General features: G+C 56.5%; 50 protein-coding genes (1 of these 50 running past the window's edge). 35 read left to right on the forward strand and 15 right to left on the reverse strand.

Annotated features, from left to right (window positions below; translation table 11 throughout):
• Nucleotides 1-147 precede the first annotated feature (147 nt).
• Nucleotides 148-1,773 carry a Na/Pi cotransporter family protein gene (locus B3041_RS00005; RefSeq protein WP_065650367.1) on the reverse strand — a complete coding sequence of 542 codons (1,626 nt, stop codon included), beginning with the start codon at nt 1,771-1,773 and terminating at the stop codon, nt 148-150.
• Nucleotides 1,774-2,058: 285 nt separating this feature from the next.
• On the opposite strand from B3041_RS00005, the gene psiE reads away from it, so the two are divergent.
• The 3 genes from psiE (at nt 2,059) to ubiA (ending at nt 3,963) form a co-directional block, all read left to right on the forward strand.
• Complete coding sequence (gene psiE / locus B3041_RS00010; protein ID WP_065650366.1) at nt 2,059-2,469, forward strand: phosphate-starvation-inducible protein PsiE; 411 nt, start codon at nt 2,059-2,061, stop codon at nt 2,467-2,469.
• Between the two features lie 89 nt (nt 2,470-2,558).
• Complete coding sequence (ubiC, locus tag B3041_RS00015) at nt 2,559-3,074, forward strand: chorismate lyase (protein WP_065650365.1); 516 nt, start codon at nt 2,559-2,561, stop codon at nt 3,072-3,074.
• Between the two features lie 4 nt (nt 3,075-3,078).
• A complete protein-coding gene (gene ubiA / locus B3041_RS00020; protein ID WP_065650364.1) occupies nt 3,079-3,963 on the forward strand; it encodes a 4-hydroxybenzoate octaprenyltransferase in 885 nt (294 codons plus the stop codon).
• A gap of 39 nt (nt 3,964-4,002) precedes the next feature.
• Here ubiA and plsB read toward each other — a convergent pair whose 3' ends face one another.
• The gene (plsB, locus tag B3041_RS00025) at nt 4,003-6,426 is read right to left on the reverse strand and encodes a glycerol-3-phosphate 1-O-acyltransferase PlsB (RefSeq protein WP_065650363.1); all 2,424 of its coding nucleotides are present in this window, start codon (nt 6,424-6,426) and stop codon (nt 4,003-4,005) included.
• 127 nt (nt 6,427-6,553) lie between these two features.
• Between plsB and B3041_RS00030 the strand changes: the two genes are divergently transcribed.
• From B3041_RS00030 to B3041_RS00045, 4 genes are all read left to right on the forward strand, one after another.
• Complete coding sequence (locus B3041_RS00030) at nt 6,554-6,922, forward strand: diacylglycerol kinase (RefSeq protein WP_065650362.1); 369 nt, start codon at nt 6,554-6,556, stop codon at nt 6,920-6,922.
• Nucleotides 6,923-7,027: 105 nt separating this feature from the next.
• On the forward strand, nt 7,028-7,642 hold the full coding sequence (gene lexA / locus B3041_RS00035; RefSeq protein WP_065650361.1) for a transcriptional repressor LexA: 615 nt from the start codon (nt 7,028-7,030) through the stop codon (nt 7,640-7,642).
• A gap of 129 nt (nt 7,643-7,771) precedes the next feature.
• Nucleotides 7,772-9,094, forward strand: a complete 1,323-nt coding sequence (gene dinF, locus B3041_RS00040; protein WP_065650360.1) for an MATE family efflux transporter DinF — start codon at nt 7,772-7,774, stop codon at nt 9,092-9,094.
• Nucleotides 9,095-9,239: 145 nt separating this feature from the next.
• Complete coding sequence (locus B3041_RS00045; protein WP_065650359.1) at nt 9,240-9,452, forward strand: CsbD family protein; 213 nt, start codon at nt 9,240-9,242, stop codon at nt 9,450-9,452.
• A gap of 52 nt (nt 9,453-9,504) precedes the next feature.
• Here B3041_RS00045 and zur read toward each other — a convergent pair whose 3' ends face one another.
• Nucleotides 9,505-10,026, reverse strand: coding sequence for a zinc uptake transcriptional repressor Zur (gene zur / locus B3041_RS00050; protein ID WP_065650358.1), 522 nt, complete (start codon nt 10,024-10,026; stop codon nt 9,505-9,507).
• A gap of 385 nt (nt 10,027-10,411) precedes the next feature.
• On the opposite strand from zur, the gene B3041_RS00055 reads away from it, so the two are divergent.
• The 3 genes from B3041_RS00055 (at nt 10,412) to pspG (ending at nt 13,208) form a co-directional block, all read left to right on the forward strand.
• On the forward strand, nt 10,412-11,677 hold the full coding sequence (locus B3041_RS00055; RefSeq protein ID WP_292968276.1) for a conjugal transfer protein TraF: 1,266 nt from the start codon (nt 10,412-10,414) through the stop codon (nt 11,675-11,677).
• Nucleotides 11,678-11,767: 90 nt separating this feature from the next.
• Nucleotides 11,768-12,763 carry a tRNA dihydrouridine(20/20a) synthase DusA gene (gene dusA / locus B3041_RS00060; RefSeq protein ID WP_292968279.1) on the forward strand — a complete coding sequence of 332 codons (996 nt, stop codon included), beginning with the start codon at nt 11,768-11,770 and terminating at the stop codon, nt 12,761-12,763.
• A gap of 187 nt (nt 12,764-12,950) precedes the next feature.
• Nucleotides 12,951-13,208, forward strand: coding sequence for an envelope stress response protein PspG (gene pspG, locus B3041_RS00065; protein WP_065650355.1), 258 nt, complete (start codon nt 12,951-12,953; stop codon nt 13,206-13,208).
• A gap of 181 nt (nt 13,209-13,389) precedes the next feature.
• On the opposite strand, the gene B3041_RS00070 is transcribed toward pspG, so the two are convergent.
• Complete coding sequence (locus B3041_RS00070; RefSeq protein ID WP_065650354.1) at nt 13,390-14,373, reverse strand: quinone oxidoreductase; 984 nt, start codon at nt 14,371-14,373, stop codon at nt 13,390-13,392.
• Between the two features lie 73 nt (nt 14,374-14,446).
• Here B3041_RS00070 and dnaB point away from each other — a divergent pair, with 73 nt between their 5' ends.
• The 6 genes from dnaB to B3041_RS00100 all read left to right on the forward strand — a co-directional run bounded on the left by dnaB (nt 14,447) and on the right by B3041_RS00100 (nt 19,476).
• Entirely contained in the window at nt 14,447-15,853 is a 1,407-nt protein-coding gene (gene dnaB, locus B3041_RS00075) for a replicative DNA helicase (RefSeq protein ID WP_039381986.1), read from the forward strand.
• A gap of 128 nt (nt 15,854-15,981) precedes the next feature.
• Nucleotides 15,982-16,473: an Lrp/AsnC family transcriptional regulator gene (locus B3041_RS00080; RefSeq protein ID WP_292968297.1), complete on the forward strand. Its 492-nt coding sequence runs from the start codon at nt 15,982-15,984 to the stop codon at nt 16,471-16,473.
• A gap of 227 nt (nt 16,474-16,700) precedes the next feature.
• Entirely contained in the window at nt 16,701-17,315 is a 615-nt protein-coding gene (locus tag B3041_RS00085) for a YitT family protein (RefSeq protein ID WP_065650520.1), read from the forward strand.
• Nucleotides 17,316-17,362: 47 nt separating this feature from the next.
• Nucleotides 17,363-18,556 carry an amino acid aminotransferase gene (locus B3041_RS00090; RefSeq protein WP_292968301.1) on the forward strand — a complete coding sequence of 398 codons (1,194 nt, stop codon included), beginning with the start codon at nt 17,363-17,365 and terminating at the stop codon, nt 18,554-18,556.
• A gap of 149 nt (nt 18,557-18,705) precedes the next feature.
• Nucleotides 18,706-19,122 (forward strand): secondary thiamine-phosphate synthase enzyme YjbQ, encoded by a 417-nt coding sequence (locus B3041_RS00095; RefSeq protein ID WP_065650351.1) that lies wholly within the window; start codon nt 18,706-18,708, stop codon nt 19,120-19,122.
• 3 nt (nt 19,123-19,125) lie between these two features.
• Entirely contained in the window at nt 19,126-19,476 is a 351-nt protein-coding gene (locus B3041_RS00100; RefSeq protein ID WP_065650350.1) for an MmcQ/YjbR family DNA-binding protein, read from the forward strand.
• 4 nt (nt 19,477-19,480) lie between these two features.
• On the opposite strand, the gene B3041_RS00105 is transcribed toward B3041_RS00100, so the two are convergent.
• Together B3041_RS00105 and uvrA are read right to left on the reverse strand one after the other, a co-directional pair.
• Nucleotides 19,481-20,545 carry an NAD(P)-dependent alcohol dehydrogenase gene (locus tag B3041_RS00105; protein WP_292968306.1) on the reverse strand — a complete coding sequence of 355 codons (1,065 nt, stop codon included), beginning with the start codon at nt 20,543-20,545 and terminating at the stop codon, nt 19,481-19,483.
• A gap of 259 nt (nt 20,546-20,804) precedes the next feature.
• Nucleotides 20,805-23,633: an excinuclease ABC subunit UvrA gene (gene uvrA / locus B3041_RS00110; protein WP_292968309.1), complete on the reverse strand. Its 2,829-nt coding sequence runs from the start codon at nt 23,631-23,633 to the stop codon at nt 20,805-20,807.
• A gap of 226 nt (nt 23,634-23,859) precedes the next feature.
• Between uvrA and ssb1 the strand changes: the two genes are divergently transcribed.
• Complete coding sequence (ssb1, locus tag B3041_RS00115; protein ID WP_065650347.1) at nt 23,860-24,420, forward strand: single-stranded DNA-binding protein SSB1; 561 nt, start codon at nt 23,860-23,862, stop codon at nt 24,418-24,420.
• Between the two features lie 1,222 nt (nt 24,421-25,642).
• Here the strand turns inward: ssb1 and B3041_RS00120 are convergent.
• Nucleotides 25,643-26,038, reverse strand: a complete 396-nt coding sequence (locus tag B3041_RS00120; RefSeq protein ID WP_039382017.1) for a transposase — start codon at nt 26,036-26,038, stop codon at nt 25,643-25,645.
• 527 nt (nt 26,039-26,565) lie between these two features.
• Here B3041_RS00120 and B3041_RS00125 point away from each other — a divergent pair.
• Nucleotides 26,566-27,822 carry a polysaccharide biosynthesis C-terminal domain-containing protein gene (locus tag B3041_RS00125; RefSeq protein ID WP_039382019.1) on the forward strand — a complete coding sequence of 419 codons (1,257 nt, stop codon included), beginning with the start codon at nt 26,566-26,568 and terminating at the stop codon, nt 27,820-27,822.
• 8 nt (nt 27,823-27,830) lie between these two features.
• Entirely contained in the window at nt 27,831-28,781 is a 951-nt protein-coding gene (locus tag B3041_RS00130; protein ID WP_065650346.1) for an ATP-grasp fold amidoligase family protein, read from the forward strand.
• 52 nt (nt 28,782-28,833) lie between these two features.
• Here the strand turns inward: B3041_RS00130 and B3041_RS00135 are convergent, their stop codons facing one another.
• Together B3041_RS00135 and soxS are read right to left on the reverse strand one after the other, a co-directional pair.
• Nucleotides 28,834-29,115 carry a YjcB family protein gene (locus tag B3041_RS00135; protein ID WP_065650345.1) on the reverse strand — a complete coding sequence of 94 codons (282 nt, stop codon included), beginning with the start codon at nt 29,113-29,115 and terminating at the stop codon, nt 28,834-28,836.
• Between the two features lie 222 nt (nt 29,116-29,337).
• Nucleotides 29,338-29,766 carry a superoxide response transcriptional regulator SoxS gene (gene soxS / locus B3041_RS00140; protein WP_065650344.1) on the reverse strand — a complete coding sequence of 143 codons (429 nt, stop codon included), beginning with the start codon at nt 29,764-29,766 and terminating at the stop codon, nt 29,338-29,340.
• Nucleotides 29,767-29,862: 96 nt separating this feature from the next.
• Between soxS and soxR the strand changes: the two genes are divergently transcribed.
• The 4 genes from soxR (at nt 29,863) to B3041_RS00160 (ending at nt 34,873) form a co-directional block, all read left to right on the forward strand.
• Nucleotides 29,863-30,342, forward strand: coding sequence for a redox-sensitive transcriptional activator SoxR (gene soxR, locus B3041_RS00145; RefSeq protein ID WP_065650343.1), 480 nt, complete (start codon nt 29,863-29,865; stop codon nt 30,340-30,342).
• 43 nt (nt 30,343-30,385) lie between these two features.
• Complete coding sequence (locus B3041_RS00150) at nt 30,386-31,051, forward strand: glutathione S-transferase family protein (protein ID WP_292968324.1); 666 nt, start codon at nt 30,386-30,388, stop codon at nt 31,049-31,051.
• A gap of 681 nt (nt 31,052-31,732) precedes the next feature.
• Nucleotides 31,733-33,082 carry an NCS2 family permease gene (locus B3041_RS00155; protein WP_065650342.1) on the forward strand — a complete coding sequence of 450 codons (1,350 nt, stop codon included), beginning with the start codon at nt 31,733-31,735 and terminating at the stop codon, nt 33,080-33,082.
• Between the two features lie 141 nt (nt 33,083-33,223).
• On the forward strand, nt 33,224-34,873 hold the full coding sequence (locus B3041_RS00160) for a Na+/H+ antiporter (protein ID WP_065650341.1): 1,650 nt from the start codon (nt 33,224-33,226) through the stop codon (nt 34,871-34,873).
• 23 nt (nt 34,874-34,896) lie between these two features.
• Here the strand turns inward: B3041_RS00160 and B3041_RS00165 are convergent, their stop codons facing one another.
• Nucleotides 34,897-35,799, reverse strand: a complete 903-nt coding sequence (locus B3041_RS00165; protein WP_065650340.1) for a LysR family transcriptional regulator — start codon at nt 35,797-35,799, stop codon at nt 34,897-34,899.
• Between the two features lie 102 nt (nt 35,800-35,901).
• Here B3041_RS00165 and B3041_RS00170 point away from each other — a divergent pair, with 102 nt between their 5' ends.
• From B3041_RS00170 to B3041_RS00180, 3 genes are all read left to right on the forward strand, one after another.
• A complete protein-coding gene (locus B3041_RS00170; protein ID WP_065650339.1) occupies nt 35,902-36,324 on the forward strand; it encodes a CidA/LrgA family protein in 423 nt (140 codons plus the stop codon).
• Entirely contained in the window at nt 36,317-37,012 is a 696-nt protein-coding gene (locus B3041_RS00175; protein WP_065650338.1) for an LrgB family protein, read from the forward strand. The genes B3041_RS00170 and B3041_RS00175 overlap by 8 nt, the downstream gene beginning before the upstream one ends.
• Nucleotides 37,013-37,142: 130 nt before the next feature.
• Nucleotides 37,143-37,688, forward strand: a complete 546-nt coding sequence (locus B3041_RS00180; RefSeq protein ID WP_039382044.1) for a YfaZ family outer membrane protein — start codon at nt 37,143-37,145, stop codon at nt 37,686-37,688.
• Between the two features lie 442 nt (nt 37,689-38,130).
• Here B3041_RS00180 and B3041_RS00185 read toward each other — a convergent pair whose 3' ends face one another.
• The 3 genes from B3041_RS00185 to acs all read right to left on the reverse strand — a co-directional run bounded on the left by B3041_RS00185 (nt 38,131) and on the right by acs (nt 42,238).
• Nucleotides 38,131-39,783, reverse strand: coding sequence for a cation acetate symporter (locus B3041_RS00185; protein ID WP_065650337.1), 1,653 nt, complete (start codon nt 39,781-39,783; stop codon nt 38,131-38,133).
• Entirely contained in the window at nt 39,780-40,109 is a 330-nt protein-coding gene (locus B3041_RS00190; RefSeq protein WP_292968373.1) for a DUF485 domain-containing protein, read from the reverse strand. Before B3041_RS00190 ends, B3041_RS00185 begins: the two co-directional genes overlap by 4 nt.
• Nucleotides 40,110-40,282: 173 nt before the next feature.
• Nucleotides 40,283-42,238 carry an acetate--CoA ligase gene (acs, locus tag B3041_RS00195; RefSeq protein WP_292968340.1) on the reverse strand — a complete coding sequence of 652 codons (1,956 nt, stop codon included), beginning with the start codon at nt 42,236-42,238 and terminating at the stop codon, nt 40,283-40,285.
• Nucleotides 42,239-42,817: 579 nt separating this feature from the next.
• Here acs and gltP point away from each other — a divergent pair.
• From gltP to B3041_RS00215, 4 genes are all read left to right on the forward strand, one after another.
• Nucleotides 42,818-44,119 (forward strand): glutamate/aspartate:proton symporter GltP, encoded by a 1,302-nt coding sequence (gltP, locus tag B3041_RS00200; protein WP_065650335.1) that lies wholly within the window; start codon nt 42,818-42,820, stop codon nt 44,117-44,119.
• 152 nt (nt 44,120-44,271) lie between these two features.
• Complete coding sequence (murQ, locus tag B3041_RS00205; RefSeq protein ID WP_065650334.1) at nt 44,272-45,183, forward strand: N-acetylmuramic acid 6-phosphate etherase; 912 nt, start codon at nt 44,272-44,274, stop codon at nt 45,181-45,183.
• Nucleotides 45,183-46,616, forward strand: coding sequence for a PTS N-acetylmuramic acid transporter subunit IIBC (gene murP / locus B3041_RS00210; protein WP_065650333.1), 1,434 nt, complete (start codon nt 45,183-45,185; stop codon nt 46,614-46,616). The genes murQ and murP overlap by 1 nt, the downstream gene beginning before the upstream one ends.
• A gap of 269 nt (nt 46,617-46,885) precedes the next feature.
• A complete protein-coding gene (locus tag B3041_RS00215; protein WP_065650332.1) occupies nt 46,886-48,430 on the forward strand; it encodes a methyl-accepting chemotaxis protein in 1,545 nt (514 codons plus the stop codon).
• 3 nt (nt 48,431-48,433) lie between these two features.
• On the opposite strand, the gene B3041_RS00220 is transcribed toward B3041_RS00215, so the two are convergent.
• A complete protein-coding gene (locus B3041_RS00220) occupies nt 48,434-49,390 on the reverse strand; it encodes an AraC family transcriptional regulator (protein ID WP_065650331.1) in 957 nt (318 codons plus the stop codon).
• Between the two features lie 106 nt (nt 49,391-49,496).
• Here B3041_RS00220 and B3041_RS00225 point away from each other — a divergent pair, with 106 nt between their 5' ends.
• Both B3041_RS00225 and B3041_RS00230 read left to right on the forward strand, forming a co-directional pair.
• Nucleotides 49,497-50,684: an MFS transporter gene (locus B3041_RS00225; protein ID WP_065650330.1), complete on the forward strand. Its 1,188-nt coding sequence runs from the start codon at nt 49,497-49,499 to the stop codon at nt 50,682-50,684.
• 131 nt (nt 50,685-50,815) lie between these two features.
• Nucleotides 50,816-52,456: a dihydroxyacetone kinase subunit DhaK gene (locus B3041_RS00230; protein WP_292968353.1), complete on the forward strand. Its 1,641-nt coding sequence runs from the start codon at nt 50,816-50,818 to the stop codon at nt 52,454-52,456.
• A 74-nt stretch (nt 52,457-52,530) separates the two neighbouring features.
• On the opposite strand, the gene sbmA is transcribed toward B3041_RS00230, so the two are convergent.
• Nucleotides 52,531-53,781 (reverse strand): peptide antibiotic transporter SbmA, encoded by a 1,251-nt coding sequence (gene sbmA, locus B3041_RS00235; RefSeq protein WP_065650328.1) that lies wholly within the window; start codon nt 53,779-53,781, stop codon nt 52,531-52,533.
• Between the two features lie 296 nt (nt 53,782-54,077).
• On the opposite strand from sbmA, the gene B3041_RS00240 reads away from it, so the two are divergent.
• The 3 genes in view from B3041_RS00240 to B3041_RS00250 are tightly spaced (at most 11 nt apart) and all read left to right on the forward strand, a layout consistent with a single transcriptional unit that may run on beyond the window.
• The gene (locus B3041_RS00240; RefSeq protein WP_292968357.1) at nt 54,078-54,812 is read left to right on the forward strand and encodes a gluconate 2-dehydrogenase subunit 3 family protein; all 735 of its coding nucleotides are present in this window, start codon (nt 54,078-54,080) and stop codon (nt 54,810-54,812) included.
• Between the two features lie 2 nt (nt 54,813-54,814).
• Entirely contained in the window at nt 54,815-56,599 is a 1,785-nt protein-coding gene (locus B3041_RS00245) for a GMC family oxidoreductase (RefSeq protein ID WP_292968360.1), read from the forward strand.
• Nucleotides 56,600-56,610: 11 nt separating this feature from the next.
• Nucleotides 56,611-57,671, forward strand: partial view of a c-type cytochrome gene (locus B3041_RS00250; RefSeq protein ID WP_065650325.1) — the 5' portion only. The gene runs 256 nt beyond the window's last position; 1,061 of the gene's 1,317 nt are visible here — the first part of the coding sequence; the start codon lies at nt 56,611-56,613; the stop codon falls past the right edge of the window.

Here is a 57,671-nt window from a genome sequence, read left to right on the forward strand (position 1 = left end):
CCTGGCCGATGCCTGCACCGGATTCAATGACGTCATTCATGACGCCCGTGTTAATTCCCGCACCGGATCCGATGATGCCATTCATGGCGAATAGTACCGTGCGCGCCATAAACCCGGGGCGCATGAATGCGCCCCTGCATCCTTACCTTAATCCATCTCCCGCTCATCTTCCGGCTGATCCAGCACCGTATAGGCCACTGCGCAGAACAGCGAGTTCAGTCGCTTCATGTCGCCCAGCAGCCCCAGATGCAGCGAACTGGTTTCAATGCTCTGTACGTTATTCAGATGCAGCCGCTCCACATGTGAGTGAGAGAAGCGGCGGATCAGAATACGGAAGCGATGTTTGGCTCGTCGCAGCCGTTTCGCGCTGGTGACATCATGCGACAGAAACACGGAGAGGCTTAGTCGCAGATTATTCAGTACCTGCTCCTGGAGCGTATTCAGCTCTTCCAGCCCCTCTGCCGAAAAGGCGCGTCGCGCCTGCAGCGATTTATCCGCAACGTCACCGCTCATGCGCTCAATGATGTCACCCGCCTGCTCAAGATTCAGCGCCATCTCAATGATTTCAGCCCAGCGCCGCGAATCATCTTCCGCCAGATCTTCGCGCGGCATGCGCGCCAGATAGAGTTTTATGGCGGTATAAAGCACGTCAACATCATCATCCAGCTGCCGCACCCGGTGCGCTTCACGCAGTTCGCCCCGCACCACGCGGCTGAACGACTCCAGCATCTGCTCCAGCACGTCGCCCATACGCAGGGTCTCCCGTGCCGCATTGACCAGCGCCAGCGCAGGCGTATCCAGCGCGCTTTTATCCAGATGTCTGGGCTTGAGGTGCGCCTGATTCTCTGCGTCGTTGGCAATCATGCGCTGGCAGAGACGCGCCATCGGTGCTGCAAACGGCACCATGATCAGGCAGCGCGTCAGGTTGTAGAAAACGTGGAAAAAGATCACCAGCTCTTCATCATTCACCGGCAGCCGATCCAGCAAATCAGCGATGAAATCCACAAACGGCAGCACTGCAATGCTGCCGATAAGCTTGAACAGCAGGCTGCCGAGCGCCACCCGCTTACCTGCCGCATTAGAGCCGCTGGCGTTGATCATCGCCAGCAGGCCGCTGCCGAGGTTGGCACCAATGACCAGACAGAGCGCAACTTTGAAAGAGATCACGCCAGCAGCCGTCAGGGTCGCGGTGATCAGCACCGCCGCCAGGCTGGAGTAGCTGACGATGGCAAAAACGGCACCAATCAGCGCATCCAGCAGCGTATCGCCGGTTAGCGTAGAGAACAGCACCTGCACGCCCGCGGCCTGCGTGATCGGACGCGCAGCGGTGACAATCAGCTGCAGCGCCAGCAGGATCAGGCCAAGACCAATGGCGGCGCGGCCCATCTGTCCGACGCGCGTCTGTTTGCGGCTGAGGAAAAAGACCACGCCAAAAAAGATAAACAGCGGCGAGAGCCAGGAGAGATCAAAGGTCAGCACGCGCGCCATAATGGCTGTTCCGACGTCAGCCCCCAGCACCACCACCAGAGCAGGCGTAAGGCTGACCAGATTTTGCGCCACAAACGAGGTTACCAGCAGCGTAGTGGCGTTGCTGCTCTGCACCAGAGCGGTAACGCCAATGCCGGCCAGAAAAGCCATTGGCTTTTTTTCCACGCTGCGGCTCAGTACCCGCCGCAGATCGGCGCCGTAAACGCGCATGATGCCGGTGCGCACAATGTGCGTGCCCCAGACCAGCAGTGCGACAGCAGAAAGCAGATTAAGCAGAGTTAGCACGGTCGCAGGCTCCTGTACGCCAGGCAAAAAGCAGCCAGCTGCCTGCCTGGCGAGCACGGCAGCGGGGGAAGAACGGTATCGCACCGCATGAATTTTTCGTTAGATATAAATAACCTGAAGCGGTGTCGACCTGTTAACTGTAGCTGAATCCCACTCACCGCAATGAGATATCCACGGCGTTTACGGCGCGCCCGGCAGAGAACGGCGCTCTTAACGTCATATTGTGATTCAGATCACATTGCAGCATGATGGTGCCCTTCTCGTTTGCGCACTAAGGACGCAGCAATGACAGATAAATCAGCCGCCGGTCAGCTCATCGCGACGGTGCTGCAGTGGGTACTTAATATCGGCCTGTTGATCCTGGCCGTGATCCTGGTTGTTTTTCTCGGCAAGGAGACGATTCATCTGGCTAACGTGCTGTTCAGCACCGGTGAGCAGGCGTCATCCTATCTGCTGATTGAAGGCATTGTGATCTACTTTCTCTACTTTGAATTTATCGCGCTGATTGTGAAATATTTCCAGTCGGGCTATCACTTTCCGCTGCGCTACTTTGTTTATATCGGCATCACCGCCATTATCCGGCTGATTATTGTTGACCATAAAAATCCGTTCGACACGCTCTGCTATTCGGCCGCAATTCTGATTCTGGTGGTCACACTATGGCTGGCAAACAGCAACCGGCTGAAGCGCGAATAAACGGTCATTATTCTCCCTGGCGTTCGCGGCCGTGCCAGCGGCCGCGCTCTGCGGTAAACTGAGGCAACTTTTTTGCCGGAGATCGCCTGATGTCGCACGATGCGCTGCGCCAGTTATATGCCCTGCAGTGGCTATCCGCCTCCATCCCGCTGCCAGCACCCTTGCTCGACTGGCTGCTGGAAGAAGATTCCATGACGCGCCGTTTTGAGCAGCACTGCGGGCAGGTTACCGTTGAACCTCTCCGTGAAGGCTTTGTCAGCGCAGCGGAAGTGGCAGCGGAAGCTGCTTTTCTGCCGGATGATACGCGCTTCTGGCTGCGCGAAATCGTGCTGTGCGGCGACGGTGAGCCGTGGCTGCTGGGGCGCACCGTGGTGCCGGAAAGTACGCTGCAGGGACCGGAGCAGATGCTGCAGCAGCTTGGCACACGTCCACTGGGGCGCTATCTTTTTGCCTCTTCCGCGCTGAGCCGTGACTTTATTCATCCCGGCCAGGCCGGCGATCTCTGGGGACGGCGTTCGCGTCTGCGCCTGTCGGACAAGCCCCTTCTGTTAACTGAACTTTTTTTACCGGCATCGCCGCTTTACCGCGCGCTGCAGCAAGGATGAAACCGTGCAAAAATCATTAACTGCAAGCAAATGGCAGGCTTACAGCCGCCTGATGCGCATCGACAAACCTATCGGCACGCTGCTGCTGATGTGGCCTACGCTCTGGGCGCTGTGGCTGGCTGGCATGGCGGTGCCGCCGCTTCCGGTGCTGATCGTATTTGTGCTCGGCGTGATTGTGATGCGCGCTGCGGGCTGCGTCATCAACGATTACGCCGATCGAAACGTGGATGGCCACGTCAAACGCACCGCTGGCCGGCCGCTGGCGAGCGGGGCGGTTTCAGAGAAAGAGGCAAAGCTGCTGTTTGCTGCTCTGGGCCTGCTGGCATTTATGCTGGTGCTGACCATGAATCGCATGACCATCCTGCTCTCTTTTGGCGGGCTGGCGCTGGCGTGGGTCTATCCCTTTATGAAGCGCTATACCCATCTGCCGCAGGTGGTGCTCGGCGCAGCTTTTGGCTGGGCGATTCCGATGGGGTGGGCCGCCGTAAGTGAGTCCTTACCTTTAGTCTGCTGGCTGGTGTTCTTCGCCAACATCTGCTGGACGGTGGCCTACGATACGCAGTACGCCATGGTGGATCGCGATGACGATCTGAAAATAGGCGTCAAATCCACGGCGATTCTGTTTGGTCGTTTTGACAAGCTGATTATTGGCCTGCTGCAGCTGGCTGCGCTGGGGCTGATGGCGCTGGTGGGAAGCATACTGAATCTGAACGGGGCCTTCTACTGGTCACTGCTGGCTGCCGGCGCGCTGTTTGTCTATCAGCAGAGCCTGATCGCCCGGCGCGAACGTGACGCCTGCTTTCAGGCGTTTCTGAACAATAACTACGTGGGGCTGGTGCTGTTTGCGGGTGTGCTGCTGAATACGCAGCCGTTTCTGGCGCTGTTCTGAACCGGCAGGGACGCATAAGAGCGTCCCTGCCTGCCTGCCTTACTCGTGTGCGACCGCACTTTCAATTGTCAGACGCACATCGCTGGTGACCAGCTCCGCCAGCATCTGCCACATCACGTGCGTGCGCTCCGCATCGGCATCACCGGAGTCGCTGATATAACGCTCATCGCGCAGCGTCAGCACCAGCGTGGTAAACACCGCTTTATCAAAGAACTCCGGAGCATTGATACCGTGCAGCACTGACAGACGCTGCGCCAGCGTACGACTCTCTTTCTCCAGCGTGCCACGGTTAATCGTGGGTTTGGCGCTGAGAATGGCAAAGGTGATCGCAAAGCGCTGCAGCGTTTCACGAATACCGGCCGCCAGCAGCTGCAGCGTGCGGTAGCGCGCGGCGCTCAGCTTAATCTGCCCGTCCAGCTGCGTCACCAGACCCTGCCGCGCCATCTCCGCACACAGCGCATTAAGCAGCGCCGGCAGTTCAGCACTTTCCCAGCGCAGGAACAGCTCACTTTTCAGCATCGGATAGACCAGACTCACCTGACGCAGAAGCTCGGCTTCACTGATTTCGCGGTGCTGCTGCACAATCGCCGCAATCAGCGACGGCATCACCAGCATATGCTGAATGTTATTGCGGTAGTAGGTCATCAGCACGGCCTGCTCGCGCGGCAGAATAATAATATCGCCGATGCTGTCCTGCTCGGTTTCGAACTTGTTCATGCCCATCGCGTGATCCAGCAGCGCTTCGGCGCTCAGATCGGGCACCGTGGCTTCCGGTGAATAGGGCACGTTGCGCAGCAGCTGCGTGTAACACTCCAGCTGCTCCGTCAGCTGCTCACGCGTCAGTGAGCGCTGACGCGACGCCAGCAGCGCGGTCACACACAGGTTCATGGCGTTGGCCGCACCCGCTTCGTTAATACGTACCATCAGGCTGGCAGCGATATCGTTCACCGCTGGCGTCATCCACGCGGGGCGCTGCGGATCGATAGGGTCAATCGCCTCGCGCCACTCAGGAATATGCTTGTTCAGATAGTTAACCAGCGGCAGCGGTTCACCAAAGTTAACGTAGCCCTGACCAAGATTGCGCAACTTACGCAGGCCGCGCACCATCTGCACAAAGCCCTCTTTCTCTTTCGCCGCGCCGCGCAGCTCTTTGGCGTAAGTCCCCACTTCCATTACATGCTCATAGCCGATGTAAATCGGGACAAAGGTGATCGGGCGGCTGCCGCCGCGCAGCAGCGCCTGCAGCGTCATGGAGAGCGTGCCGGTTTTGGGATCGAGCAGGCGACCGGTGCGCGAGCGCCCGCCCTCAACAAAGTACTCAACCGAGTAGCCACGGCTGAACAGCTCGCCCAGATATTCGCGGAATACGGTGGAGTAGAGTTTATTGCCCTTGAAAGTACGGCGAATAAAGAAGGCCCCCAGCCGGCGGAAAATCGGTCCGGCTGGCCAGAAGTTGAGATTGATACCGGCAGCGATGTGCGGCGGCACCAGTCCCTGATGATAAAGCACGTAGGAGAGCAGCAGGTAATCCATATGGCTGCGGTGGCAGGGCACATAGACTATTTCATGGCCATCCTGCGCCAGCTGACGCACGCGCTCGCCGCCGTTTACGTTAATGCCCTGATAGAGCCGGCTCCAGAGCCAGCCCATGATGCGGTCGGTGACGCGGATCGCCTCGTACGAGAAGTCCGCCGCGATCTCTTCCATCATCTCAACGGCGTTTTGCTGCGCTTTTTCATGCGAAATCTTTTTGCTGCGCGCTTCATCCTCAACGGCTTTTTCAATCGCTTTCGACTGCAGCAGTTTGTTGAACAGATCCTGACGGGCAGGCAGGCTGGGTCCTACCGCAGCCAGACGCTGACGGGCAAAATGAATACGCGCCACGCGTGCCAGTTTCTGCGCAATCGACTTATCCGTGCCGTGTTCGGTCGCCATCTGGCGCAGCGAGACGGTAGAAGAGAAGCGGACAAAGCTGTCGCGGCCGTGCCAGAGAATGGCAAAAAACTTCTGCACGCCATTCAGTACGCGCAGATGCGGCGTGGGCTCACCCTGAATTTCACGGCCCGGTGCCCGGCCAAACATCACCGCCACCGGCAGCATCTGGACATCCAGCTGCGGATTATTACGGTGCAGATCCAGATAGTCGTGAAACAGTTTCACTGACTCCGGATTCGCCACGTAATAAGGGAAGACGCGCGGGCCGTCATGGATAAACACATGGCGCGGCAGCAGCGTACCGTCAATCTCCAGCGGCGCCAGCGGATCGGGCAGATCAAGCCGCAGACACTGATTGCGCAATGTAAGCAGGTCCGCCTTTGAATCATAAGGCAAAACATACATCACGGGACGGGTGGGATCGATACCGTGCTCCGAAACCGGATCGGTCGGTATGACCTTACTTTTTACCAAAATAGAGAGTGGTAAATTCAATAATTTGTAATAGAGTTTACGCCAACCTGACATAGACAACTTGAAGCCTCTTGTTAGCAAAGCGCGGCAAGCATACCAGAAAGTGCAGCGAAGATCTGTGGCTGTGCCATCGTACGCTGCGCACTCATTGACGCCAAAATTACTCAAGGGTTCCCTATCCATGGCAAATAACGTTACCGGCCTGCTGCGCATTATCAAAGCCGCAGGCTACTCCTGGCAGGGTATACGCGCAGCGTGGCAACATGAGGCGGCTTTTCGTCAGGAGGCGATCGCGGCGGCGATCGCGGTGGTCATCGCCTGCTGGCTGGATGTGGACGCGGTGACGCGCGTGCTGCTGATTGGCTCGGTGATGCTGGTGGTGGTGGTAGAGATCCTGAACAGCGCGATTGAAGCGGTGGTCGACAGAATTGGTCAGGAGCGTCACCCGCTGGCGGGGCGCGCCAAAGATATGGGCTCTGCCGCCGTGCTGCTGACCATTCTGCTTGCGCTGTTTGTCTGGATTTCGCTGCTCTGGCCGCACGCGCATTAAGGCCTGAAGTACCGATATATCGCTGATTTTTGCCGCAGCTGCGGTTTTCATTTCGCCAATACCTGTATATACTCACAGCGACTGTATAAACAACCAGGGGGCGGGATGAAAGCGTTAACCAGCAGGCAGCAGCAGGTCTATGACCTGATTCGCGACCATATTAATTCAACCGGCATGCCACCAACGCGTGCTGAAATTGCTTCACAGCTGGGCTTCCGCTCACCCAATGCGGCTGAAGAGCACCTGAAAGCGCTGGCGCGTAAAGGGGTCATTGAGATTGTCTCTGGCGCCTCACGCGGCATTCGCTTGCTGATGGAAGAAGAGACAAGCGGCGGATTGCCGTTAATCGGACGTGTGGCTGCCGGCGAGCCGCTGCTGGCTCAGGAGCACATCGAGACCCATTATCAGGTCGATGCTAACCTGTTTAAGCCGAGCGCTGATTTTCTGCTGCGCGTCAGCGGAATGTCGATGAAAGATATCGGGATTATGGATGGCGATCTGCTTGCCGTACATAAAACCCAGGATGTGCGTAACGGCCAGGTCGTGGTAGCGCGCATCGATGATGAAGTCACCGTAAAACGCTGGAAAAAGCAGGGTGCTATCGTGCATCTGCTGCCAGAAAACAGCGATTTTCAGCCTATCGAAGTGGATACGCGCCAGCAGTCACTGACCGTTGAAGGTCTGGCTGTGGGTATTGTCCGCACCGGTGAATGGCTGTAATACCTGGTTAGTCCCCCTGCTGCGGTCTGTGCCTGCACAGACCGCAGTCTGCTATATTACCCCTCTGCTTCCAACCGTGACGCCGTGCAGCTGCATGAAGCGCGTTGCCCGCATTAACAGGACTGGCTGATGCCGCTGTTTACCTCTTCTGACCGCACGCTCTGGCGGCTGGCGCTGCCAATGATCCTCTCTAACATCAGCGTACCGCTGCTGGGCATTGTGGATACGGCTATCATTGGTCACCTCGACAGCCCGGTTTATCTCGGCGGCGTGGCCGTGGGCGCAACCGCCACCAGCTTTGTCTTTATGCTGCTGCTGTTTCTGCGCATGAGCACCACCGGTCTGACGGCACAGGCATTTGGCGCCCGGGATACACCTGCGCTGGCGCGTGCGCTGATCCAGCCGATGCTGATTGCGCTGACAGCAGGCGTGCTGTTCATTGCATTACGTACCCCGGTCAGCGAGCTGGCGGCCGCGCTGATGGGCGGCAGCGAGGCGGTGCAGCAGCAGGCGCAAACCTTTATCGCTATCCGCTGGCTCAGTGCGCCTGCCACACTGGCAAATCTGGTGATCCTGGGCTGGCTGCTTGGCGTACAGTATGCGCGTGCACCAATGGTGCTGCTCATCACCGGTAACGTTGTGAATATCCTGCTTGATTTGCTGTTTGTTCTGCAGTGGCACTGGGGCGTGGCGGGTGCCGCTGCGGCCACCGCCGTCGCGGATTATGTGACGCTGGCGGCAGGGCTGTGGATGGTGGCACGTGTGCTGGCGCTGCGCGGCATATCATTTTCACTGCTCAAAGCCAGCTGGCGCGGCGACACCGCGCGCCTGTTCCGTCTTAACCGCGACATCATGCTGCGTTCGCTGCTGCTGCAGCTCTGCTTTGCCTCGCTGACGCTGCTGGGCGCGCGGCTCGGCCCTGAGGTGGTCGCGGTCAATGCGGTATTACTGATGTTTCTGACCTTTACCGCCTATGCGCTGGATGGCTTTGCCTACGCGGTGGAAGCCTGCTCCGGTGAGGCCACCGGCGCAGGCGATCGCAGCCGGCTGCGGCTGATCTGGTATGCCGCCTGCCGGCAGGCGGGCATCGTGGCGCTGCTGTTTGCGGTGATTTACGCCGTCTGCGGCCCGGCAATTATCGCGCTGCTGACCTCTATTGAATCGCTGCGCGAAGCGGCCGACCGCTACCTTATCTGGCAGGTGATCCTGCCGCTGGCTGGCGTCTGGTGCTATCTGCTGGACGGTATGTTTATCGGGGCCACACGCGGCCGCGATATGCGCAACAGCATGCTGCTGGCGGCGCTGGGCTATGCACTGACGCTGCTGACGCTGCCGTGGCTCGGGAACCATGGCTTATGGCTGGCTATTACCGTATTCCTCGCGTTAAGAGGCATTACCCTGGGACTGATATGGCGCTATCACTGGCGGCGCGACAGCTGGTTCAGCGTGTAATGTCATCGGGTTAACCGGCAGCGCATAAAACTGGCGAATTGTGCTGCGACGGTTAACCTTAATAGGACAGATCGCAGGTCAGGCGGCGGTTCAGCCCCCGCTGTGGGGGCGTTCCGTCTGGCTCAGCAAACTGTGGAGACGCGTAATGAACAGAGATGAAGCAAGCGGCAGCTGGAAACAGTTCAAAGGAAAATGCAAAGAGCAGTGGGGCAAGCTGACTGATGATGACCTGAGCGTGATTGAAGGCAGGCGCGACCAGCTGATTGGCAAAATTCAGGAGCGCTATGGCTATGCGAGAGCAGAAGCGGAGCGCGAAGTGAACGAATGGGAAAGCCGGCACAACGATCGTCGCGACTAGCGCTACCCCGGTTCAGAACATACCCCCCGCTCGCAGGCCTTCAGGCGTGCACTCAGCCCTTTTTACCGCGTTTTTTACTCATGGCTTCATGATCGTGCGCGCAGCTGGCGTGCTGGGTACAGGCAGCAATTTCAGCGCAGTTTTCGCACAGGCCGTGCGCTTCAATCACCGTATGGCGCAGGCTGAAGTTCGCCTGGTCAGCCAGTCCCGCAATGATTTTTTCCACGCCGTGTGCCTGTTGTTCACTCACGGCGGCACAGCTGTCGCAGACCAGCATAACAGAACTGTGGGCCGGCTCATTAACGTGATGACAGACCACATAGCTGTTGTTGGACTCCACGCGGTGGATAAATCCCTGTTCCAGCAAAAAGTCGAGGGCACGGTAAATCGTGGGCGGCTTCGCCTGAGGTTCACTCATACGCAGCTGATCCAGCAGATCGTAGGCGCTGACAGAACCTTTCTGCTCAGCCATCAGGCGCAGTACTTCGGCACGCTGCGGCGTAAGACGCACGCCGCGATCGAGACAGAGCGCCTCAACCTGGGTCAGCAGCTGCGCTGGGGTAAGAGTTGACATAATGTTCTCCGGCTTACAGGTGATGTTATTTTATCACACTCCATCCGCCCATGCTGTTTTTGCCTGCTCTGGCCTAAGCGTGCTGTCGATCACACATATCCGGCAATTTTAAGAGTGTTTTACGCGCTATTTTTGCTTTGCAAGTGACCAGATTCCCGATATGGTTCAGGCAGGCTAAAGTTATCACTGGCCTTATAAGAGCAATAATTCGCCTGAGTGGCTAAAAAAAGCGCAGAGTGGCGCATTCGTGTCCAATTCTGCGAACAGCAGTGCTTATCCCTTTCAGTTCACAGCAATGAAGCGTTAGCCGCCATTCAGAATAGCGGTTAACACCATTATTTCGCCTACGCGACACTCAATAATTTTTTAAGGTGATAGCAGCCTCATGACGACAACACGCTTTACGCTGGCCCGGGTGGCTTATTTTGCTGGTTTAAACGCGCTGCTGGCTTCCTCTTCAGCGCTGGCCGCGGGAACCTGGTATGATGCGCGCAATGATGCGATGGGCGGAACCGGTGTCGCTTCGTCGCACTGGAGTTCTGCCGTGCTGGCTAACCCGGCGCTGATGACGCGCGCCCAGCCGGAAGAGAATGCCGGCATCATTTTTCCCTCTGCCGGATTACAGGTGACGGATAAAGACAAGCTGGTCGATCGTATTGATGACATCACCGATACGGTTGATCGCTATCGCGACGTAATTGATAACATCAACGAGAGTCTCATCTCGGATCCGTTTGCTGCCATCAATGCCGTGCCGCAGCTGCGTGCCGCAGCCGGCGATATGGCCGACCAGCTGCGCAGGCTTAAAGGTAATAAAGCGGATGCGACCGCAGGCGTTGCAGTGGCCGTTACGGTTCCGAATGAGACGCTGCCGTTTGCCTTTATCACCAAAGCGTATGGTACCGCCCATATTCGTGCCAACGTGGTTCAGAGCGATATCGATTATCTGGACAGTCTGGCAAACGGCGCGTTTCCGCAGCCGGGCGATCAGGATAACCTGCGCTCCAGCGCGAACGGACTGGCAGCGCTGGTCACCGATTATGGTATTGCCATGGCGCATGAGTTTACGGTTGCCGGTCACCCGGTCTCGCTGGGTGTTACGCCTAAGCTGCAGAAGACCTGGCTCTATAACTACAGCGCCAGCGTCTATAACTACGATAAAAACGATCTTAAAAACGGGCGCTATCGCAGTTCAGACACCGGCTTTAACGTTGATGCCGGTCTCGCCACCCCATTTGCTGAAAACTGGACGTTTGGTCTGACCGGCCAGAACCTGATCTCACGCGATCTGGATACCAAAGTTGTTAATGGCTATCGCGATACCTATCAAATCCGTCCGCTGGTAACGACCGGCCTCGCGTGGGAGCGCGGACCGGTTACCCTGACCGGCGATGTGGATCTCACGGAAACCAAACGCTTTAAGTCGCAGGAGAGCAGCCAGTATGCGGGCGCAGGCGCGGAATATCGCATGCTCGACTGGCTGGCCCTGCGCGCAGGCTACCGGGCCGATCTGAAATCAAACGACGTTAACGTGGTTACTGCCGGTCTTGGTCTGTCGCCGTTTAACAATGCGGTGCATCTGGATCTGGCGGGCTCCGCCGGTAAAGATCGTACCTGGGGTGCGATGGTACAGCTCGGCTTTAACTTCTGACGGGTCTGTCACGGGCGGCTGTGTCGTCCGTGACGGCTGTGGTATCATTGCGCAGTTTCTCATCATTTAACTCCGGATCTACTGCGCTTCATGACTGATAACTTCTCTTCGCAACGCTTTTCCATCGCGCCGATGCTCGACTGGACCGATCGTCACTGCCGCTATTTTCATCGCAAGCTTACCGGCGATACGCTGCTCTATACCGAGATGGTGACGACCGGCGCGATTATTCATGGCAAAGGGGATTACCTTGCCTACAGCGAAGAGGAGCACCCGGTTGCTCTGCAGCTGGGCGGCAGCGATCCGGCGGCGCTGGCGCAGTGCGCCAGACTGGCTGAAGCGCGCGGTTACGATCAGATCAACCTGAACGTGGGCTGTCCTTCCGACCGCGTACAGAACGGTCGCTTTGGTGCCTGCCTGATGGCGGATGCGAACCTGGTGGCCGACTGTATTAAAGCGATGCGCGATGTGGTCTCTATTCCGGTCACGGTAAAAACCCGCATCGGTATCGACGAGCAGGAGAGCTATGCGTTTCTGTGCGACTTTACCGGCACCGTGGCAGAGCGGGGCGGCTGCGACACCTTTATCATTCACGCACGCAAAGCCTGGCTCTCAGGGCTGAGCCCGAAAGAGAACCGGGAGATCCCGCCGCTGGACTACCCGCGCGTTTATCAGTTAAAGCGCGATTTTCCGGCGCTGACCATCGCCATCAACGGCGGTGTGAAAACGCTGGAGGAGGCAAAGTCGCACCTGATGCATGTAGATGGCGTAATGATGGGCCGCGAAGCGTATCAAAATCCCTCTATACTGGCACAGGTCGATCGCACGCTGTTTGACCGCACAGCGCCGGCAGTGGATCTGGTGGCGGTGGTGCGTTCAATGTATCCCTATATTGAAGCGGAACTTGCGCAGGGCACCTATCTGGGACACGTTACCCGGCATATGCTGGGCCTGTTCCAGGGGATCCCCGGCGCGCGCCAGTGGCGACGTTATCTGAGCGAAAATGCGCATAAACCGGGCGCGGATGTGCGCGTGCTGGAAGCCGCGCTGGCGCTGGTGGCCGATCGCATCCCGCAGGAAGCGTAATCCGCGTTCTCTGAAAACCGCAGCAGAGATGGTGCGGTTTTATTTTGCCTGAAATCTGGTTTTTTTCACCACGTTTACTGAAGCACTCTGAATAAACCCAATTTAATCAATTGGTTATAAAATGGCTATTCTGGCATGAAAATTGTATCTGTCAGAAGAGTTCTGACAGAGGAGGCTAAACGTGGAAATGGTATTTGTGCTCGGGTTTTTTTTAATGCTGCTGCTGACCGGCGTTTCTCTGCTGGGGGTGATTGCGGCTTTAGCCGTTGCCACCGCGCTGATGTTTTTAACCGGCCTGTTTGCGTTTGTCATAAAACTGTTACCCTGGCTGCTGCTGGCCGTGGTCGCTGTCTGGCTTTGGCGCCACTTTACGACGCCAGGTGGCAACGCCCGACTGAACCGGCTTAAAAGAAAAATCAGCCGAATGGAGCGACGCGGCTGGTAATAAATGCGGCTCAGATCACAGCGCTGAATGCTGCTGGCATCAGATAAGCATTAAACATATTTTTTACTTATATTTTCTGCCACTATACGAATACAGATTCAGTACCGCTGTCCCTACACCAGCGCGAACGAAAAAAAAGAATCAGGGGCTTCCTTCAGGAAGCCCTCTTTTTTTGGCTGAATCAGGGTAATAGCAGGCTGGAGCCCTGCGTCGCACGACTCTCCAGACTCTGATGCGCGCGCACGGCATCACGCAGCGGGAATTTCTGCTGTTCCGGTACGTTCACCTGAATGGCGCGACTGGCTATCAGCGAAAAGAGTTCACTGCTTGCCTGCTCCAGCTCCTCACGGTTTGTGATATAGCCAAACAGCGACGGGCGGGTAACAAACAGAGAGCCTTTTTTGTTGAGAATACCCAAATCCACGCCGGTTACCGGGCCGGAAGCGTTGCCAAAGCTCACCAGCAGCCCGTGGCGCTGCAACGAATCCAGCGACGCTTCCCAGGTATCTTTACCGACAGAGTCATACACTACGGCCACCTTTCTTCCCTGCGTCAGTTCGCTGACACGCTGCGCAATATCCTCTTCGCGATAGTTAATGGTGGCCCATGCGCCGGCCGCTTTAGCCGTCTGCGCTTTCTCTGCGGAACCCACCGTGCCGATAAGATGTGCGCCCAGCGCTTTGGCCCACTGACAGGCAATCAGGCCCACGCCGCCTGCGGCAGCATGAAACAGAAACGTTTCATCTGCTTTCACTTTCCAGGTCTGACGCAGCAGATACTGGACCGTCAGCCCTTTGAGAAATGAGGCGGCCGCCGTTTCAAAAGAGATACTTTCCGGCAGCAGCGCCAGCCGCTCCTCCGCAACGTTGTGTATTTCGCTGTAAGCGCCCAGGACGGCCTGACAGTAAACCACCCGATCGCCAGGCTGAAAACGCGTAACCGCCGCGCCCACTTTGCTCACCACGCCAGCCGCTTCGGTGCCGAGTCCGGAAGGAAAATCTGAAACCGGATAGAGCCCGCTGCGCACATAGGTGTCGATATAGTTAATGCCTATCGCCCGGTTTTCCACCTGCACCTCATGCTCAGCCGGATCGGCAGGATCAAAATCAACCCACTGCAAAACCTCCGGGCCACCGTGCTGACTGAACTGAATACGCTTTGCCATGCTGACTCCTGTGAATGTTCATCCGGGGGCGGTATACTTGCGCGTCCCTTTCACGATCGGTAATGCATTCACTATGGCAGGAAATAAACCCACCAACAAATCGAACGAACCCCGCGATCGGCAGCTGGAAGGCGTAAAAATGCCGCCGCACTCCATAGAAGCGGAGCAGTCGGTGCTGGGTGGGTTGATGCTGGACAACGAGCGCTGGGACAACGTCTCTGAGCGCGTTGTTGCAGACGATTTTTTTAACCGCTCGCACCGCATGATTTTCGCTGAGATGCAGCGGCTGCTGGAGCTGGGCCAGCCTATTGACCTGATTACCCTGTCAGAGTCGCTGGAAACGCGCGGCGAGCTGGAGATGGCGGGCGGCTTTGCCTATCTGGCCGAATTAGCAAAAAATACGCCAAGCGCGGCGAACATTGGCGCTTATGCAGATATCGTGCGTGAACGTGCAGTGGTGCGTGAGATGATCGCGGTGGCCAATCAGATTGCCGATGCCGGTTACGATCCGCAGGGCCGGAGCAGTGAAGACCTGCTCGACTTTGCCGAATCCAACGTCTTTAAAATTGCCGAGCAGCGCGCGAATAAAGATGATGGCCCGCAGAACATTGAGCAGATCCTTGAAGCCACTGTTTCCCGGATAGAAGCGCTGGTCTCCACGCCGCATGACGGCGTAACCGGCGTAGATACAGGCTATCAGGATCTGAACAAAAAAACGGCCGGTCTGCAGGGGTCCGATCTGATTATCGTGGCCGCGCGTCCTTCCATGGGTAAAACCACGTTCGCCATGAACCTGTGCGAAAATGCGGCGATGCTGAATGAGAAGCCGGTGCTGATCTTCAGTCTGGAGATGCCCAGCGAGCAGCTGATGATGCGTATGCTGGCGTCACTGTCGCGCGTGGATCAGACGCGTATTCGTACCGGTCAGCTGGAAGATGAGGACTGGGCGCGCATCTCCGCCACAATGGGTATTCTGCTGGAGAAGAAAAACATCTTTATTGATGACTCTTCCGGCCTGACGCCAACCGAAGTTCGCTCGCGTGCCCGCCGCGTGTTCCGCGAGAATGGCGGTCTGAGCATGATCATGATCGATTACCTGCAGCTGATGCGCGTGCCGTCGCACTCCGAGAACCGTACGCTGGAGATCGCAGAAATCTCGCGCTCCCTGAAAGCTCTGGCTAAAGAGCTGAATGTGCCGGTCGTGGCGCTGTCGCAGCTAAACCGTTCACTGGAGCAGCGCGCAGATAAACGTCCGGTTAACTCCGATCTGCGTGAGTCCGGCTCGATCGAGCAGGATGCTGACCTGATCATGTTTATTTACCGCGATGAGGTGTATCACGAGAACAGCGATCTGAAAGGCATTGCTGAGATCATCATCGGTAAACAGCGTAACGGGCCAATCGGCACCGTGCGTCTTACTTTCAACGGCCAGTGGTCGCGTTTTGACAACTACGCCGGCCCGCAATACGACGACGAATAAGCCTTTACCTGCCTGTGCATGCACGTTTTGTGCATGCATCTCACGTCATCAGAAAATAGTGTTGGACAAGCTTGCCTGCTATCAGGTTATCTGTGCCAAAGCGAACGGGATAACGCTGTGGGATCAGAATGACGCAGGTAGACGATTACGATCTTAAGATATTGACGCTATTACAATCTAATGGCCGCCTCACCAATCAGGAGCTGAGCGATCTGGTGGGTCTGTCCGCATCACAGTGCTCACGCCGCCGTATTAATCTTGAACAGGCGAATTTAATTCTCGGCTATCACGCCCGGCTGTCGCCCGATGCGGTAGGCCTCGGCATGGTGGGGCTGATTGAAGTGCGGCTGAAAAACCATACGCCCGATTATGAAGATAATTTTTTGCAGATGGTTGAAGCAGAACCTGCCATTGTTGACGCGTTTAAAACCACCGGAGACGCTGACTATCTGCTGAAAGTGGCGGTAGCCGATCTCGCCTCGCTGAGTGCGCTGATCAGCCAGCTGGTGGCGGGTCATCAGAGCGTGTCGCACGTGAAAACGGCGGTGGTGCTCAACCGGCTGAAAGAGAATGGCCTGATGATGAAGCCTGCGCACAAAGCGCGCCATAAAGGTGCATAATGCGCCATAAAAGTGCATCAGATTGCTTTCTATGCTTACTTCTCGCGAAAAATACCGAATTTGTGCATGAATCAACGGTTTTATTTTGACTGATGCATAAAAACACGCAATAAAGCGCCTTAGATATCAATGGGATAATCGCTGGCACCCTCCGGCTGAGCAGCAGCAATGCCGGAGTGGTGCGTTTTTTGCAAATGTATCGCTTTTATTTGCACAGAGATCTCCCGATGGACAATATCGCTCAGCCAGTGGCAGCTCCTCATTCCCGTATTGAAGATGCGCTGGCTATCGTGCTGGGAACGCTGATGGTCTCATTTGGCGTTATGCTGCTGAAACAGGCGGGCGCGCTGACCGGCGGAACAGCCGGTATCGCCTTCTTAATCAGCTACCTTTCGTCATCCTCTTTCGGTGCCGCCTTTTTTGTCATCAATCTGCCGTTTTACTGGCTGGCTATACGCCGTATGGGGTGGGAATTTACCTGCAAAACCTTTGGCGCCGTCGCGCTGGTCTCCCTGTTTACCCAGCTGCATCCGCTGTTTGTCCACTTTTCGGCATTAAATCCTTTTTATGCGACACTGTTCGGTAACGTGGTCATGGGGATCGGGTTTATAGTGTTGTTTCGCCACAAAGCCAGCCTGGGCGGGATCAATATTCTGGCGCTCTGGTTACAGGATCGCACCGGGTTGCGTGCCGGGAAGCTACAGATGATGGTCGATACCTGCGTGGTCGGCGCCTCGCTGTTTGTTGTACCGCCACCAATGCTGCTGGCCTCTGTTGCGGGCGCGGCGATCCTTAACCTTATCATTGCAATGAACCATCGTCCCGGCCGCTATCAGGTATAAAAGCGCCGTCTTACGCTTACTAACGCATTTTTATGGAGATCTGCACCGTGTTTCAAAACGTTGATGCCTACGCCGGCGATCCGATTCTGTCGCTGATGGAAACCTATAAACAAGATCCGCGCGCGCATAAGGTGAATCTCAGTATCGGCCTGTTCTACAACGAAGCGGGCATTGTTCCGCAGCTGCAGGCCGTTGCGGCAGCAGAAGAGCGTCTGCAGGCGCAGCCGCATCAGGCATCACTTTATTTGCCGATGGAAGGTTTAGGTCCTTATCGCAACGCGATTGCGCCGCTGCTGTTTGGTCACGACCACCCGGTGCTGAAGGCGGGACGCATCGCCTCTATTCAAACGCTGGGGGGATCCGGTGCGCTGAAAGTAGGGGCTGATTTCCTCAAGCGCTATTTTCCGCACTCTGAGGTCTGGGTCAGCGACCCGACCTGGGAAAATCACGTAGCGATTTTTAACGGCGCGGGTTTCGCGGTAAATAGTTATCCCTGGTATGACGCTGAGACCAACGGCGTTAAGTTTGACGCGTTTATCAGCTGCCTGAAATCGCTGCCGAAGCACACCATTGTGCTGCTGCATCCCTGCTGTCACAACCCGACCGGTGCCGATCTCACTGATGCCCAGTGGGATGAGACCACCGCCGTGCTGAAAGCGCAGGAGCTGATCCCGTTCCTCGATATCGCCTATCAGGGCTTTGGCGCAGGAATGGAAGAGGATGCTTACGCCATTCGCGCTATCGCCGCAGCGGGTCTGCCGGCGCTGGTGAGCAACTCATTTTCTAAAATCTTCTCGCTCTATGGCGAGCGCGTGGGCGGGCTTTCTGTGGTCTGCGACAGCGCGGAAGAAGCGGGGCGGGTGCTGGGCCAGCTGAAAGCAACCGTACGCCGCAACTACTCCAGCCCGCCAAATTTTGGTGCCCAGGTGGTCTCCTGCGTACTGAATGATGCCGCACTACTGAACATGTGGCTGGCTGAGGTTGACGCGATGCGCATGCGTATCACGGAGATGCGCCAGGCACTGGTCAGCGAACTGCAGGCGATTCTGCCGGGCAAAAATGTCGACTACCTGCTGAAGCAGCGCGGTATGTTCAGCTATACCGGCCTCAGCGCACAGCAGGTTGATCGGCTGCGTGATGAGTTCGGGATCTATCTCATCGCCAGCGGGCGTATGTGCGTTGCTGGCCTGAATCACAGTAACGTTAAACGCGTTGCAGAGGCGTTTGCTGCCGTTATGTAACCGCCGGACGCAACACCACGAACCATCCGTTTAATGCGGATGGTTTTTTTTGCGCGCGCCAGGCCACGCTCATGCTTTTTACAGTGGCAGGGTTTACCTTTCGCCAACATGCTGCACACTTAAGAGACCTGTTTTTTTAGGACGTTGATATGTGGCAGCAACAAACCCTTACCCTGAGCGCAAAAGCGCGCGGGTTTCACCTCATTACCGATGAGGTCTTAAGCCAGCTTAACGGCCTTGCCGGCATGCGCATTGGCCAGCTGCATCTGCTGTTACAGCATACTTCTGCGTCGCTGACGCTGAATGAAAACTGCGATCCCACCGTGCGCAGTGATATGGAACAGCACTTTTTACGGCAGGTGCCTGAAAACGCAGACTGGCAGCACGATTATGAAGGGGCCGATGATATGCCTGCCCATATTAAGTCATCGCTGCTGGGCGTTTCACTGCTGCTGCCGGTGAGTCACGGGCAGCTGATGCTGGGAACCTGGCAGGGGATCTGGCTGGGTGAACATCGCATACAGGGCGGTGCCAGACGCATCGTCGCGACTTTACAAGGGGAGTAACCGATGACGATTTCTGAGCTATTGACCTACTGCATGAGTAAACCCGCCGCAGAGCAGGACATTAAAGAGGCGTGGGATGCGACACAGATCAAGAGTCACGGCGTGCTGTTTGCCATGCTCTATGAAAAAGCGGGACGGCCGGCGGTGACGCTGAAAACCTCTCCCGCGCTGGCCGAGCTGTTGCGTGAAGAGCACAGCGACGTCTTTCCCAGCGAATATCTGAATAAATCCTGCTGGAGCACGCTGTGGCTGGATGGCTCGCTGAAGGATTCGCAGATTTACTATCTGGTTGACGCCTCCTATCAGCAGGCCGACGCCACGCACGCGGCGGGCGCCGGCCAGCACAACGTCTGAGCCGTTACGCCGCAGACGTGTCGCGCAGGGTGTTGATGTCGATGACAAAGCGATATTTCACATCGCTTTTCAGCATGCGCTCATACGCCTCATTGATCTGATCCATGGCAATCAGTTCAATGTCTGAGGTGATGCCGTGCTCGCCACAGAAATCGAGCATCTCCTGCGTTTCAGCGATGCCGCCGATCAGCGAGCCAGAGACACTGCGGCGCCTGAAAATCAGGTTAACCACCTGAGGTGCCGGATGATCGTGCTCGGGCACACCTACCAGCGTCATATTACCATCGCGCTTCAGCAGGGTAATAAACGGGTTAAGATCGTGCTGCGCGGCTACCGTGTTCAGAATAAAATCGAAGCTGTTCGCATGGGCCGCCATCTGATCGGCATCTTTAGAAATCACCACTTCATCAGCGCCAAGACGTTTGCCATCTTCGACTTTTGATGGCGATGTCGTAAACAGCACAACCTGCGCGCCCATCGCATGGGCAATTTTCACGCCCATATGGCCCAGACCGCCCAGGCCAACGATGCCAACTTTTTTACCCGGGCCGACATTCCAGTGGCGCAGCGGCGAGTAGGTGGTGATCCCCGCACACAGCAGCGGCGCAACGCCTGCCAGGTCGAGATTTTCCGGCACGCGCAGCACAAAATCTTCGTTGACCACCATGCTGGTGGAGTAGCCACCGTAGGTGACCGCGCCGGTTTCGCGATCCTGGCCGTTGTAGGTGCCTGTCATGCCCTCTTCGCAATACTGCTCCAGTCCTTCCTGACAGCTCGGACAGCTGCGGCAGGAGTCAACCATACAGCCAACGCCGACGAGGTCGCCGGGCTGATATTTATGGCTGTGCGCGCCCACGGCGGTTACGCGGCCGACAATTTCATGGCCCGGTACGACCGGAAAAATCGTGTTGTTCCATTCGTTGCGCGCCTGGTGCAGATCGGAGTGGCAGACGCCGCAATAGAGCACTTCAATTTCCACATCATGGTCACGCAGTTCGCGCGGTTTGTAGTCGAACGGGGCGAGTTTTGATTTGGCGTCCTGTGCGGCCCAGGCATGGGTAATATTCATGGTGTCTCCAGTCGGATGTGTCGTGAGTAGGGTATGCAAACGCCTTACGGGGTTCGAAAGGCCGGAACGCTGAGGCAGCGTTAAAAGCAGACCGCTATAAGCGTAGTCAGCCAGCCTGGATGCGGCTATGCCTGAAGATGCCTGATTCTTGCCTGTTTCTGCATTTTGCTGCGCAATCAGGCAGCGCTGAACAGCTGAAAAATAAAAAGCCGCCCCGGAGGGCGGCCTGATAACGACAAAGCTTATGAACCGAAAAGCCTTACTTCTTCAGCATCGGTTTCAGGAAGCGTGCGGTATGTGACTTTTCACACTCTGCCACGGTTTCCGGCGTACCGGCGACCAGGATCTCACCGCCGCCGCTGCCGCCTTCGGGTCCCAGATCCACGATCCAGTCTGCGGTTTTAATCACATCCAGATTGTGCTCAATCACCACGATGGTATTGCCCTGATTACGCAGCTGATGCAGCACTTCCAGCAGCTGTGCAATGTCGGCAAAGTGCAGGCCGGTGGTCGGCTCATCCAGAATATAGAGCGTCTGCCCGGTACCGCGCTTCGACAGCTCACGCGCCAGCTTGACGCGCTGCGCCTCACCACCGGAGAGCGTGGTAGCGGACTGGCCAAGACGGATATAGGAGAGGCCGACATCCATCAGCGTCTGCAGCTTGCGTGCCAGCGCCGGGACCGCTTCAAAGAAGTCGCGCGCTTCTTCAATCGTCATCTCCAGCACTTCGTGAATGCTTTTGCCTTTGTACTTGATCTCCAGCGTTTCACGGTTGTAGCGCTTGCCTTTACACTGATCGCACGGCACATAGATGTCGGGCAGGAAGTGCATTTCCACCTTGATCACGCCATCACCCTGACACGCTTCACAGCGTCCGCCGCGCACGTTGAAGCTGAAGCGGCCCGGATTATAGCCGCGCGAGCGCGACTCCGGCACACCGGCAAAGAGTTCACGCACCGGCGTAAAAATGCCGGTATAGGTGGCCGGGTTAGATCGTGGCGTACGTCCGATCGGGCTCTGATCGATGTCGATCACTTTATCGAAGTGCTCGAGCCCCGCAATCTCACGATACGGTGCCGCTTCACCGCTGGTTGCACCGTTAAGCTGCTGCTGCGCAATCGGGAACAGCGTATCGTTAATAAGCGTTGATTTCCCGGAGCCGGAGACGCCGGTAATACAGGTAAACAGGCCAACCGGCAGCGTCAGGGTCACATCCTTGAGGTTATTGCCGCGCGCGCCGGTGAGTTTCAGCACTTTAGCCGGATCGCCTTTCACCCGCTCGGCCGGCACCGCGATTTCGCGCTTGCCGCTCAGGAACTGCCCGGTCAGCGAATCTTCATTCGCCATAATGGCGTGTACATCACCTTCCGCCACTATCTGGCCGCCGTGTACGCCTGCGCCCGGACCGATATCAATGATATGGTCTGCCGCTCTGATTGCGTCTTCATCATGCTCAACCACAATCACGGTATTGCCGAGATCGCGCAGGTGGATCAGGGTCGAGAGCAGACGTTCGTTGTCGCGCTGGTGTAGCCCGATAGAGGGCTCATCGAGAACATACATCACGCCAACCAGGCCGGCGCCAATCTGGCTGGCCAGACGAATACGCTGCGCTTCGCCGCCGGAGAGGGTTTCTGCCGAACGCGACATGGAGAGATAGTTCAGGCCGACGTTGACCAGGAAGCTCAGCCGATCGCCGATCTCTTTCAGGACTTTCTCAGCAATTTTTGCGCGCTGTCCGCTCAGTTTAAGGTTGGTGAAGAACTCCATCGCATGACCAATACTCATTTCAGAGATGGTGGGCAGGTTGGTATCTTCAACAAATACGTGGCGCGCTTCACGGCGCAGGCGCGTACCGTGACAGCTGGTGCAGGCGCGATTGCTGATAAACTTCGCCAGCTCTTCGCGCACCGCATTGGACTCCGTCTCTTTATAACGGCGCTCCATATTGTGCAGCACCCCTTCAAACGGGTGACGCCGCACGGAAGTATCGCCGCGATCGTTGATATATTTGAATTCAATATTCTCTTTGCCCGAGCCATACAGGATCACCTGACGCGCTTTATCGCTCAGGCTGCTGAACGGCGCCTCTACGTCAAAGTCGAGGTGCTCAGCGAGCGAGCGCAGCATCTGAAAATAGTAGAAGTTGCGGCGATCCCAGCCGCGAATCGCGCCACCCGCCAGCGATAGCTCAGGATTCTGCACCACGCGATCGAAGTCGAAGTACTGCTGCACGCCGAGGCCATCACAGGTTGGACAGGCGCCGGCCGGGTTGTTAAATGAAAACAGGCGTGGCTCCAGCTCTCGCATGCTGTAACCGCAGATCGGGCAGGCGAAATTAGCGGAGAAAAGCATCTCTTCGCTGTCTGGCTCGTCCATGTCTGCCACAATTGCGGTGCCGCCGCTGAGTTCAAGCGTGGTTTCAAACGACTCCGCCAGACGCGTGGCAAGATCGTCGCGCACGCGGAAGCGATCGATGACCACTTCAATAGTGTGCTTTTTCTGCAGCTCAAGCTTCGGCGGATCGGAGAGATCGCACACTTCGCCATCGATGCGCGCGCGGATGTAACCCTGCGCCGCCAGATTTTCCAGCGTTTTAGTGTGCTCACCTTTGCGATCTTTCACTACCGGCGCCAGCAGCATCAGGCGGCGACCCTCTTCCTGCGCCAGCACCTGATCCACCATCTGGCTTACGGTCTGCGCCGCAAGGGCGACGTCGTGATCGGGACAACGCGGTTCTCCCACGCGGGCAAACAGCAGGCGCAGGTAGTCGTGGATTTCAGTAATGGTACCCACTGTCGAACGCGGGTTATGCGAAGTCGATTTCTGCTCAATGGAAATGGCGGGCGACAGGCCTTCGATGTGATCGACATCCGGCTTCTCCATCAGCGAGAGAAACTGGCGCGCGTAAGCAGAGAGGGACTCTACATAGCGCCGCTGACCTTCAGCATACAGCGTATCAAACGCCAGCGATGACTTCCCGGAACCTGAGAGACCGGTGACAACGATCAGCTTATCGCGTGGAATGATCAGGTTAATATTTTTCAGATTGTGGGTGCGAGCACCGCGGACTTCGATCTTATCCATTCACCTTTCCCGGATTGAACTACACCCGCTATGCCAGCAAAGCATAACGGATAGAAACGCATCATTATGGCACAAAAAATAACCTGAATAAATATCCAGTAGTTTTATCCTTTGGTACACTAGGGACGCAAAACTGGAAGCACGCTCCAAAGTATCCATCATAGATCAGGACGTGTTAAACTTTGTCGTTTAGACTTATAGCATCAACTCATCGGGAGAGAGCAACATGGCCAGTCGTGGCGTAAACAAAGTGATTCTTGTCGGGAATCTGGGTCAGGATCCGGAAGTGCGTTTCATGCCAAACGGTGGCGCTGTAGCCAACTTCACGCTGGCCACGTCTGAAAGCTGGCGTGACAAGCAGACCGGTGAAAACAAAGAGAACACCGAATGGCACCGCGTTGTGCTGTTTGGCAAACTGGCTGAAGTGGCCGGTGAATATCTGCGTAAAGGCTCACAGGTCTATATTGAAGGTCAGCTGCGTACACGTAAGTGGCAGGATCAGAGCGGCCAGGAAAAATATACCACTGAGGTTGTTGTCAACGTAGGCGGCACCATGCAGATGCTGGGTGGACGCCAGCAGGGCGGTGCCAATGCAGGTGGCGCACCGATGGGCGGCCAGAGCAGCGGCGGAAATAACAACGGCTGGGGTCAGCCACAGCAGCCGCAGCAGCAGCAGTCTCAGGGCGGCAATCAGTTCAGCGGTGGCGCGCAGCAGCGTCCACAGCAGCAGAGCGCACCGGCGAACAACGAACCGCCAATGGATTTCGACGACGATATCCCGTTCTGATCCCCTGTTGCGTTAAAAAAGCCTCGCCTGCGAGGCTTTTTTTTTGATGGCCTGCTGCGATTCTGGCGCGCGGTGAGGTTACCCGGCCTGAAAGTCTTTGTAGCTTAACAACGCTGACCGTTTATCCCGCCACCTGCGGGTCAGCCTGGTTTGTTATCTCTGCGGGATCACCTGTCAGCGGTTGTCTCTTTTATACACCTAACGCTGTGCCAGATGTGTCCCGTTTATCAGTATGCTGTGACCGGCTTTCGCTGACGCCGCTCGCCTGCCTGTTCGCGTATTCCGCTTTATCCTCATGCCACTGCCGGTGACGTAATGGCCCGCATTAATGTGCAGCGTTATACCGGCGTTTTTAAGAATTTAGCCCACCCGCTTTTGCCTGACTTATCCGCCTTTCCGCCTGCGTATTCGCCGCTATATGCTCCTGAGCGGGCAGACAGGCTGTGTTTTAATCACCTTTTGACATAACGCTCTGCTGCTATGGCGTGCTCACCCTGGTGACAGATGCATCATGGCGTCTGTTTTTTATACGGAACGGGGGAGTAATTGCATATCAATGAGACGAAACGAGCATAAAAAATGACTAAAACTGCTCTTCTGCCCCTGGTTTTAATCAGAGAATGGTCCTGTTTATCCGGAAGTAAAACCATCCAGCTCTCAAGCAGGGGCACTTTGGTTAAGAATGATCCCGGTCACATTCCACAGAAAAATATTAAAACTGACGACAAATAACCGAATGTTATTTACCAGTGATAGCGCTTTTTACACCGTATAGTTTAAAGCTCATTACGTTTTTTCGCGGGAAAATTCCTGGAGATATTAAATCATAAATTGATTATTACCGGCGCTGCACTGATTTTTAAGCGCAGCCGTCAGGGCCAGGATAAATGAGAGTGCAAAAGTGGTACGGCAGGGAAGGATCTTTAGCCAGGCTAATTAAACATCGGTGCGATTTAGCGTCATTAACAGCATTGTTAATGTAATAAACGAAGCGCCAATCTCACCGCAATGAGATTGGGCAACGTCTAACTGGCTTATACTACAAGACTTTTGCTGGTGTGAATCAATTTTACCGCAAAAAAAAGAAGCATTTCCCTGATAGTAACCATCAGGAAAAAATGGTGCGAATTGTTATATTGTGAACGCCGAATTAAATGATCTTCATCTCTTCTGGTAAGAACAAATCTCAGCATTTAGTTAAATAACAGCGGCCTTGCATCTATTAGCGATTTTCCGATCCTGATGGGTAGTGGTAAACACTGCGGCTAATGTCGAGCAAACGACAGCTGCGGCGGGTTCCAATATCAAAGGTCGTCTGCAAAAAGTTGACTGCCTGACGCTTTTCATTGGTGGTAAAGAAGTTTTTAAGCACGCTCTGCAGCATCTCTTTGTCTGAACTCAACGTTTGCAGCTCACGGGTAAGATTCTGTAGTTTGTCCTCTAACTCTTTGATTTTTCTTCCTTCTTCAGAAGAAAGACCTGAAAATTTCTTCTTCCAGCTGTAGAAGGTAGCCTCTGAAATGCCGAGCTCTTCACAAATCTCCCTGACTTTTACTCCTGTTTCAGAAGCTTTAATGGCATTTGTGATTTGCTCTTCGCTATATCGTGACTTTCTCATAAATGCTCTTACCTTTCTTATCAATTAGTGGATGAGAATTACTGTATTAATATCTGGCACTGCAAAAACGGTATTAATGCAGTATTAAAGTGCGCGATTTGAATTGCGAGGGATAAATTAAGATATTTAGAATAAATATCATCATGGGATAAATCTTATTTTATTATGAATGCCAATGAACATCTTCCTGGCATTGGCTTTTTGATATAGATTCATTCCATCCCAAATGCAGAAAAATACGACAAACATTGGATATTCGGTACAGCTTTCTTGCAAAAAAGAGAGGGCGTGCCAGTAAACTTTTGTCTCGAATTCGGGTTGAAATCGTTTACATCCGCTGAAATTCGCACCAGATTTAATCAGAATTTTCCTGAATTTCTCTTCTAAATCCTGACGCGAGTCTCATTTTTCGGACCAGCCTGGTTTGAAGTTATTAATTTTTGTCAGGCCCACTGAGCGCTTGTTAATTCATTTCAAGGACGTTTTACCGCAAGGCAGTTGCTGTAAGTAATACTAAGGACCAGTCAATGAAATTGAGCGTAATGTCTAATGCCGTCTGGATGATGTCTGAAAAAGTCGTCTCGGTGTTCGGCGTCATCTTTGTCACCTCCTATGTGGCAAAATCGTTTGGCCCGACCATATTTGGCCAGATGGCATTTTCAGCTTCGCTATTCTCCATGGTGCAGACCGTGGCGATTTTCGGTACCGAAACCATCCTGTTCAAGCGCATCAGCAAAAGTGCGCCTAAAGGTCTGCGTCTGATGGCCGTGGCGCGTACCATGCGTCTCGCATTGCTGTTGCTGACCTCCATCCCGGTCTTGATTTGGGTCTGGTACAACATGCAGGAGAATTTTCTCGCCTTTGCACTGGCCTCATTTATCTCCTCGGTGTTTGTAACGCAGGACACTTTTAGCGTCTACAACAACGCACGGCTCGCTTCGCGACTCAATACGCTGGCTAACTCAGTGGGACTCCTGCTTGGCTTCGCCCTGAGCTTTACCATCGCATGGCTGCATCTCAATCCGCTGTGGCTGACCGTGTCCATCGTGGCGGTCACGCTGGTGCCTTATCTCATCAAGCGCATCAATTTTTACCGTGAGCATCAGGATATTGCGCCGCCGCAACAGAAACGCACCACCTATCTGCGCTACCTGATGTATGCCGGTTTGCCGCTGGCTATCTCCAGTATTTTTATCTCCGTGCAGGTGAAAGCGGCACAGATGTTCCTGGCCGGTATCGCCTCAGCCCGCGATCTGGGTCTGTTCGCTGCGGCCAATACTATTTCGGCTTCGTGGATTTTTATCCCGGTTGCCATCATCACTTCCTGCTTTTCGGAAATTTTCCGTGAGCGTGGAGCAGCCGCAATCAAACTCACCGCGCGGCTGAACGGCTATGTCATGGGAGTTTCATTGCTGTTATTGGCGGTGATCGCCATGTTTGGCGAGAAGATCATCATCGCGTTATATGGTCACGAGTACACACAATCGGGAAGTCTCGTTACGTTACTGTCGTTAGCAACCTGCTTTTCGGCAATGGGGACCGTAGCTTACCGCTACATGGTCAAAGAGGGCGGGTTTAACTATCTGCTGAAGAAGATCCTCTGCCTGATGGTCATCAGCCTGCCACTCTCATGGTGGCTGATTCAGGGCTACGGCATTATGGGTGCCGCCTGGAGCGTCTTCATCACTGAACTGCTCTCCCTTACCGTAATGAATTACTTCTTTAAAAACGGCGTCATTCAAAAAATTCAGGTTTCCTCACTCAACTACAAAACCTACAAATGAGGTCAGATATGCTCAGGTTGAAAGAAGAACTCAGAAGAAGCGTTCAGTATTTTATCAAGAAGATGCCCTGGGCTACGCAGGATCGCATCTACTACTTCCGTAAATTCCGTAAGCTGCCTAATCTGCGCGAGCCAAAGGTGTTTAACGAGAAGGTGCTGTATCGCAAATTTGTGTATGGCGACTATCAAATCTATGGTCGCCTGTCGGACAAGTATTCAGTACGTGAATACATTGCTGAGAAGGTAGGCAGTGAGTATCTGATCCCGCTGGTCTATGAAACCAGCGATCCGCATTCGCTCCATACGCTGTCGCAGTGGAAGAATACTGTGATCAAGCCTAACCATGGCTCTAACATGGTTGAAATCCTGCTGGAAGAGCCGGATGCGCTGAAGAAGCAGCAGATCATCAGCGACTGTCATCGCTGGCTGAAAACGGATTTCGCTAATGAAGCGCGTGAAATCCACTATCGCTACATTAAGCCGCGTATTCTGGTAGAGCAGTATATCGGTGATGGCAAAAGTGCGCCGATTGACTACAAATTTCACATGTTCAACAAGCGCGATGGCAATTTTGAATATGTGCTGCAGGTGATCTACAACCGCTGCAACCCGCTGTTGTCGATGAACTTTTACGTCAATAATCTGAATGAGGCGTATCACAAGATCCGCGATACCGGCCTGGATGTTGAGCCCATTTTACCGCAGCTGCAGAAGGCGCTGGCGCTGAGTAAGACGCTGGCCAGCGATTTCGACTATGTACGCGTTGACTGGTACATCCATGGGGAAGAGATCTACTTCGGTGAGCTGACCTTCACGCCGGGTGCCGGGCTGGTAACCGGCCTGGACCGCGGTCTGGACCAGATGATGGGTGATATGTGGATTCAGGATCGTCGCGGTACGAAGAGACCGGGCGTTTCGGTTGCGGAAGTCGGTATTCCCGCCGTGTTGAAGAAAATTTGATCGTACAGCAATATAAAGAACCCCGCGGCGCGGGGTTTTTTATGCGCTCTGTTCAGGGTATTGGCCACTCAGCCGGCGCCTGACTCATCACATCAATAAAAGCCTGTTTGCTAATCTGCATAAAGTTATGCACGTTCTCCATGCTCAGCGTAATCCCCAGCAGGCCGGTCACAAACCAGCAGGACATTCCCACGCCAAGACCGCCACACAGCAACGCCATAACCGGATGACTCTTTTGCCGCAGTTTTATTTTCATTGAGCTGGCGAGAAACATCAGAACGGCGCTCAGAATACCCCAGCGCATCACCAGTAAGCTGGTTGTTAACGTAGCCATTGAGAAAAAACCCCTTTGAATCAGTGATATCCCTGACATTAACCGGACATCACTGACGGCAAAGAGCGCGTCAGGAAACGCTCTCACGTCATAATAAGTGTGATTTGGATCACATTATATCAGCGAGTTTGAAATTTTGAACAAATTTTGTACCCGTAACTGCCGGGCTAAGGGGAGGGTGTGAAGCTGAAGAGGGGGGCGCCTGTGTATCAGGCGCACCGATCACCGGACAGGACAACATTCACCGGTGGTACGCTGAGCAAAACTGTTCATTGTGTCGCTGCAGCCAAAGCTGAGCAGGCGAGGTCGCTGGGCAATAGCCTGACGACGCATCGCGTGACGATACGCGGTAGGGGTCTGTGAAAACTGCCGACGAAACACGCGTGAAAAGGTTTGCTGCGAGTCGTAACCATACTGCATAGCGATATCAAAAACCGGCCGCTGCGTCTGCAGCAGCGCTTCTGCCGCCATTGTCAGACGCCGTTCACGAATATAGCCACCCAGCGTCTGTTTCGTCACGGTACGGAACATACGCTGCAGATGCCATTTTGAGTAACCCGATTTTGCCGCCACATCATCAATTGACAGTGCTTTATCCAGATTCTGATCGATCCAGTTAGTCAGTGAATGAATGATTTCCTGTTGCATCATAGCCTCATCCTTCTGAAAGGGTGTCACCCGGTGAGAAATTCGTACTTTTGATGGTGAGCGAGTATAGTTCCTCAAGTTAACTTGAGGTAAAGGCTGATGGTAAAAAAAGAGCGTAACTATCCAAAGCCGGTGCTGACGCCGGGGGAAGTGGCGAAACGTAGCGGCGTAGCGGTCTCGGCACTGCACTTTTATGAAACCAAAGGGTTGATCTCCAGCACCCGTAACAGCGGCAATCAGCGACGCTACAGCCGTGACGTACTGCGCCGCGTGGCGATCATTAAAATTGCGCAGCGTATCGGTATTCCACTGGCGACGGTAGGTGAGAGCCTGATGCATGTGCCGGCGAATAAACGTATGTCAACGCAGGAGTGGGATGCGCTGACACAGCACTGGCGTGAGGAGCTGGATAAGCGCATTGAGACGCTGACGCGGCTGCGGAACGATCTGGATGGGTGTATTGGCTGTGGCTGTTTGTCGATGCGTGACTGTCCGTTACGTAACCCCGGCGACCGGCTGGCACAGCAGGGCTCAGGCGCCGTGCTGCTTGACCCGGAGCAGGATGAGCAGGGGCGTTAATCCGCTATACTGGTGCGATACCTTTATCAGCAAGGAGCTGTGTATGATCACTGTTCATCATCTGGAAAACTCCCGTTCACATCGTGTGTTATGGCTGCTGGAAGAGCTGGCGGTACCGTATCAGATCAAACGTTATCAGCGGGAAAATACGATGCTGGCCCCTGACGAGCTGAAGAAGGTACATCCGCTGGGTAAATCACCGGTGATAACCGATGGCAACCGCGTCATTGCCGAGTCCGGTGCCATTCTGGAGTATCTGCAGCTGAAATATGACAGCGAGCAGCAGCTGACGCTAAGCAATGAAGATGAACAGATTCAGGGGCGCTACTGGCTGCATTACGCCGAGGGCTCGCTGATGCCGCTGCTGATCATCAAACTGGTCTTTGCGCAGCTAAGCAAAAAACCGGTGCCCTGGCTGCTGCGCCCAATTAGTCGCGCCATGAGTAAAGGTCTTGAGAAGGCCTGGCTGAATAAGCAGCTGGCATTGCATACCCGCGTGATTGAACAGCACTTAAGCCAGCACCCTTTTTTTGCCGGCCCGCGTTTCAGCATCGCTGATGTTCAGATGAGTTTTCCGCTGCTGGCGCTGCAGATGCGCGGCGGCCTGCACAATCTACCTGCCACCACCCGCTGGCTGGAGGAGATGCAGCAGCGCGCCGGCTGGCAGCGGGCGCTGAAGCAGGGCGGCCCGATTAAGTTCAGCGACTGAGTGTGTTCCCGCAGGGAGGCATTCATGCGCCCCGGATCGATAACCGCGGGCCAGGGCGCCATGAATGGCGCCCCTGCAAAAAACCGCATGGGCCAAGGGCGCCGATGCCGCCGTAGGGGGCGCATTAATGCGCCCCAGGCCGAATAACCATGCGGACCAGGGCGCCATGAATGGCGCCCCTACAAAACCGTATGTAGCCCGGATCCGATAACCGCATGGGGGCAGAGCGCCGGTGCCGCCGTAGGGGGCGCATTAATGCGCCCCGGGTCGAATAACCATGCGGGCCAGGGCGCCATTAATGGCGCCCCTACAAAACCGCATGCGGCCGGATCCGATAACCGCGGGCCAGGGCGCCATTAATGGCGTCCCTACAAAAACCGTATGCGCCCCGGAATCCGATAACCGCGTGGGCCAGGGTGCCGGTGCCGCCGCAGGGGGCGCATTCATGCGCCCCGGATCGCTCTCCGGTGTCGTTTAATCCTGTCCGGCGACGATTAACAGTTGAAAATGGCACCCCAAACGCCAGATAATCGCCTGCCTTTTTATCTCTCCCTCTTTGACGGGAAGTACATAGCTGCGTAATCGTTTGCGCCTCTTTTCTCTTTGAGAAATCCCCACCAGGGTGATGCGTAAGCAGCAGCTGTGCGGCGACTTACATCTAAAATATGCAGAGGAATAATTATGTCTGGCGACTCACGCCCGGCCAGTGGAAAACTGGACGCCTGGTTCCACATTTCAGCACGCGGCAGTAACGTGCGTCAGGAAGTGCTGGCGGGGCTCACCACCTTCCTGGCGATGGTCTACTCGGTTATTGTGGTGCCGGGCATGCTTGGTAAAGCGGGTTTTTCCCCGACGGCAGTGTTCGTTGCCACCTGCCTGGTCGCCGGTTTTGGCTCTCTTTTAATGGGATTGTGGGCTAATCTGCCGCTGGCTATCGGCTGTGCTATTTCACTTACCGCCTTCACTGCATTCAGCCTGGTGCTTGGGCAGCATATCAGCGTGCCGGTAGCGCTGGGTGCCGTATTCCTGATGGGATTACTGTTCACGTTTATCTCGGTGACCGGTATCCGCGCCTGGATCCTGCGAAACCTGCCAATGGGCGTGGCGCACGGTACCGGCGTAGGGATTGGCCTGTTCTTACTGCTGATTGCGGCAGACGGTATTGGCCTGGTGGTGAAAAATCCGGCCGCAGGCCTGCCGGTGGCGCTGGGCGACTTCACCGCGTTCCCGGTCATCATGTCGCTGGTGGGTCTGGCAGCAATCTTTGGTCTGGAAAAACGCCGCGTACCCGGCGGGATCCTGCTGACTATTCTGGCTATCTCTCTGATCGGGCTTGTGTTTGATCCAGCCGTGACCTGGCAGGGGCTGTTTGCGCTGCCGAGCCTGAAAGATGCCAGCGGCCAGTCAGCGATGTTCAGTCTCGATATCGCGGGCGCACTGCAGCCGACCGTACTGCCCAGCGTGCTGGCGCTGGTCATGACGGCGGTATTCGATGCGACCGGTACCATTCGTGCGGTCGCCGGGCAGGCTAATCTGCTGGATAAAGAAGGGCAGATCCTCAACGGCGGCCGGGCGCTGACCAGCGACTCGCTTAGCAGCCTGTTTGCGGGTCTGGTGGGTGCCTCGCCGGCGGCAGTCTATATTGAATCAGCAGCCGGTACGGCAGCCGGCGGCAAGACCGGTTTAACGGCTATCGTCGTGGGCGTACTGTTTCTGCTGATGCTGTTCATGTCGCCGCTTGCCGGTCTGGTGCCCGCCTATGCGACCGCGCCGGCGCTGATGTATGTCGGGCTATTAATGCTCAGCAACGTGGCAAAAATTGACTTCAGCGATTTCGTTGACGCCATGTCAGGCCTGCTGACCGCCGTATTTATCGTGCTGACCTGCAACATTGTGACCGGCATTATGCTGGGCTTTGCGTCACTGGTGATTGGCCGTCTGTTTGCCGGCGAATGGCGCAGGCTCAACGCGGGAACGGTAGCGATCGCTGTTGCCCTGGTCACATTCTACGCTGCAGGCTGGGCTATCTGACCAGCGGTTCCGGTCATTTCCGGATAATCCCCTGACTTTGCCAGCGCCGCACATCGGGTCCCCCTGTGTGCGGCGTTTTGTTTTACACTTTTTAGCGTAACAACCCTCGCTTTTAACCATTTCGATTCGCCTAAGGAAAGCATGGAAATCTTTTTTACTATTCTCATTATGACGCTGGTGGTATCACTCTCCGGCGTTGCGGCAAGAATCCTGCCGTTTCAAATTCCGCTGCCGCTGGTGCAGATAGCGGCGGGTGCCTTACTGGCCTGGCCCACGTTTGGTCTGCATGTTGACTTCGATCCGGAACTCTTTCTGGTGCTGTTTATCCCGCCGCTGCTGTTTGCGGACGGCTGGAAGACGCCTATCAATGAGTTTCTGAGCCATGGCCGCGAAATCCTCGGGCTGGCGCTGGTGCTGGTGCTGATCACCGTGGTCGGTATCGGCTACCTGATCTACTGGCTGGTGCCGGGGATTCCGTTAATTCCGGCTTTTGCGCTGGCGGCCGTGCTGTCGCCGACCGATGCCGTTGCGCTGTCGGGTATCGTTGGCGAAGGGCGCATTCCAAAGAAAATCATGTCGATTGTGCAGGGTGAGGCGCTGATGAACGACGCCTCTGGCCTGGTATCGCTGAAGTTTGCGGTCGCCGTAGCCATGGGCACCATGGTCTTTACCTGGGGCGGTGCCAGCGTTGAGTTTCTCAAAGTCGCCATCGGCGGGCTGATTGCGGGTGTCGCTGTGTGCTGGCTTTATGGCCGCTCGCTGCGCCTGCTGAGCCGCTGGAGCGGGGACGATCCGGCCACGCAGACCGTGCTGCTGCTGCTGCTGCCGTTTGCCTCCTACCTGATTGCCGAACACCTTGGCGTCTCCGGTATTCTTGCCGCCGTAGCAGCCGGTATGACCATTACCCGCTCCGGCATTATTCGTCAGGCTCCGCTGGCCATGCGCCTGCGTGCAAACAGCGTCTGGCAGATGCTGGAGTTTGTTTTCAACGGCATGGTATTCCTGATGCTCGGCCTGCAGCTGCCCGATATCCTCTCAACATCCATTGAGCAGGCGAATGCCGATCCCAACGTCGAGCTGTGGATGCTGTTTACCGATGTGGCGCTGGTGTATGCGGCACTGATGATTGTGCGTTTTAGCTGGCTCTGGATCATGCAGCGCGCCAGTATGCGTCTGCTGAAGAAGAAACCGCTGGAGTTCTCTAACTACTCGCTGCGCGAGTTGCTGATTGCCTCTTTTGCGGGCGTACGCGGGGCGATTACGCTGGCGGGTGTGCTCTCGATTCCGCTGTTTCTCAGCAATGGCGATCCGTTCCCGGCGCGTTATGAACTGGTGTTTATCGCCACCGGCGTGATCCTTTTCTCGCTGTTTGTCGGCGTGATCCTGCTGCCTCTGCTGCTGCGCGGTATCGACAGCCATGATAAAGCGGGCCACCGTCATGAGCTGCAGCATGCGCGTGCCGCCATGGCGGGCGTGGCGATCGAAAGCCTGCATAAGATGGAACAGCGGCTGGAGAATGATACCGAAGAGAATATCGATCCGGAGCTGCTTAAAGAGGTCAGCCTGCGGGTAATTGGTAATCTGCGCCGCCGCGTGGATGGCAAGAATGACGTGGATCAGGCGCTGTTTGCTGAGAACCTGGAGCGTCGTTTCCGTCTGACCGCGCTGCGCGCCGAGCGTGCGGAAGTGTATCACCTGCGCGCGACGCAGCAGATTTCCAATGAAACGATGCAGCGCCTGCTGCGCGATCTCGATCTGCTGGAAGCGCTGCTGATTGAGAAAGAGGCGTAACCTCTTCAGAATGCCGCCGCGTCTCACATCTGCAGACGCGGCGCATCATCCGGCCAGTGTGTGCGACAGCAGCTGATCCAGGCTTCCGCACTGCGTGAGAGATAACTGCCTTCCCGCCAGATCAATCCGATACGCCACTCCAGCGCTGACGCCAGCGGCAGCCACGCCAGCGACTGCGGGTCCAGCCGCTGACAGATAGGTTCCGGCAGTACGGCGACGCCCATCCCTGCCTGCACCATCGCTGCCAGGAAATCCCACTGACCGCTGCGCAGCGCAATCTGTGGCGTCACGCCTTCACGCTGAAACGCCTGCATCAGCTGCCGGTTCAGGGCAAACTCTTCATTCAGGATCAGCAGCGGATGCCGGGCCAGCTCCGCCAGCGTCAGGTGCGAACGGGCGTGCCAGGCCGCACTGCGCGACACCAGCACGCAAAGCGGATGGCGCATCAGCTCCAGCGTGTTAAGCGGTAAATCCGGCTCAACCGGCAGCGCGGTAAGTGCAATATCCAGCGCGCCGCTCAGCACTGCCTGCTGTGCGGTCAGCCCGCCTGACTCTGCAATATGCAGCTGCACGCCCGGATAGCGGCGCTGAAAGGCTGAAATAGAGCCGGCGATCTGCATGCCCACCATGGGCGGAATGCCCAGGCGCAGCTCACCGGTTTTCAGCTGATTGATATCACCAATCTGCGCTTCCAGCTGATGAAACTCCTGCAGGATCGCAAGTCCGCGCTGATAGACCGCCTGACCGCTGTCGGTCAGATGCAGCCGGCGTCCCTCCCGCCGCAGCAGCGCACATCCCAGCTCCTCTTCCAGCTGACGCACCATTTTGCTAATGGTGGGCTGCGTAACATAAAGCTGTTCAGCTGCACGGGTAAAACTCTGCTGCTGTATCACAGCCACAAAGTAACGCAGAGCGCGTATATCCATAATCATTCCTTAATGGCATAGTCCGGATGATTTTAATTCATTTCTTTCACGGTTAGCGGCAGATTTATACTGCGTTTCTCACCTTAATTACCGGAGATCGCTATGGCTGTCGCCACTCACCCGCGCCCCCGCCTGCTGCAGCGCCTGATGCTGCCGCTGCAACTACTGCTTTATATCGGGCTGTTCAGCGCCTGTGATGCCCTGGTGCGGTGGCTGCACCTGCCGCTGCCGGCAAACGTACTCGGCATGGTCGTGCTGCTGTTATTGATCGTTTTACGCGTGTTGCCGCTGGGCTGGGTCCGTGCCGGGGCAAACTGGCTGCTGGCTGAAATGCTGCTGTTTTTTATTCCGGCGGTGGTGGCCGTGGTGAATTACAGCGATCTGCTGCGCAGTGAGGGATGGCGTATTTTTGTTGTGATCGCGATAAGCACGCTGCTGGTGCTGGCGGTTACGTCGCTGGTGGTCGATCGTCTCTACCGGTTTGAAACGGCGCGGGCAGCACGCAGGCAGGACAGCTATGAGTAATGCCATCATCAGCCTGCTCTGTCTGGCGCTCACCCTGCTGGTGTATTACCTCAATAAGTATCTTTACCGGCGCTGGCGGCGGCTGATGCTGATGCCGCTGGTGCTGACGCCGCTGGTGCTGGTCGGCTTGCTGCTCATCACCCATGTCAGCTGGCAAAACTATATTGCGGAGAGCCACTGGCTGCTCTGGCTGCTGGGCCCGGCCACGCTGGCGTTTGCCGTGCCGGTGTATGAAAACATGGCGCTTATCCGGCGTCACTGGCTGTCGCTGAGTGCCGGCGTACTGACCGCAACCACGGTTGCCGTCTGCAGCTCAGTCTGGCTGGCGCGTCTGCTGGCGCTGCCGGAGAGTATTCAGCGCAGCCTGGCGGTGCGTTCGGTTACCACGCCGTTTGCGCTGGCCGCAGCCGGTCCGATGGGCGGACAACCCGATCTGGTCGCGCTGTTTGTGGTGATCACAGGCGTATTTGGCATGGCTACAGGGGATATTCTTTTTCTGCGCATCGCCATAAAACAGGGCGTGGCAAAAGGCGCCGGGCTGGGCGCGGCTTCTCACGGTGCCGGAACGGCCCGCGCTTACCAGATTGGTCAGCAGGAGGGCGTGGTTTCCAGCCTGGTGATGATGCTTTCCGGTGTGGTAACGGTTCTGCTGGCGCCGCTTATGAGTCATCTGCTGTGGCACGCCTGACACGTTTATTGATAAAACGTTCCCGCTGTAATTTAATTTTACGTAAAGGTTTCCAATAAAAGTTGTGTCTGACGACTATGCTAACTACTCTTTGCGCCGACTTATTTTTTCCTTCATGGAGTGGATTAGCATGATCAAGCAACTTGTTACCGGAAGCGTTTTGGGCCTTGCACTGCTGAGCGGTAGCGTACAGGCAATTGAGGGCAGTGTTGACGTGGGTGAGCATAGCACCAACCTGAACCTTGGCCTTGGTACCACCTCTCCGGGTCTGTTTCTGAAAGGTAACTGGCTGCGCAGCGACCATGACGGCAGCACTTACGGTGCAGGTCTGGGCTATAACATCGATGTGGGCGATCTGCGCGTCGCGCCAACGGCAAAAGCGCTGTTTACGCATCCGGAAGATGGCCGTGATGGTTTCACCATCGCCGTAGGTGCAGGCGCACAATACAGCTTCAACAGCATGTGGGGTCTGTATGGTGAATATTACTACGCACCGGAAGCGTTTTCCGATCGTCTGGACAGCTATCAGGAAGCGTCAGGCGGCCTGAGCTTTACGCCAGTTTCACTGCTGAACCTGCGCGTGGGCTACCAGTATATTGAGCTGAACAACAAAGGCAGCCGCAAAGATAACGTGCTGGTAGATGGCCCATACGTCGGTGCATCACTGCGCTTCTGATCTGCCGCTGCAAACCAGGGGCGCATAAATGCGCCCCCTACGTTACCCCCCACACGGGCGTCATTAATGACGCCCGTGTTGATTCCCGCACCGCATCCGATGACGTCATTATTGACGCCCTGGCCGATGCCCGAACGTGATTGAATGACGCCGTTCATGACGATGGATACCGTGCGCGCAATAAACCAGGGGCGCATAAATGCGCCCCCTGCATCGCCCCGCGTAGGGGCGTCATAAATGACGCCCTGGCCGATGCCCGCCCGTGATTGAATGACGCCGTTCATGACGATGGATACCGTGCGCGTAATAAACCAGGGGCGCATAAATGCGCCCCCTGCATCGCCCCGCGTAGGGGCGTCATTAATGACGCCCGTGTCGATTCCCGCACCGCAATTGAATAACGCCATTCATGACGACCGGGTTAACTCCGGTGTGCCTGCGATCAGTGCGATTTCCCCTGTGAAATACCAATACCGGTTTGCGAACGGATAAACTGTCCGCGGAACCGCGCGCGTTCCTGTGCGCCCTGGGCTGAGTGATCGGTAATGGAAAACAGCCAGGTGCAGACAAAGGCGACCAGCATAGAGAACAGCGCCGGGTACTCATAAGGATAAACCGGCGTAGCGTGGCCCAGCACCTGAACCCAGACGGTAGGGCCCAGAATCATCAGCACGACTGCCGTGAGCAGACCCAGCCAGCCACCTACCATTGCACCGCGCGTGGTGAGCTTCGACCAGTACATCGAGAGCAGAATAATCGGGAAGTTGCAGCTGGCAGCAATCGAGAAGGCCAGCCCGACCATAAAGGCGATGTTCTGCTTCTCAAACAGAATGCCCAGCGCAATAGCGACGACCCCCAGCACCAGCACGGTGATTTTAGAGACGCGCAGCTCTTCACGCTCCGTGGCCTGACCTTTGCGGATCACGCTGGCATAAAGATCGTGCGAAACCGCCGACGCGCCCGCCAGTGTCAGCCCGGCCACCACCGCCAGAATCGTAGCGAACGCCACCGCCGAGATAAAGCCGAGGAACAGGCTGCCACCTACCGCATTGGATAAATGCACCGCTGCCATATTGGTACCGCCAATCAGGGCACCGCTGGCGTCTTTAAATATCGGGTTTGCGCCTACCAGCAGAATGGCACCAAAACCGATGATGAAGGTCAGGAAATAGAAGTAACCCATAAAGCCGGTGGCCCAGAACACGCTCTTACGCGCCTCGCGCGCATCAGCCACGGTAAAGAAGCGCATCAGAATGTGTGGCAGTCCCGCGGTACCAAACATCAGCCCCAGTCCCAGCGACAGCGCCGAGATAGGATCTTTCACCAGCCCGCCAGGCTGCATAATCGCCGCGCCTTTGGGGTGCACCGCCATCGCCTCAGTAAACAGCGTGTTAAAGCTGAAACCGGTGGTTTTCATTACCATAATCGCCATAAAGCTGGCCCCAAACAGCAGCAGCACCGCTTTAATGATCTGCACCCAGGTAGTCGCGAGCATGCCGCCGAACAGCACATACAGCACCATCAGAATGCCGACCAGCACCACGGCAATATGATAATCAAGGCCGAACAGCAGCTGGATAAGCTTGCCGGCCCCCACCATCTGTGCAATCAGATAGAGTGCAACCACCACCAGCGAACCGCAGGCGGAGAGGGTACGGATCGGTTTCTGCTGCAGCCGGTAGGAGGCAACATCGGCAAAGGTATAGCGTCCGAGGTTGCGCAGCCGCTCAGCGATCAGAAACAGGATCATTGGCCAGCCAACCAGAAAGCCGAGCGAATAGATCAGCCCGTCATAGCCCGAGGTATAGACCAGCGCCGAGATGCCAAGAAACGAGGCGGCTGACATAAAATCACCCGCCATCGCCAGGCCATTCTGGAAACCGGTAATATTGCCGCCTGCGGTGTAGTAGTCGCTGCGTGAGCGGGTGCGCTTTGACGCCCACCAGGTAATACCCAGCGTGAACGCAACAAACACCACAAACATGATAATCGCTTCATAGTTGGTTGCCTGCTTCTGGACGTCGCCGGTCAGCGCATCGGCTGCCAGGACGCCTGCTGGCGCCAGCGCCAGCAGAATCGGGAGCGCGCGCTTCATGATTTTACCTCGCTGATGATCTGTTTAGTCAGGCGATCAAACTCGCCGTTGGCGCGCCAGACATAGACGCCGGTAAGCAGAAAAGAGACCACAATCAGGCCCACGCCAATCGGAATACCGCGCGTCACATTGGTGCCGGCATGCAGCGGCGTGCCGAGCCAGCCGGGCGCAAATGCGATCAGCAGGATAAACCCGACATACAGGACCAGCATAATGATGCTCAGCAGCAGCGCAAAAGCCTGGCGCTTATGCACCAGTTCCTGAAAACGGGGGTTGTTTTCTATTTGTTGCCAGACGGCTTCCTGTTGATTCAGGGTGTCATTCATCACAGTTTCTCCAGAGGCAAAGCAGACGGAAATCTCACATTAATGTGCTTTAACGGATTGAATATTCTGGTTATCAGGGTTGTGCGATGGTGAACAGCATACGGCGTAAGGTGAACTAACGGAGAGAAGCCTGCCGGGGACAGGCTGATGCTCTCCGCTGATAAGGGCAATGATTACGGCATGGCGATCGACTGCTTCTCCTCCAGTAATTTCTCTACTACGCCTGGATCGGCCAGCGTAGAGGTATCGCCAAGGTTGCTGGTATCGCCCGCTGCAATTTTTCGCAGAATACGCCGCATAATTTTACCGGAGCGGGTTTTTGGCAGTGAGTCGGTCCAGTGCAGCACGTCCGGCGTGGCGATAGGGCCGATCTCTTTACGTACCCAGTTACGCACTTCCGTATACAGCTCCGCTGATGGCTCTTCGCCCTGATTCAGCGTGATATAGGCGTAAATAGCCTGGCCTTTGATGCTGTGCGGAATACCGACAACGGCCGCTTCAGCAATTTTCGGATGTGAAACCAGCGCGGACTCAATCTCTGCGGTGCCCAGCCGGTGTCCGGAAACGTTCAGGACATCATCCACGCGTCCGGTGATCCAGTAGTAGCCATCTTCATCGCGTCGCGCGCCGTCACCGCTGAAGTAGCGATGCTTAAACGTGGAGAAATAGGTCTGTTCAAAGCGTTCATGATCGCCAAACAGCGTGCGCGCCTGACCAGGCCAGGAGTCGTTAATCACCAGGTTACCTTCGGTTGCGCCCTCAAGCTGATTGCCTTCGTTGTCCACCAGCGCCGGCTGCACGCCGAAGAAGGGTTTGGTAGCGGAGCCCGCTTTCAGCTCGGTGGCACCCGGCAGCGGTGTGATCATGAAGCCGCCGGTTTCGGTCTGCCACCAGGTATCAACAATCGGGCAGCGACTGTCGCCAATCTTTTTGTAATACCACTCCCAGGCTTCCGGATTGATCGGTTCACCTACGGAACCCATAATGCGCAGACTGCTGCGTCGGGTGCCTTCAATGGCCCGGTCGCCTTCAGCCATCAGCGCGCGAATAGCGGTGGGTGCAGTGTAGAGCAGGGTCACGTTGTGCTTGTCGACGACCTCCGCCATCCGGCTCGGTTTCGGCCAGTTGGGCACCCCTTCAAACATCAGCGTGGTGGCGCCACAGGCCAGCGGGCCATAGAGCAGATAGCTGTGACCGGTGATCCAGCCGACATCGGCGGTGCACCAGTAAACGTCGTCGTCATGGTAATCAAAAACATACTTAAAGGTGCTGGCGGCATAGACCAGATAGCCGCCGGTGGTATGCAGTACGCCTTTTGGCTTCCCGGTCGAACCGGAGGTATACAGAATAAACAGCGGGTGTTCCGCTTCAACCGCCACCGCTTCATGCTCTGCGCTGGCCTGGCTGACAAGATCGTGCCACCAGAGATCGCGTCCTTCGTGCCACGCCGTGGTTTTTCCGGTGCGCTGAAATACGATCACATTCTTCACGCTGGTCACCAGCGGATTAGCCAGCGCGTCATCGACATTCTTTTTCAGCGGAATGGCGCGTCCGGCGCGGATACCCTCATCCGCTGTGATCACCAGCTTCGCGTTGCTGTCGACCACGCGACCCGCCACGGCTTCCGGCGAAAAACCGCCGAAAATCACCGAGTGCACGGCACCAATGCGCGCGCAGGCCAGCATCGCCACGGCTGCCTCCGGCACCATCGGCATATAAATGGCCACCACATCGCCTTTTTTAATCTCAAGCTGCGTTAATACATTTGCCATACGGCAGACGTCAGCGTGCAGCTCACGGAAGGTCAGCGTTTTACTTTCACTGGCGTCATCCCCTTCCCAGATAATGGCCGGGCGATCGCCCCGCGTCGCCAGATGGCGATCCAGGCAGTTAGCCGCAAGGTTCAGCGTGCCATCTTCATACCAGCGGATAGAGATATTACCCGGCGCAAACGAGGTATTTTTCACCGTGCTGTAAGGCGTGATCCAGTCGAGAATTTTCCCCTGCTCACCCCAGAAGGTGTCTGGATCGTCTACTGACTGCTGATAGCGCGCCGTATATTCGTCGGCATTAATCAGGGCGTTCGCTGCAATGGCAGCGGGTACAGGATGCTTGTGAATTTGGCTCATGGCTGACCTCCTTGAAGATGTTAATCATATGTCAATCAAAGGTTAATTGAAGAGGGGGCCGGGGCTTTGTTTCGGTTTTGCAGTCTGGATCACGACCTGTCGGCATGCAGTAAAGCGTACAAAAACGGCGGTTCTGCCGGCAAAAAAGTGCACTGCTGACAGCGACCGGCAGCAGGCAAGACGCGGTTTTGCGATTAAATGTTGAGCAAACGCGCCGGGTGAGAAAATCACCAAATCTGAATAGCTATGCGGAAAATTATCGAACTAACGCTTTTCATAACAGCGGGTTATAGCCACAGAACCACAACAGCATTTTATGCTACTGAGCTGCGCACGATTTAAGCTATCGCGCCGGGGGTTGCATTTACCGTAGTGAAAATGGTACTTATCTGGCCGCTGTTCAGCAGGTATCAACTCAGGCTGTATCCTTGCGCTGGCGCAAATTGCCGGCAGAACAAAGCGGAATACAGCCCATTATAACCCTCTATTTTATCGGGCTTTTGCTCACTTCCCTGTGTGTACCATCTCCTGCACCTTCGCAGCAGAGCAAAGGGGTTTTAACTGAGGAAATAACGCGTTATGAAAGGTTTTAAACTCACCCTCGCCTGGCAGATCCTGATTGCCCTGATCCTTGGCATTATCGTAGGAACCGTGCTGCATAATCAGCCAGACGATCGTGAATGGTTAATCACCAACATTCTTACTCCTGCCGGTGATATCTTCATTCATCTGATTAAGATGATTGTGGTACCGATTGTTATTTCCTCGCTGATTGTTGGCATTGCCGGCGTCGGGGACGCGAAAAAACTCGGGCGTATCGGGGTGAAAACCATTATCTATTTTGAAGTGATCACCACCATTGCCATTGTGGTCGGCATAACGCTGGCCAACGTATTCCAACCCGGCAGCGGCATTGATATGTCAACGCTGGCAACGGTGGACATCTCTAAATATGAAGCCACCACCGAAGCGGTTCAGGGCGCCCCTCATGGCCTGGTCAGCACCATCCTGTCACTGATCCCGCAGAACATCTTCGCCTCACTGGTAAAAGGCGATATGTTGCCGATTATTTTCTTCTCAGTGCTGTTTGGCCTGGGCCTGTCGGCGCTGCCGTCGGAACATCGCGATCCGCTGGTCGGCCTGTTCCGCTCGGTATCAGAAACCATGTTCAAAGTGACGCACATGATCATGCGTTATGCGCCGGTGGGCGTATTTGCACTGATTGCGGTGACCATTGCGAACTTCGGTTTTGCATCGCTCTATCCGCTGGCAAAACTGGTGCTGCTGGTTTATGCCGCCATCCTGTTTTTCGCCTTTGTCGTGCTCGGTGCGGTCGCGCGTTTCTGCAAGCTGCGTATTACTACCCTGATGCGTATTCTGAAGGATGAGCTGATTCTGGCTTACTCCACCTCCAGTTCAGAGACGGTGCTGCCACGCATTATGCAGAAGATGGAGGCGTATGGTGCGCCGAAAGCGATTACCAGCTTTGTGGTGCCGACCGGTTACTCCTTCAATCTGGATGGCTCTACGCTCTACCAGAGTATTGCCGCCATCTTTATTGCACAGCTTTATGGCATTGACCTGTCGCTGACTGATGAGATCATCCTGGTGCTGACGCTGATGGTGACCTCAAAAGGCATTGCCGGTGTCCCGGGTGTCTCGTTCGTGGTGCTGCTGGCAACGCTGGGCAGCGTGGGCATTCCGCTTGAAGGGCTGGCGTTTATCGCAGGCGTTGACCGCATTATGGATATGGCGCGTACAGCGCTGAACGTGGTGGGAAATGCGCTTGCTGTGCTGGTGATCGCCCGCTGGGAAAATCAGTTTGACGCTAAGCAGGCCGCCGCCTACGAGCTGCAGCTGCGCACGCAAAGCGCCACCTGATCCGCTATTAAGCATAAAAAAAACCCGCCGCTGGCGGGTTTTTTTATGCCTGCTGCCGTAAAAATAAAAAATTCTGCGCGGCTGCACATGAATTAACAATTCTTTGTGGTATAAGTTTTTCGGAATAAATAATTCATTCGCAGGAGCGTATTATGACCCTTGATCTCAATAAGATGATCACCGAAAGCCGCAATCCGGCCAGCCAGAATATTGACGAGCTTAGTACGGAAGCGATGCTGCGCGTCATTAATGATGAAGATAAAAAGGTGGCGCTGGCCGTAGAGGCGATTGTGCCGCAGATCGCGCAGGTCACAGAGGCGATTGCACACGCCTTTAGCCAGGGCGGACGACTGATTTACTGCGGTGCCGGTACCTCCGGCCGGCTCGGTATCCTGGACGCCAGCGAGTGTCCGCCTACTTTTGGTACCCCGCGCGATCAGGTAGTAGGGCTGATTGCCGGTGGCCATACGGCGATCCTGCAGGCGGTAGAGAATGCGGAGGATAACGCCGGACGCGGGGCAGAGGACCTGGCGGATATCGGTTTTGGTGCCCGCGATGTGCTGGTCGGAATTGCCGCCAGCGGCCGCACCCCCTATGTGCTGGGCGCGCTTGCTTATGCACGTGAACAGGGTGCATTTACCGCAGCGCTGACCTGCAACCCCGACAGTGCGATGGCGCAGGCGGCTGATGTCGCACTGACGCCGGTTGTGGGGCCGGAAGTGGTAACCGGCTCATCGCGTATGAAGGCGGGCACGGCACAGAAGCTGGTGCTGAATATGCTCAGCACCGGGGCGATGATCCGCAGCGGCAAGGTATATGGCAACCTGATGGTAGATGTGGAAGCCACCAACCAGAAACTGGTTCAGCGCCAGATAAACATCGTTAAGCAGGCCACCGAATGCGACGACGCGACGGCACAGCAGGCGCTGACGGCGTGCGGCGGTCACTGTAAAACCGCGATTGTCATGGTGCTCGCCGGCCTGACGGCAGAAGAGGCGCGTACGCTGCTGGAGCAGAATCGCGGGTTTATCCGCGCCGCATTACGTGATTCAGGAGTACGCTGATGGCTGCAATCACCGAAACGCTGCTGCGCGATATTCTGCGGGCCGTGGGCGGGCCCGGTAACGTAGCGATATGCGGCAACTGCATGACCCGCCTGCGCCTGACGCTGGTCAATGCCGCGCTGGCGGATAGCCCGCAGCTGAAACAGCTGCCCGGCGTACTGGGCGTCATTATCAGTGACGCCCAGCTGCAGATTGTACTGGGGCCTGGCAAAGCGCAAACCGCAGCGGAAAAGATGCAGGTGCTGCTCAGTGAAAACGGGCCGGCACAAGATCTGCAGACGATCGCACAGGCGCAAAAGCAGCAGATGAAAGCGAAACAGAGCAGTGCGCTGCACCGCTTTCTCGCCTGCTTTGCCACCATCTTTACGCCGCTTATCCCGGGATTTATCGGGGCCGGACTGCTGCTCGGTTTTGCCACTCTGACTGAGCAGCTGTTTCACCTTAATCAGCCGGGTGAGCACGCTTCGTGGCTGCTGGCGACCGTGGCCTACATGAAAGTGTTTGGCAAAGGGCTGTTTACCTTTCTCAGCATTCTAATCGGCTATAACGCCCAGAAAGCGTTTGGCGGCACCGGCGTCAACGGCGCGATTATCGCCTCGCTGTTTGTGCTCGGCTACAGCCCGGAGGCGACCGTTGGCTACTACAGCGGAATGGAAAACTTCTTCGGGCTGACCATCGATCCGCGCGGCAATATTATCGGCGTGCTGCTGGCCGCGATATTTGGCGCCTGGACAGAGAAGCAGCTGCGTAAAATCATTCCCGATAATCTGGATATGATCCTCACCTCGCTGCTGACGCTGCTGATCACCGGCGCGGTGACGTTTCTGTTCATTATGCCGGTGGGTGGCGAGCTGTTTAAAGGGATGTCGTGGCTGTTTATTCACCTCAACAACAATCCGTTTGGCTGTGCCATTCTGGCCGGGCTGTTTTTAATTGCGGTGATGTTCGGTATTCATCAGGGCTTTATTCCCGTCTATTTTGCGCTGATGGAGACGCAGGGCTTTAACTCGCTGTTTCCCATTCTGGCGATGGCAGGAGCAGGACAGGTCGGCGCCTCGCTGGCGCTGTGGTGCAAAGCCGGAAAGCAGTCGCTGCTGCGCAGCCAGATCAAAGGCGCGATTGTGCCGGGTCTGCTGGGCGTGGGTGAGCCGCTGATTTACGGGGTGACGCTGCCGCGCCTCAAACCTTTTGTAACCGCCTGCTTTGGTGGTGCGCTGGGCGGCTTTTTTATTGGTCTGGTGGCCTGGCTCGGCCTGCCGGTAGGGATGAACACGGTGTTTGGCCCGTCCGGCCTGGTTACGCTGCCGCTGATGACCTCAGCACAGGGCATTTTTGCCGGGATGGCGGTCTATCTTGCCGGTCTGCTGGTCGCCTGGACGGGCGGGTTTCTCTTCACCTGGTGGTGGGGCATGAAAAATATCGATTTGGGTTAATGCCCGCTGCGGGCGCAGCAAAAAGGCGTTACGCACGCTGCTGCGCCCGTCAGGTTTTACCGTTTCCTCCATCGCGGCTAAATAATAGTGTGAGCTGCAGCGCAGAATCCCGCTTTTGCTTTACCTCTTTTCCCACCGTATACAACGGGTTGCAGATTCAATGCTTTTTTAGCAGCAAGAAATAAATCATCAGCGCTTAAGTCATCCTGCTCATCAGCCGATAGATCCAGAGTAATTTTTATTAGCCTGAATTAACCAGGGATCTCTGTATGCGCAACAACCAGCCTGTCACACAGCGTGAATTCATTTTTAACGATGATGCGACGCTGATGTCGACCACCGATCTCAGCAGCCATATCACCTACGCCAACGACGCTTTCATTGAGGTCAGCGGCTTCACGCCGGAAGAGGTCAACGGCCAGCCTCATAACATGGTGCGTCATCCGGATATGCCGCCCGAAGCGTTTGCCGATATGTGGCACACGCTGCAACAGGGGCAGCCCTGGAGTGCGCTGGTGAAAAACCGGCGTAAAAATGGTGACCACTACTGGGTGCGGGCCAATGCGGTGCCGGTAGTGCGCGAAGGGTGCGTGCGCGGCTATATGTCAGTACGGACCAAACCGTCAGCGGCAGAAGTGCAGCAGGCTGAAACGCTGTACCGCGATTTTCGCGAAGGACGCAGTAAAGGACGCTGCTTCTATAAAGGATTGATTATCGGCAGCGGCTGGCGTCGCGCCACGTCGCTGCTGAAAACGCTGCCGCTGCGCTGGCGCATTCGTTCAACGCTGCTGCTGCTGCTGCCGCTGTTAGCCGGCAGCGCCTGGGGGGCAGGTCTCACGGCGCTGGCGCTCGGCGGCTTCAGCGTCGCAACCGCGCTCTGCCTGCTGCTGGCAAGCCTCTGGCTGGAGCAGCAGATCTCGCGCCCCGTGGAGCGGATGTGCCAGCAGGCGCTCAGCGTGGCGACCGGTAACAGCCATAAAGTCGATCAGCCCGACCGCGTGGATGAAATCGGCATGACGCTGCGCGCCATTGGTCAGCTGGGGCTGATGTTCCGCTGGCTGGTGGATGATGTCAGTGGTCAGGCGATCAACGTACTCAGCGCCAGTGATGCGATGGCGCGCAGCAACAGTGAGCTTTCCCGCCGGACTGAACAGGCAGCTGCTAACGTGCAGCAGACGGCCGCCACCATGAATGAGATGACGGCTACCGTGAAGAGCAACACTGAAACCGCCAGCGAGGTGAATGCGCTGTCGGGCACCACCAGCCACGCTGCTATCAAAGGTGGCGAGGTGATGCAGGAGATGGCAGGCATGATGGGTGATATTGCCGACAGCGCGAAGCGCATCGCCAGCATCACCAGCGTGATTGACAGCATCGCGTTTCAGACCAATATCCTCGCGCTTAATGCGGCGGTAGAAGCGGCACGTGCCGGTGAGCAGGGCAAAGGTTTTGCCGTGGTCGCGGGTGAAGTCCGCAATCTCGCGCAGCGCAGCGCAAAAGCCGCCAGCGAAATCAAAACGCTGGTGGAGACCAGCGCCAGCCGCGTAGCGTCAGGCAACGACTATGCGGCTGCTGCGGGCCGCACCATGCAGGATATTGTCAGCCAGGTGCAAAATGTGACGACGCTGATTGCGCAGATCAGCGCCGCCACCGCCGAGCAGGCCACGGCACTGAGCGAGGTCAGCACGGCGGTAGAAGATCTGGATGATATCACCCACCAGAACGCCGCGCGCGTGGCTGAAGGCGCAGAAGCATCAACCCGCATGGCGCATCAGGCGAACCGTCTGGTTGAGGCGATTAGCGTATTCCGCTAACGCTCACGCCACTTCCCGCCCGGCGCGCAGTGCGCCGGGTGACGTGCCCGTTACCCGTTTGAAGGCGCGGCTGAACGCGGCCAGCGAGCCATAACCCAGCTCAAACGCCACGTTCTCCACCGCCTCGCCCTGAGCGACAATACGCTCTTTCGCCAGCCGCATACGCAGGTCGGTGAGATAGCGCAGCGGCGTCATGCCGGTGGCGTTCTGAAAGCGGGCAGCGAATACCGAGCGCGAGCTGCCGGAGGCGCGCGCCAGCCGCTCCACCGTCCAGTTTTCGCCCGGCGCACGGTGCATCGCCGCCATCGCCAGACTCAGGCGCGGGTCGCGCAGCGCCTGAACCAGACCGCTGCCGGCGCCGCAGCCGTTCTCCACCCAGCCGCGCACGATCTGCGCGGCCACCACATCCGCCAGCCGCGAAAGAATGCCGGCGAAACCCGCTTTGCGCTGGCGGGTTTCCCGCTCCATCGCATCCAGAATCGGCTGGATCTCCGGATACTGTCCCAGCAGGGTACTGACCAGCATGACATCCGGCATGGTGTGCACCAGCGGCTGCATCCCGCCCAGTTCAAATGCCATACAGGCACTGAACAGGATCACATCGCTGTCCGCCGGGCAGAGATCGGCGTCTGCCGCATCGTTGATCGCGCAGACGCTGGGGCAGATGGGCTTACTGTTAAACGTGGCGATCGGTTCACAGTGCGCCGTCTCATCTGAGATCAGCGCATGCGCTTTTCCGTGCGGGATCAGTAACGCGTCACCCGCCTGCAGCGGATAGAGCGTACCGGAGGCGGCACGCAGCAGCAGCGTACCGCGCCCGACAAAATGCAGCTGCGCCCGGCCTGGCGCCTCGTCATACTGCAGGCCAAAAGGCGCATGCAGCGCAATCCGCTGATATTTTACGCCATACAGGCGCATGCCCATCAGCAGTTCGCTGGTCAGATCTTCATAGCGGCTCATTGCAATCCAGACGAATTATCAAGTAATAAACTTTCTGTATCATAGATCGTCTTACTGCAGCGCTCTATCCTTAGCGGAAATTATTTTTTTGTGATGGGGATCGCACATGAGTCTGGAAAGTGAGCTGACAACGGCCCGCGTGGCGGCAGAAAAACCTGCGTGGGGCGCCGTGTTTGCTATGGCATTTGGCGTGTTTGGCCTGATTACCGCTGAATTTTTGCCGGTCAGTCTGCTGACGCCGATAGCGGCTTCGCTGCAGGTCAGCGAAGGTCAGGCGGGACAGACGGTGACGGTAACCGCGCTGGTCGCGCTGCTCACCAGCCTGGTGATTGGTACCCTGACGCGGCGGTTCGATCGTCGCTTGGTGATGCTGGCGTTTACCCTGCTGCTTATCGCCTCAGCGCTGCTGGTGGCCGTGGCTGACAGCCTGCCGATGATCCTGCTGGCACGGGTGCTGCTGGGCATGGCGATTGGCGGCTTCTGGACACTCTCAACCGCCATCACCATGCGGCTGGTGCCGCCGGAGCAGGTACCGCGCGCGCTGTCGATTGTCTTTAGCGGTATTTCGCTGGCGACAATTATTGCAGCACCGCTCGGCAGCTATCTCGGCGATGTGATTGGCTGGCGCAATATCTTTTTCATGACGGGTCTGCTGGGCGTGCTGGCGCTGCTGTGGCAGTGCTTCACGCTACCGGCCATGCCACCGGAAAACCGGACGCAGAGCGGCGGCGTGCTTGATCTGCTGCGGCAGGGCGTGATGCGCTGGGGAATGCTGGCGGTGATCCTGATGTTCACCGGACATTTTGCTTTCTTTACCTACCTGCGACCTTACCTGGAGGGCAGCGCGCAGCTTAACGTTAATCAGCTGTCGCTTGCGCTGCTGGCGTTTGGGGTGGCTAACTTCTTTGGCACCTCGCTGGCAGGCGTGCTGGTCACGCGCAGCCTCTCACTGACGCTGACCGGCATGGCGCTGCTGATGAGCGTGACGGCCGTTGTGCTCTCAGCCATGGCGCAGCTGCCGTGGCTGGTGGGCGCTGGCGTGGCGCTGTGGGGACTGGCATTTGGCTCCATGCCCACCGGCTGGTCGGCATGGATTTCGCGTGCCGTGCCTGATGATGCAGAGTCCGGCGGCGGGCTGCTGGTGGCGACTATTCAGCTGGCGATCACGGCGGGCGCGGCGGCGGGCGGCTGGATGTTTGACCTGCAGGGGGCCGGCGGCGTCTTTATGGCAAGCGGCGTCATGATGCTGCTGGCGGCGATAACCATTTATACGCGCGTCAGGCAGCACGGCTAAAGTGCTGCGGCAGGGCTTTTTCTGATTTAGGGGCGGCGTGTGCCGCCCTTTGCATTTCCGCGCGTTGCTTTGCCGGTTTTCTGCACAGATGCGCTACCTTTAGTGACAACTACACCAGGGGGAGAGAGGCAATGAGCCAGTTTTTTATGCATGAAAAGAACGATCTGGTTAACGAAGCCATTGAAGGTATTTTACTCAGCACGCCGTGGCGTAACCTGCGTCGTCTCGATTTAGGCGATGAGATGCGCGTAGTGGTGCGTTCAGACTGGGATAAAAGCAGGGTGGCGCTGATCTCAGGCGGCGGATCGGGTCATGAGCCGGCGCACGCCGGGTTTGTCGGTAAAGGCATGCTGACAGCGGCCGTTTGCGGCGATATTTTCGCTTCGCCCGGCGTGGAAGCGATCCTTAACGCCATTATCAACGTGACCGGTGACGCAGGCTGTCTGCTGATCGTTAAAAACTACACCGGCGATCGCCTTAATTTTGGTCTGGCCGCCGAAAAAGCCAAAAATCTGGGCTATCACGTTGAGCTGGTGATGGTGGAGGATGATATTGCGCTGCCGGATAATCCGCAGCCGCGCGGCCTTGCCGGCACCGCACTGGTGCATAAGATTGCGGGCTACGCGGCTGAACACGGGCATTCACTGCAGGAGGTAAAAGCGGTGGCGCAGCGGGCGATTGATGCCACTTCCACCATTGGCCTGGCGTTTGCCACCTGCCATCTTCCCGGAGAAAAGCGCGATGCGCGCGTGGCACCGGGTCACAGCGAGCTGGGGATGGGGATCCACGGCGAGCCGGGTGTGATTACGCTGGATACGCAGGACAGCGGAAAAATCACCGCGCTGATGACGGATAAGCTGGCGCAGGCGCTGCCGGACGGTAAGCTGGCGCTGTTACTCATCAACAATTTAGGCGGGTTTTCTCAGCTTGAGCTGGCGCTGCTGACGCGCGAAGTGCTGCGCACGCCGCTGGCGGCGCGTATTACGCACCTTATTGGTCCCGCTACGCTGGTCAGTGCGCTGGATATGAAGGGCTTTTCACTCTCTGTGCTGGCGCTGGAAGAGTCATTCCTGCTGGCGCTGCAGGCACCGGTTCAGGTGCAGGGGTGGGTAGCGCCTTATGAGTTTGCGCCCATCAGTCTGCAGACGGCAGAGAAAGTCAGCAGCGCGCTCGATTTCGATCCCTCAGAAAATGATGAGGTGGCGGGCTGGATCAGGCGCGTCACGCAGACACTCATCGATCTGGAGAGCGAACTGAACGCGCTGGATGCAAAAGTCGGTGATGGTGATACCGGCTCCACGTTCGCGGCGGGTGCAAAACGTATTCAGCGCGCCCTGCAGGAGAAGCAGCTGCCGCTGAATGAGTTGCCAACGCTGATTGCGCTGATTGGCGAGCAGCTGGCAGGCGCGATGGGCGGTTCCAGCGGCGTACTGATGTCGATTCTGTTTACCTCTGCCGGCCAGCATCTGGAAGAGGGCAGCTCGCTGCCGGAGGCGTTAATGCAGGGGCTGGAGCGCATGAAGCACTATGGTGGCGCCGAGCCAGGCGATCGCACGCTGATTGACGCGCTGCAGCCGGCGCTGGAAAAACTGGTGGCGGGTGAATCACTGGCCGCTGCCGCGCAGGCGGCGGCAGAAGGTGCAGAGGCCACGGCACAGATGAACAGTGCAAAGGCGGGACGTTCAGCCTATCTCAATCAGCAGAGTCTGGATGGGGTAAAAGATCCCGGTGCGTATGCGGTAGAAAAAGTGTTTCAGGTAATGGCAGGCTGAGTAGTCCGCCGGACGGATACAGCCGGGAGCAGCGTCCGTCTTCTCAGCAGACAGAAGACGGGCGCTGTCGCCCGTTATTCGCCGGCCGGTTCTTTAGCCGCCTCGCGCAGCATCTCCTGATGCGGAATATCCTGCAGGATCTGCTCAAAACTGCGCAGACGCTTGTAAATCGACATCAGCTCTACCAGCGTTGACCAGGAGGTGATCAGATACTGGAAGGAGGAGCGCACCTGGTCAAATACGTTGAGGATCTGATTCATCAGGCCCAGCGTCAGCGCACCGGCCACAATAGCCGGAAACAGCAGAAACACGCCAAACACATTATCTACCTGCAGATAGAGAAAGCGCGTCACGTTAAAGTAGAGGTAGTGGAAGTAGAGCCGGAAGTAGTTGTAGCGCACCCGGCTGAACAGGGCCTGCACCGTCGGCGGTGATGCGCGCGACGGATCATCTTCGCCATACACCAGCTCTTTACGGTAGGCCGCTTCTACCCGCTGATTGCGGAACTCCAGCCCCGGCAGCTTGATGCCAACCAGCGCCAGCAGTGCGGTGCCAAACAGTGACCAGAGAATAGCGGCAATCACCAGACCATAGGGCGTTGAACCGAGGACTGGAATATCTTTGACATGCTTTGACAGCGCCAGCAGCACCGGCAGGAACGCCACCAGCGTCATGATCGCTTTGATAAAGCTGACTCCCCAGTCTTCCAGCGTGGTGGAGAAACGCATGGTATCTTCCTGCACACGCTGTGCCGCCCCCTCTACATGCCGCAGCCGCTGCCAGTTATGCATGTAGTAGCTGTTCATTGCGGTACGCCAGCGAAAAATCCAGTGGCTGATGAAAAAGACGTTGGCGACCAGAATGGTTACAGCGATAAGCGCAATGCCGAGAAAATCGCTGATCTCGCTGTAAAACTGGTTAATTTGTACGGCACCCGCTTTGGTCAGCGCTTTCTGGATCAGATCGTAAAACGGTTCATACCAGGCGTTAACCGCAACGTTGACCTGAACGTTAAACCAGGTGACAAAGATGATCAGTGCTGTACCCCAGACCGACCAGCGCTGCCACGGATGGCGATCGATTATCATCCACGCGATGGCGAACAGGGCGACGGCTGACCAGTAATAGCCGTAAAACCAGAGCTGGCTGGCGTGAATAAACCGGCTGGCATTGGTCGGCAGCGGCTGCTGCATCGCGGCCTGCAGCGCAGGCCAGTGCGCCGGCAGATCGCTGAAGAAGCCAAACCAGGCAAAGAGAACAATTACACTCCAAATCGCTGCCGAGCTGAAAAAGGCGCCGGGCCGCGGAAAAAAGGATTTAAACATAAGCACTCCGCTGTGGTGTAGACACGTTTATACCGCTATTTCTGTTTATCTGTCTGTAGTGGGTTGTTTCTGAGCATGACAATTCCGCCACCGGAATGTAAATCAGGGCGGGAAAATGTTAAGTATTTTGTGCGTAATTGTTTCGGAAAACTAAATTCGTTACCGTTTCGGTGTTACAATTGTCGTCTTGTTACCGGTAACAAGCGTGCTGTATCCCTTAAGTCAAGAATAAAAACCATTACAACGCAACTACTTAACCTTCCATGCCGCATTATATGCGGTACTGAGGCAATGTCATGTCAGAACAAAAAAAGGGTCATTCACGTCGTGATTTCCTGCTGAGGACAATCACCCTGGCACCCGCTGTGGCGGTAGGTTCAACTGCTATGGGCGCGCTGGTGGCACCTGCTGCCGCCCGCGACACAGCAGCACCGGCGTCAGCGCAGCCGGCACGCGACTATCAGCCAGGCTGGTTTACCGCCGAAGAGTTTGCTTTCATTACAGCCGCCGTGGCGCGGCTGATCCCCAGCGATGAGCGCGGGCCGGGGGCGCTGGAGGCTGGCGTACCGGAATTTATCGATCGTCAGATGAATACGCCTTACGCTACCGGCAGCAACTGGTATATGCAGGGACCTTTTCACCCGGATATGCCGAAAGAGCTGGGTTATCAGCTGCCGCTGGTGCCGCAGCAGATCTATCGCTTAGGCATTGCCGATGCCAATGCCTGGAGTCAAAAACAGCATGGCAAGGTGTTCGCCAGCCTGAGCGGTGAACAGCAGGATGCGCTGCTGAGCGCCTTTGAAACCGGTAAGGCTGAGTTTGCCCAGCTGCCGGCAAAAACCTTCTTCTCTTATCTGCTGCAGAATACCCGCGAAGGCTTTTTCTGCGATCCGATCCATGGCGGCAACCAGGGCATGGTGGGCTGGAAGCTGATTGGCTTCCCGGGCGCCCGCGCCGACTTTATGGATTGGGTAGAGCGCGGTGAACGTTATCCGTTCCCGTCAGTCGATATTCGCGGAGCGAGGGCGTAAGCGTGGCAAACGAACTAAAAAAAGTTGATGCAGTGATTGTGGGGTTCGGCTGGGCAGGCGCCATCATGGCGAAAGAGCTGACCGAAGCGGGTCTTAACGTCGTTGCGCTGGAGCGCGGTCCGCATCGCGACACCTATCCGGATGGCTCTTATCCGCAGTCAATTGATGAACTGACCTACAACGTCCGCAAAAAGCTGTTTCAGGACCTCTCCAAAAGCACCGTCACCATCCGTCATGATGCGTCGCAGACCGCAGTGCCTTATCGCCAGCTGGCGGCTTTTCTGCCCGGCACCGGCACCGGCGGTGCGGGCCTGCACTGGTCTGGCGTGCATTTCCGCGTCGATCCGGTTGAGCTGAATCTGCGCAGCCACTATGAGCAGCGCTACGGTAAAAGCTTTATCCCGGAAGGCATGACCATTCAGGATTTTGGCGTGAGCTATGATGAGCTGGAACCGTTCTTCGACAAAGCCGAAAAGGTGTTTGGCACCTCAGGCAGCGCCTGGTCAGTTAACGGTAAAGTGGTCAACAAAGCACACGGCGGCAACCCGTTTGCGCCGGATCGCTCCAGCGACTTTCCGCTGCCGGCACAGAAGCGTACTTACTCTGCGCAGCTGTTTGCGCAGGCGGCGGAGTCGGTTGGCTATCACCCTTATGATATGCCGTCAGCAAACACCTCCGGGCCTTATACCAATACCTATGGCGCGCAGATGGGGCCGTGCAACTTCTGCGGCTTCTGCAGCGGCTACGCCTGCTACATGTATTCCAAAGCGTCACCCAACGTTAATATCCTGCCGGCACTGCGTCAGGAGCCGAAGTTTGAGCTGCGCAACAATTCGTACGTTCTGCGCGTCAATCTGACCGATGATAAAAAGCGCGCCACCGGTGTGACCTACCTTGATGGTCAGGGACGTGAAGTGGTGCAGCCAGCCGATCTGGTGATCCTCTCCGCATTCCAGTTCCACAACGTTCACCTGATGCTGCTGTCCGGGATCGGCAAACCATACAATCCGATCACTAATGAGGGCGTGGTAGGGCGCAACTTCGCCTATCAGAATCTCTCAACGCTGAAAGCGCTGTTTGATAAAAACACCACCACTAACCCGTTTATCGGTGCAGGCGGTGCGGGTGTTGCGGTAGATGACTTTAACGCAGACAACTTTGATCACGGCCCGCACGGCTTCGTGGGCGGTTCACCATTCTGGGTAAACCAGGCTGGCACCAAGCCTATCTCCGGCGTGCCGACGCCTGCCGGGACGCCAGGCTGGGGCAGTCAGTGGAAAGCAGCGGTAGCGGATACCTATACGCATCACGTCTCAATGGATGCGCACGGCGCGCACCAGTCCTATCGCGCTAACTATCTCGATCTCGATCCTAACTACAAAGATGCTTACGGCCAGCCGCTGCTGCGTATGACCTTTGACTGGCAGGATAACGACATCAAAATGGCGCAGTTTATGATTGGCAAGATGCGTAAGATCACCGAGGCGATGAACCCGAAAACCATCATTGGCTCCGCCAAAGCGCCGGGTACCCATTTTGATACGACCTCTTATCAGACCACGCATATGAGCGGCGGTGCGATCATGGGTGAAGATCCGCAGACCAGCGCGGTAAACCGCTATCTGCAGAGCTGGGATGTGCCAAACGTCTTTGTACCGGGGGCGTCCGCCTTCCCGCAGGGGCTGGGCTATAACCCGACCGGTATGGTCGCTGCACTGAGCTACTGGTCAGCGAAGGCGATCCGCGAACAGTATCTGAAAAACCCGGGGCCGCTGGTACAGGCATAAGGAACATGACGATGATGAAATCAGTTTTGGCCCTGATGCTGGGCACTCTGACGTTCAGCGCGCTGGCTGACGATACGGCCAGCGAATCGCTGATCAAACGCGGTGAATATCTGGCGCGCGCCGGAGACTGCGTGGCCTGCCATAGCACCGCAGGCGGCAAGCCGTTTGCCGGCGGACTGGCAATGGCGACGCCGATTGGCACAATCTACTCCACCAATATTACTCCCGATAAAGCGACCGGCATCGGTGACTACAGCTACGACGACTTCCAGAAGGCGGTGCGTCATGGCGTCGCAAAAAATGGTGATACGCTCTATCCGGCCATGCCTTATCCCTCTTACGCGGTGGTCAGCGATGAGGATATGAAAGCGCTCTATGCATATTTCATGCAGGGCGTTGCGCCGGTCAGCCAGGCGAACAAAGAGAGCGACATTCCCTGGCCGCTCTCCATGCGCTGGCCGCTGGCGATCTGGCGCGGCATCTTTGCACCAGACGTTAAAGCGTTCCAGCCCGCCGCGCAGGAAGATCCGGCGCTGGCGCGCGGCCGCTATCTGGTTGAGGGGCTCGGACACTGCGGGGCGTGTCATACGCCGCGCAGCATTACAATGCAGGAGAAAGCGCTGAACAACGGTGACGGCAGCGACTACCTTGCCGGCAGTAACGCCCCGATTGATGGCTGGACCGCCAGCAATCTGCGTGGCGATAACCGTGACGGGCTCGGCCGCTGGAGTGAAGAGGAGCTGAAGCAGTTCCTGCGCTTTGGCCGTAACGATCACACCGCCGCGTTTGGCGGCATGACCGAGGTGGTTGAACACAGCCTGCAGTACCTCAGCGATGAGGATATCAGCGCGATTGCGAAGTATCTGAAGTCGCTGGGCGCAAGAGATCCGCAGCAGGCGGTATTTACCCCGGATGACACGGTAGCGAAAGCGCTGTGGCACGGTGATGACAGCCAGCCGGGGGCATCGGTCTATGTGGACAGCTGCGCTGCGTGCCATAAAACGGATGGTTCGGGCTATCAGCGCTTCTATCCGGCACTGCGCGGCAATCCGGTTGTCATGGCTGAGGATCC

This window comes from Pantoea sp. UBA4549, from assembly GCF_002387285.1.
Lineage (GTDB): Bacteria > Pseudomonadota > Gammaproteobacteria > Enterobacterales > Enterobacteriaceae > Pantoea > Pantoea borealis.

Excerpts from the sequence above, each read along its gene's own strand:
- psiE (WP_065650366.1), top strand. The coding sequence starts at position 2,059 with ATGACAGATAAATCAGCCGCCGGTCAGCTCATCGCGACGGTGCTGCAG.
- ubiC (WP_065650365.1), top strand. The coding sequence starts at position 2,559 with ATGTCGCACGATGCGCTGCGCCAGTTATATGCCCTGCAGTGGCTATCC.
- plsB (WP_065650363.1), bottom strand. The coding sequence starts at position 6,426 with ATGTCAGGTTGGCGTAAACTCTATTACAAATTATTGAATTTACCACTC.
- B3041_RS00030 (WP_065650362.1), top strand. The coding sequence starts at position 6,554 with ATGGCAAATAACGTTACCGGCCTGCTGCGCATTATCAAAGCCGCAGGC.
- lexA (WP_065650361.1), top strand. The coding sequence starts at position 7,028 with ATGAAAGCGTTAACCAGCAGGCAGCAGCAGGTCTATGACCTGATTCGC.
- dinF (WP_065650360.1), top strand. The coding sequence starts at position 7,772 with ATGCCGCTGTTTACCTCTTCTGACCGCACGCTCTGGCGGCTGGCGCTG.
- B3041_RS00045 (WP_065650359.1), top strand. The coding sequence starts at position 9,240 with ATGAACAGAGATGAAGCAAGCGGCAGCTGGAAACAGTTCAAAGGAAAA.
- zur (WP_065650358.1), bottom strand. The coding sequence starts at position 10,026 with ATGTCAACTCTTACCCCAGCGCAGCTGCTGACCCAGGTTGAGGCGCTC.
- B3041_RS00055 (WP_292968276.1), top strand. The coding sequence starts at position 10,412 with ATGACGACAACACGCTTTACGCTGGCCCGGGTGGCTTATTTTGCTGGT.
- dusA (WP_292968279.1), top strand. The coding sequence starts at position 11,768 with ATGACTGATAACTTCTCTTCGCAACGCTTTTCCATCGCGCCGATGCTC.
- pspG (WP_065650355.1), top strand. The coding sequence starts at position 12,951 with ATGGTATTTGTGCTCGGGTTTTTTTTAATGCTGCTGCTGACCGGCGTT.
- B3041_RS00070 (WP_065650354.1), bottom strand. The coding sequence starts at position 14,373 with ATGGCAAAGCGTATTCAGTTCAGTCAGCACGGTGGCCCGGAGGTTTTG.
- dnaB (WP_039381986.1), top strand. The coding sequence starts at position 14,447 with ATGGCAGGAAATAAACCCACCAACAAATCGAACGAACCCCGCGATCGG.
- B3041_RS00080 (WP_292968297.1), top strand. The coding sequence starts at position 15,982 with ATGACGCAGGTAGACGATTACGATCTTAAGATATTGACGCTATTACAA.
- B3041_RS00085 (WP_065650520.1), top strand. The coding sequence starts at position 16,701 with ATGGACAATATCGCTCAGCCAGTGGCAGCTCCTCATTCCCGTATTGAA.
- B3041_RS00095 (WP_065650351.1), top strand. The coding sequence starts at position 18,706 with ATGTGGCAGCAACAAACCCTTACCCTGAGCGCAAAAGCGCGCGGGTTT.
- B3041_RS00100 (WP_065650350.1), top strand. The coding sequence starts at position 19,126 with ATGACGATTTCTGAGCTATTGACCTACTGCATGAGTAAACCCGCCGCA.
- B3041_RS00105 (WP_292968306.1), bottom strand. The coding sequence starts at position 20,545 with ATGAATATTACCCATGCCTGGGCCGCACAGGACGCCAAATCAAAACTC.
- uvrA (WP_292968309.1), bottom strand. The coding sequence starts at position 23,633 with ATGGATAAGATCGAAGTCCGCGGTGCTCGCACCCACAATCTGAAAAAT.
- ssb1 (WP_065650347.1), top strand. The coding sequence starts at position 23,860 with ATGGCCAGTCGTGGCGTAAACAAAGTGATTCTTGTCGGGAATCTGGGT.
- B3041_RS00120 (WP_039382017.1), bottom strand. The coding sequence starts at position 26,038 with ATGAGAAAGTCACGATATAGCGAAGAGCAAATCACAAATGCCATTAAA.
- B3041_RS00125 (WP_039382019.1), top strand. The coding sequence starts at position 26,566 with ATGAAATTGAGCGTAATGTCTAATGCCGTCTGGATGATGTCTGAAAAA.
- B3041_RS00130 (WP_065650346.1), top strand. The coding sequence starts at position 27,831 with ATGCTCAGGTTGAAAGAAGAACTCAGAAGAAGCGTTCAGTATTTTATC.
- B3041_RS00135 (WP_065650345.1), bottom strand. The coding sequence starts at position 29,115 with ATGGCTACGTTAACAACCAGCTTACTGGTGATGCGCTGGGGTATTCTG.
- soxS (WP_065650344.1), bottom strand. The coding sequence starts at position 29,766 with ATGATGCAACAGGAAATCATTCATTCACTGACTAACTGGATCGATCAG.
- soxR (WP_065650343.1), top strand. The coding sequence starts at position 29,863 with ATGGTAAAAAAAGAGCGTAACTATCCAAAGCCGGTGCTGACGCCGGGG.
- B3041_RS00150 (WP_292968324.1), top strand. The coding sequence starts at position 30,386 with ATGATCACTGTTCATCATCTGGAAAACTCCCGTTCACATCGTGTGTTA.
- B3041_RS00155 (WP_065650342.1), top strand. The coding sequence starts at position 31,733 with ATGTCTGGCGACTCACGCCCGGCCAGTGGAAAACTGGACGCCTGGTTC.
- B3041_RS00160 (WP_065650341.1), top strand. The coding sequence starts at position 33,224 with ATGGAAATCTTTTTTACTATTCTCATTATGACGCTGGTGGTATCACTC.
- B3041_RS00165 (WP_065650340.1), bottom strand. The coding sequence starts at position 35,799 with ATGGATATACGCGCTCTGCGTTACTTTGTGGCTGTGATACAGCAGCAG.
- B3041_RS00170 (WP_065650339.1), top strand. The coding sequence starts at position 35,902 with ATGGCTGTCGCCACTCACCCGCGCCCCCGCCTGCTGCAGCGCCTGATG.
- B3041_RS00175 (WP_065650338.1), top strand. The coding sequence starts at position 36,317 with ATGAGTAATGCCATCATCAGCCTGCTCTGTCTGGCGCTCACCCTGCTG.
- B3041_RS00180 (WP_039382044.1), top strand. The coding sequence starts at position 37,143 with ATGATCAAGCAACTTGTTACCGGAAGCGTTTTGGGCCTTGCACTGCTG.
- B3041_RS00185 (WP_065650337.1), bottom strand. The coding sequence starts at position 39,783 with ATGAAGCGCGCGCTCCCGATTCTGCTGGCGCTGGCGCCAGCAGGCGTC.
- B3041_RS00190 (WP_292968373.1), bottom strand. The coding sequence starts at position 40,109 with ATGAATGACACCCTGAATCAACAGGAAGCCGTCTGGCAACAAATAGAA.
- acs (WP_292968340.1), bottom strand. The coding sequence starts at position 42,238 with ATGAGCCAAATTCACAAGCATCCTGTACCCGCTGCCATTGCAGCGAAC.
- gltP (WP_065650335.1), top strand. The coding sequence starts at position 42,818 with ATGAAAGGTTTTAAACTCACCCTCGCCTGGCAGATCCTGATTGCCCTG.
- murQ (WP_065650334.1), top strand. The coding sequence starts at position 44,272 with ATGACCCTTGATCTCAATAAGATGATCACCGAAAGCCGCAATCCGGCC.
- murP (WP_065650333.1), top strand. The coding sequence starts at position 45,183 with ATGGCTGCAATCACCGAAACGCTGCTGCGCGATATTCTGCGGGCCGTG.
- B3041_RS00215 (WP_065650332.1), top strand. The coding sequence starts at position 46,886 with ATGCGCAACAACCAGCCTGTCACACAGCGTGAATTCATTTTTAACGAT.
- B3041_RS00220 (WP_065650331.1), bottom strand. The coding sequence starts at position 49,390 with ATGAGCCGCTATGAAGATCTGACCAGCGAACTGCTGATGGGCATGCGC.
- B3041_RS00225 (WP_065650330.1), top strand. The coding sequence starts at position 49,497 with ATGAGTCTGGAAAGTGAGCTGACAACGGCCCGCGTGGCGGCAGAAAAA.
- B3041_RS00230 (WP_292968353.1), top strand. The coding sequence starts at position 50,816 with ATGAGCCAGTTTTTTATGCATGAAAAGAACGATCTGGTTAACGAAGCC.
- sbmA (WP_065650328.1), bottom strand. The coding sequence starts at position 53,781 with ATGTTTAAATCCTTTTTTCCGCGGCCCGGCGCCTTTTTCAGCTCGGCA.
- B3041_RS00240 (WP_292968357.1), top strand. The coding sequence starts at position 54,078 with ATGTCAGAACAAAAAAAGGGTCATTCACGTCGTGATTTCCTGCTGAGG.